Origin of the sequence: Enterobacter cancerogenus, from assembly GCF_019047785.1 — a bacterium.
GTDB lineage: Bacteria > Pseudomonadota > Gammaproteobacteria > Enterobacterales > Enterobacteriaceae > Enterobacter > Enterobacter cancerogenus.
The window spans coordinates 461,371-517,061 of the sequence record NZ_CP077290.1 but is presented as its reverse complement, the minus strand read 5'-3'; the positions used below and the strand labels follow the sequence as shown (position 1 = coordinate 517,061).

Sequence of the window (55,691 nt, the reverse complement as noted above, 5' to 3'; positions counted from 1 at the left end):
AACAGGCTGATATCCAGAAGGTGATTGACGACGAGCAGGACGGTTTTACCGTGGAAGCATGGGACTGGGCCTATTACGCCGAGCGCGTGCGCTCGGCAAAATACGCGCTCGATGAGTCGCAAATCAAACCTTACTTTGCGCTCAATAACGTCCTGCACGACGGCTTGTTCTGGGCTGCCAGCGAGCTGTTTGGCATTCGTTTTGTTGAGCGTTTTGACATCCCGGTGTATCACCCGGACGTGCGCGTATGGGAAATTTTTGACCACACCGGCGAGGGGATGGCGCTGTTCTACGGTGACTTCTTCGCCCGCGACTCAAAAAGCGGCGGGGCGTGGATGGGCAATTTTGTCGAACAATCCTTTGAGTCTTCCGCCCGCCCGGTGATCTACAACGTGTGCAACTACCAAAAACCCGCTACCGGCCAGACGGCACTTCTCTCCTGGGATGATGTCATCACGCTGTTCCACGAGTTTGGTCATACGCTACACGGCCTGTTTGCCAGCCAGCGCTACGCTACGCTTTCTGGCACCAATACTCCGCGAGACTTTGTTGAGTTTCCGTCGCAAATCAATGAACACTGGGCCAGCCACCCGCGCGTGTTTGCGCACTATGCCCGTCATTATCAAACCCAGGAACCCATGCCGGATGCCCTGCGGGATAAAATGCTGAACGCCACCCAGTTCAACAAGGGCTACGACATGACGGAGCTGCTCAGCGCTGCCTTGCTGGACATGAACTGGCACAGCATTCGCGACACCGTTGATAACGTAGAATCGTTTGAGGCCGAGGCGCTGAAAAAGGAAGGGCTGGATCTTCCCGCCATCCCGCCACGCTATCGCAGCAGTTATTTCGCCCATATCTTCGGCGGCGGCTATGCGGCGGGGTATTACGCCTACCTGTGGACCCAGATGCTGGCAGACGATGGCTATCAGTGGTTTGTCGAGCAGGGTGGTTTGACCCGCGAAAACGGACAGAAATTCCGCGAGGCGATTTTGTCGCGCGGGAACAGCACTGATTTAGCTGAACTTTATCGCCAGTGGCGCGGGCACGATCCGAGGATTGAACCGATGCTGGAGAATCGCGGGTTGAGTTCGTAAGGACTATTTCAGGCTGGAAGCAGAACCGGGCGCGGTGCCCGGTTTTTGCCCGATTTTTTCTTCCCCAAAACGCCTCCAAAATTCCTCCCCAACATGAATTCTTAAATTCTGCGAAATTTGCAGGGGGATACGGTCCAATTATTCATGTAGCTACACCTTCACTTTCACCCATTCGAGACCGCGATCGTTATGATATTGCGCTGTCATCCTGTCCGATGAGTGACCGGGTAGCAGCTGGGTATTGATGCCTTGCCCCTCATACAGACGCTCCGATAGAGAACGCTGCTCGTGAAAAGTCGGCATTGTTTTCCCATCCTCCACGGAAATCCAGACGCTGCGGAGCGTTTGCGCCATACTCGTTGATTTTGGGCTTTAGATACTTTGCACATCAACATAACCCGCTTTCAGGCCGCAGATAAAACTGCGTCAGGAGCTTAATTTATCCTGCTTTTTTGTCCGCAACTCGTTAATAATACCTAAAAAAGCAAGCCCGACGGGAACAAGGGATCCCCACAGGACGGCGTTCCAGCCGTAGAGATTGAGCAGAGCACCTGAAGAAAATGACCCAACAATCATCACTCCAAACACCACAAAATCGTTCTGGGACTGGACCTGGGTCTTCTCTTCGGGACGGTGATATTCAATGATTTTTGCCGATGCGCCGGTGAAGCCAAAATTCCAGCCCAGACCCAGCAAAATCAGCGACAGCCAGTAGTGAAAAATATCGGTTCCACTGAGTCCGGCCAGCACAGAACATGCCGTGATAAGCAGACCCGCAGCGGCGATACGCATGGCCCCAAAGCGGTTAATTAATTTGCCGGTGAAAAAGCCCGGACCGTACATGGCAATAACATGCCACTGGATACCGAGATTGGACGCCTGCTGAGAAATGCCGTGCATGTGCATTGAGAGTGGGGCTGCCGTCATCAGGAAGTTCATCACCATATAAGTGACCGCACCGCTGAATACGGTTCTGGCAAACCCTGGCTGACGGACAATTTCGCGTAAAGGCCGCCCACCCGTTTTTACCGCGCCGGCAGGTTCTGTGGTTTTCACGCCTTTGAGTATGAATGCCGAAATGACGGCCACGAGCGCCTGGGCGAGGAACGTGACGGCGAATGTATGAGGCGGCCAGAGGTGCATCGTTCCGGAAACCAGCATAGGACCAACCACGCCAGCTATCACTCCGCCTCCCATAACCAGCGACAAAGCCCTGGCCCGGCGTTCGGGCGTGACGCCGTCCGTTGCGGCAAAACGAAAGCTGAGCGCAACGGCCGCATATGCTCCCCCCATAAATGCGGCAATGCAGAAAAGTATAAAAGAGCCAATGACGACGGCAAGTGCAGCGGTCAGTCCGGTAATGACGCCAGCCCCGGTGCCGACCATAAAAGCAGTTTTACGACCATTTTTCCGCGCCAGTGAACCTAACGGTAAGATGCAGGCCGCCATCCCAAGTACAAACATGGTGATGGGCAGCGTGGCCAGCGAGTTTGCAGGCGCAATCGAGTTACCCACAATTGCGCCTGTGGCATAAAAAACCACAGAGTTAGCACCGGCGAGAGCCTGTGCGGCCGACAGGCGGATGATATTGTTTTTCTGATCTGCAACGGGCAGGAAATGTTCTGCGGACATATGATTAATTATCCTGATTCATGGTGAGCACTATCCGGTATCGCGCCAGACCCTGCTTCAGTCTGCTGAGCGCCTCATTTGCCCTTTCAAATGGCAGCAGCTCTGTAACAGGCAAAGCCTGAAAGAGGTGGCTGAACTGCAGTGCGCGCTCGGTTTGCGCCGGTGTGCTGACGAAAGATCCTGTCAGGGTACGTTCAGCGCCGATCATCATACCGGGCATCACCTTTAACGGCGTTTGTCCGGTACCCAGCAGGATCGCTTTTCCCTGGGGTGCCAGAGAGGACAGGAGGGCTGAAACCGTTTCTGAGGCCGGTGCCGTTGCCACAATAAAATCCACACCGCCGTCATTTTTCAGGCGTTCTGATGCGTTTTCCTCAAGTGTATCGATGTAATGATGCGCACCCAGCTCAAAGACCGCTCGCTCTTTTTCATTACCCCGCGCAATTACGGTCACCTCAAAACCCATTTTACGGGCGTACTGAACGGCCATGTGGCCAAGGCCACCTACTCCGAGAACCGCGACTCTGTCGCCCGCCCTTGCGCCTGAATTACGCAGCGCGTTGAAGGTTGCGGTACCGGCGCAAAGGATCGGCGCGGCATGTACGGAAGAAAGCGCGGAGGGGATGGCTATCAGCGCGGTGTGCCGCATGACGACGTACTCTGCGTAGCCGCCATCACAGCTGAGTCCAGGCGTAAGCTGGTTTTCACAAAGATGAAAAAGCCCGCTGCGGCAAGGTTTGCAGTGCTGACAGTACCCCCCCAGACGTCCGACGCCTACCCGCTGACCGGTTTGCCAGATATCGGGTACCCTGTTTCCCTTCCGGGCAATAAACCCGACAATTTCATGTCCCGGTATACGGCCGGGCTGGCCCGCCTGCGGTGCTTTTTCCGCGTCCCGGAGATCGGCACCGCATACGCCGCATGCTTCAATTTTGATGAGCACGTCGTCCGGGCCGGGAGCGGGTACCGGCCGCTCGGTCATTTCCAGCACACCGGGGGCAACGATCTGCATAGCGCGATATTTTTTATTCATAAATTGCACCGGAAAATTTGGGGTTGTCAGATGGCAAGGGCGACAAGAAAACGGGACACCATGTTATAGGCGGCGACAGTAGCAACCGCTTCCACGGTCTCTTTTTCACTTAACAGGCTTTTCAGCGCACCGATTACATTCTCCTCAACCACGACGTTCCGGGTGGACTGGTCCGTAAGCTGTATAAGCAACGTTTCGGTGTCATTAAAGACGTGTGGCGCGGAGGATAACCGCAGCGCTTCTGCTTTTTTAGCCGTTCCGCCTGCATCCAGATAGGCAGGGTAGTGCACATTCCATTCAAATTCTGCTTTATTCAGCCAGGCAACACGCAGCATGATCAGTTCCCGGTATTCAAGGCTGAGTGAAAATTCCTGACGTACCCGTACCATCAGTTCGTTCCAGCCCGTGGCCAGGGGGGCACTCTTCAGTAATACCCGGTCAATATCTATCAGTTTTCCGCCGGGCCGACGGGCCTTTATCGCGTTGAGAAGATCGGCGTCGACTGGCTCTTCATCCTGCCAGGGAGTTACTCTTGATGTGTTCATATTATTTTTTCCTGTAGAACAGAACAATCCAGCCGCGTCAGCTCAGTATTAAGTCACCTTCGATCAGCATATTCTGGGCCAGTAACCACCGGTTCAGAGAGGAGGCAATCACCCGCTGATGAACCCCTTCAAACTGATGCACCGTGCCGCCACCGCGTACATGGATGACATACACAAGCCTGCCGGAAGCATCCTCTGCAGGTCTGTCACCGGAGGCCGGTATACCCTTCGGAAGGTGCCCGTCAGTATGTATTTCAAGATGCGTAAGGGCGAGACCTTCAGCCCTGGCTTCGAGAATAAAGGCGACCATCATGCAGGCATTGAACGCAGCGAGCATCAGCTCCTGGGGGTCAGGAGCCAGCCCTTCGCCACCCAGCGAAACCGGTTCATCGGAATCGATAACATGACTTTGCAGGGCAGGCGGAGCGTTGTCTGCGGAAAAGGACTGGCAGAGCGTCCGGCTGGCCATGCCCCCCTGCCACGAGGTGACAAGGTCATAATGCGCGGTCTGGATTTGCATAATTACTCCAGTGCCGCACGCGGGTAAGCGCGTGCGGCATGGTCATCAGGCGTTACGGCCAGCCATTACGCCGCCATCGATATCCCAGATAGCGCCGGTGACCCAGCCAGTCTTGTCAGAAAGCAGGAAAGCAACGGTTTCCGCGATATCGACCGGGGTACCCACGCGACCAATCGGGTGGAAGCTGTCAAAGCTGCTCATCACGTCCTTCACGTCGTCTTTCGGAATGAAGCCTTCGTAAATCGGCGTGTGAACAACGGCCGGAGACACCGCATTCACTCGGATCCCTTTTTCACCCAGCTCAATGGCCAGGTTTTTGGTCAGCGCGTGCAGACCCGCTTTTGCCATTGAGTACGCTGAAGACGGAGTGGCACCGATGGCCTGCTGTGCCCACATGGAACCGATATTAACGATGGAGCCTTTAATGCCAGCTTCAACCATATTGCGCACCACGTCACGGGTAATAAAGAACGTCGCGCGGTTCATGTTCATGTACATGTCATAGTCTGACACTTCATGTTCGGTGAACGGTTTCGGGAAAAATACGCCAGCCGCATTGACCAGCAGGCTGATATCTTTGTGTTCGGCATTAATGGTATTCACCACGTGCTGCATACCTTCTTCTTTCATCAGGTCGGCAACGATGATGGAAACCTGACCATCAGCAGCCAGTGCCTGGCGGGCCTGCTCGGCTTTGTCCTGGCGATTGCCAACCAGCACAACGCTGCCACCGTTTTTCAGAATCAGCTTCGCCGTTTCGAAGCCCATACCGCTCGTACCACCGACCACTAACAGTTTTTTACCGGCAAAAGATGCGTTCATCGCTAACCTCTTTAAATTCATATGGTTGTCATTGATGAAAAGCCGTGCTTCTCATCGTGTGAAACCAGAATGCCACCCGGGCCCCTGATTGACGACTGAGAAGAAATTGCGACTCAGGAAAGAAAATCTATCTCGCTGGCGTATACTGAGGAAAATAATGCATCAGGATGAACACAATGCGATCGCTAAACCGACTTAAATGGCTGCACGCGTTTGAAGCCACCGCCAGGCATGGCAGCTTTACCGGCGCGGCTCAGGAACTGGGCGTTACGCCCGCCGCAGTAGGCCAGCTGGTGCGCTCGCTGGAAGACTGGGTCGGGCACCCGCTTCTTCACCGCACCCGTTCAGGAAAAGAGCGTCTGACGCTGGTTGACGAAGCGCAGGAGGCACTCCAGGACATCACGCAGGGGCTCGACAAACTTGAAACCGGATTAAACAAGCTTCGTGGTCGCCGCTCGCGCTCGGTGGTGGTGGTGACGGCGTCGCAGGTACTGATGATGAACTGGCTGATGGATCGCCTGAACCGGTTTTCGGAAACGCACGAAAATATCGATCTGCGGCTTAATGTTACGGAAAAGTTGATGGACGTGTCGCACGGCGAGGCGGATATCGGTATTCGCTGCGGACAGGGCGACTGGCCTGGCGTGAATAAAACCTGGCTGATGGATGAGGAAGCGGTGCTGGTCTGCAGTCCCCACCTGGTGCCGTCCGGGAAAATGGCCTGCAGTGAATGGCTCGCCACGCAAAAACTCATTCACGATGACACGCCGCATCCCGGGGCAGATTTTCCGTCATGGAATGATGTCCTGATGGCGGTCGGTGCACCCGACGCGCTGGAAAGCGGGCTGCATATTAACTCTACCTCGGCGGTGATCCTGTCGGCCCTGAGCGGCAGGGGGGTGGCTATTGTCCGCTACGCTCTGGTGAAAAAACTTATCGAAACCGGACAGCTGGCCCAGCTGCATCCGGACCACCGTTGGCCACTCAAGTGGTCCTATTATCTGGTTACCCCGCAGCAAAAAGTCATGCGTGATGAAGTAAACGTTTTCCATGACTGGCTTCTTCAGGATGTCGTTTCAGACCGCTCATAAACTGCCTCCTGAGGCATCACGCTGTCCCGGTAATCAGTCCAGCCGCGTGATGCTTCATTCCCTGCCAAACCACGACATAGAATTTCTTCTCTGCTCTGCAAGATTATCTGATTTGTTGAAGCTGTCTGGCTTTCTGATAATCGCCCTCAACGAAAGGTAATACAGACCGGGTTTGTAACCGGGCGTGTTGCCTCAACCCTGAGCGAAGGAGAGAACGATGGCTTATCTGCAAATCACCCTGGATATCAGTAATGAAAACCGTGCGGCAGCGGCGGGGGTATACCAGAAATACAAAACCCCGTTTCTGACCACCATCGAGGGTGCCACCTCTAAAGAGCTGCTTGTCCGTGACGAGGATGTCCAGGTGCTGCACGGCTTTAAGACTGTGGCGCAGGCGCAGGCATACCTTAGCAGTCCGCTGTTCACGCAGGATGTCGTTGCAGGATTGAAACCCTATTTAAACAGCGCGCCTGACGTACGTATTTTCGACGTCATGTAATGATATTTCTGAGACAAAAAATAACCGGAGTTTTCAATGTTCTTGAACTGGAATGAATATCGCAGTGGCCTGCTCGCCACCATCGGCAAATTTGCCAAACTGCAGCCAGAGTTTATGAAAGGCTTTCAGCAGATGGATAAAGGGGCGTCAGAAAACAAGCACCTCGATCCTAAAACCCATGAACTGATTGCACTGGCCGTGGCCGTCACCACCCGCTGTGACGGTTGCCTGGCCGTACACGTGGACGCTGCGGTTAAGCACGGTGCCACGCGTGAAGAGATCGCCGAAGCGCTGGCCGTTGCCATTAACCTGAACACCGGCGCAGCGCTGACGTATACCGCGCGAGCTCTGGATGTGTACGATAATCTGCCGAACAAATAGGCCTGCAGACGGCCCCCTACAGGGCCGTCTAATCACTGACTATGATGTTACTGAATTCTGATTTTTCGCAGCGTGCGATCGTTACTCCGGACGATTATCAGTGGATACCTTCTCCCCAGCCCGGCGTTGAGCGCGTGATGCTTGACCGGATTGGTCGCGAGCAGGCCCGCGCAACCAGCCTTGTCAGGTATGCGCCCCGATCCACATTTCCTGCACACAGCCATCCCGGCGGAGAGGAGATTCTGGTGCTCGACGGTATCTTTACCGAAAACGGGGTCGACTATCCTGCCGGCTGGTATCTGCGCAGCCCGGACGGTTCTTCTCACCAACCCTCAAGTCGCGACGGCACAACCATTTTCGTCAAGCTGCGCCAGATGTCTGCCGGTGAGCGCCAGCCGGTCAGGATAAATACGCAGGAGCCAGCTAACTGGCACGGTCAGCCGCAAAGACAAATCTGCCCGTTATTCTCCGGCACTTCAGAAACCGTGCTGCTTCAGAAGCTTGACCCGGGTGAGCGGATCTTCTGTGCACCGCTTGTTGGCGGAGCAGAGATCCTTCTTCTGCAAGGGGAACTCCATGCGCCGGAAGGTTGCTATGGGGCAGGAAGCTGGCTGCGGTTTCCGTCGGGTGATATGCCTGCTCTTATAGCCACCGCCTCTGGCGCACTTTTTTATCTGAAAACGGGACATCTCAGCCCGACAACCCTGACCGGAGCGACATTATGAAGCAGAGCGCTGTTATCATTGGTGCGGGCATAAGCGGCCTTTATGCCGCCACGCTGCTTGAAAAAGCGGGTGTTGATTATGTGATCCTTGAGGCTCGTGACAGACCGGGCGGGCGCGTGCTGTCAGGCCTGGAACTGGCGGGTGCCTCCGCTGGCATTCATGTCGATATGGGGGCAGCGTGGTTCTGGCCTGCTATTCAACCGGACTTCGCACAACTGATCGAGCGACTTAATCTTCCGGTAATCGCGCACGGCCGCCCGGGAGACATGCTCTACGAGCGCCAGCTGGATTCGCCCCCCGAACGCTACCCGTCATGGGAGAGCTCCCCGGCGTCTTTCAGGCTGAAGGGAGGAATGCAGACGCTGACGGCGGCACTTAAAAGTCAGATCCCGGCTGAGAAGATTAAAACCGGCCATCAGGCGATGGCGGTTTCCCGGGCCGGCAAGGAAGTGCAAGTCCATACCCGTTCCGAAGGCAGTAAAAAGGCCGTGTTTTCCGGTGAGCATGTCTTCCTCGCTTTGCCTCCCGCCCTGGCAGCGAAAATAGATTTCAGACCAGCGATGCCGGAACAGGTGCTGTCGAACTGGCGGAAAACTCCGACGTGGATGGCTCCCCATGCGAAATATGTCGCTGTATATAAAACAGACTTATTTCATGCACGACAGCTTTCCGGCAATGCAGGAAGCCGAGTGGGGCCAATGGTTGAGATCCACGACGTATCCGAGCCAGATTCGGGCAAAACGGCGATTTTTGGTTTTATTGGCGTACCGGCAAAATCAAGATGGACAGTCAGCGAAGCTGTTCTCAAAAGCCTTTGCCGGGGGCAGCTCGTACGCTTATTTGGACAGGATGCGGCAGAACCTGAAGCTGAGTATATAAAAGACTGGGCAGCCGATCCGTTTACTGCAACGGAATTTGATCTCCTGCAGGAGGTCGGGCACGCAACGCCTGAGCAACTTCCCACCAGGGGGGTGTGGTCCGGTGAGATAACAGGTATCGCCAGTGAATGGTCGCCACAATTCTCGGGCTATCTGGCAGGCGCTATTGACTCTGCATTAACGGGTGTTCAACGCTGGCTACAACTGAAATAACCCCCGTGAAAATGGTTTGTAGCCTTTCGAACCGGAGAGGGGTTGTAGAAAAACATGCGTATCCGGTTTGATAATACGTCTGCTATGGCTTCTGAAAGGTCCGTTTCTGGCACAAAGCTGACACTCTACCCGGGGTCAAGTTAGTTAAGAAACTGACTTTAGGTGATTTTGTAATACTCTGGTATTAACGTGTCGCTTGTGTGTCATGCTTGAAAAAGGTCAGAGGACATTCAAATCAGAGTCGGCATTCGCAAACGCCATTCGGGACTGATCAAGGCTCCCAGCGTTTTCCTGTTGAACCTGCTGTTCTGCATTTTCTTATGCCTGCAGCTGTGCCTGTCTCTCAGTTTGCTGCTCTGCCTCATACTGGGCGTGTTGTTGCGCCCTGAGTTGAACCTGTTGTTGCGCTTCAATTTGGCCTGCTGGGCATCCTTCGCCTGCTGGATCTTCTGCTGTTTAACGATCGCCTTGTCTCGATCTTGAGGAGTTTGCCCCCATAAAGCAGGAAATCGTATGCAGTCGCTCTTTTGGCGAACGAGTCACAGAATACGAGCAGATGAGGCAAGCGATATGCTTTTACGCGGCCCGTGGTGGTGAAAAACTACGTGGTGAGTACCAGTATTGTCGATTCATTTCTGCATTCGTGAAAACCTCTCCTTTTGCGCTTAATGAGCCGTATTACGGTAATAGTAGTGCGTCAATGAAACTTCTCACTCCCACTCAGGATTCCCGCGACATCATCAACGCCGCGGTGAAGTGTCTGGACAAAATTTGGAGGGATGGTCACCGATACCAGAAAGCCGGCATCATGCTGGGTGACTTCTTTAGTAAGGGTGTGGCTCAGCTAAACCTGCTTGATGAAATAGTATGCTTCGCCCATATCTTCGGCGGCGGCTATGCGGCGGGGTATTACGCCTATCTCTGGACCCAGATGCTGGCAGACGATGGCTATCAGTGGTTTGTCGAGCAGGGTGGTTTGACTCGCGAAAACGGGCAAAAATTACGCGAGGCCATTTTGTCGCGCGGGAACAGCACTGATTTAGCTGAACTTTATCGCCAGTGGCGCGGGCACGATCCGAGGATTGAACCGATGCTGGAGAATCGCGGATTAAGCGATTAGGTTCAATACTCAGACTCCCCGCGCAGTGAGATGGCGCGGTTTCAGCACCAGCCGCTTCTGATAGCATCAGTCCCTTACAGCGTAGCGGGCCATACGAGCCCGCTACGCCTGCAACAATCTCTGTGCCACGCTCTGCCTTACAGTAAGGGCCACAGCAGTGCGGACAGAGTTGCCAGCCCACCCAGCACCACCAGAAACACCGTCACGCCGCGCAGCTGTGACAGCGCAGTGCGGGTGTAAATCAGGTAGGCGGGGATCAGGAACAGGATCACCGCAATCAGCGGCCCGCATAACGTTTCAATCAGGTTAAGCACGTCCGGGTTCGCATAAACGATACCAAAGGTCAGCAGGAACAGTACCAGCGAGGCCACGCGCTTACTGGTGGTGGCCTTCTTACCTGATACGCTGGCCGCCAGCTGGCCGAACGTCTCTGCCACCGACAGACCTACACCCAGGAAGGATTTGGTCATCCCGATGATAGCGATGAACGGGGCCACGTAATAAATCAGGCTGAAGTCACCGCTTCCTTTCATCACGGACAGCACGTTCAGGTTCTGCGCCTTCGCCTGCGCAAAGCTGTCATGCGGGATGCTCAGCATACAACTCAGCACAAAGAAGATGATGCTGGAGAAGATTGCCACATAGGCCACGCGGAGCACGAACAGAGCCTTGCCCTCGCCCTCGTTTTTCTTCTCACGATAGTATGAGGTGAGCGGGGAGACCATCGGCGCACAGCAGAATGAGAAGGTGATCAGCGGCAGCGTCAGCCAGATGCCCTTCATGGTTACCGACAGCGGGGTGCTCTTCACCTCAGCGACCGCGCCGGTGAGATTGGACAGATGCCAGCCCGGAATGAGTGACACGGCGATCAGCATCACAGACACAGCGAACGGCAACGCCAGCGCACTCATGGTGGCCACCACCTTATCGCGCCCCTTGCTCAGTACCACATACAGCGCGGCCACCACGATAAACGTCAGCGGGCCACGGCTGATACCGCTCATGTGAAGGTGCTCGGTGAGGAAATTATCCAGCGCGTTGACCAGCGCGACCCCATACACCAGGGTAACCGGGAAGAAGGTGATACAATAGAACAGGGTCATCAGCTTTTCGCCGCGCCCGCTGAAGAAGGAACCGAAAATCGGCAGCGTGCCGTTTTCAGTTTGTTCCTCACGCATATACACCCGGCACAAGAGCAGATGGGGCAGCAGGGATAAGGGCAGGCCCAGCAGCAGCATCACCAGGAAGATGACCGGGCCGCGTGTCCCGATCTCCACGGGGAGGAACAGGGTTCCCGCGCCGACCGCCGTGCCATAGAGACCCAGCGTCCACAGGTTGTCCTGCCAGCGCCAGCTGCCGCGCGTTGTAATGTTGCCAATGGTGGTTGGTGCTGTATTCATAATGCTTACCGCTTAGTTAGTGGGAGATGACGACTTGCAGCCCAGCGGTGCGGGGACTGACGAAGAACATGCCAGGAATGAAATAAAAATGAGATGCCAGTAGCGGCAAAAGGACGCACGAAATAATGAACTCGAGTGAAGATATTAAATAATATTCGCCGGTCATCTTGCCAGTAATCGGCGGACAGATAATGTTACCCGCGCCGGGGAACAGCGCCAGAGTCATGAATTCCGGCACTTTTACATCATCGGTGGGGAAGAGTTGCTTTCGCATACCGTGAACCTTGTGAGTAAACCTGTATGCATTTATCATTATTTATTGATGTTGCGTTAACAGGCGGTTAATAAGGAAAGGCATTTGCTAAATTAATGAACAAATAACGCCCGACTTTCCCTGCCTGCACGCCTGTTAATTAAAAATGAATACCTTACTTATTAATTACCACAAGCAATCCGGATGCTGAAGAAATTGCTTATTCGATGATTTTATAGCGCGCGTCAACATTCATGCCTAACCCGTATTAAAACAGCAGATTTAAAACATTACCGTAACTCTTGTGTATCACACGCCAGGAAATCATTGTAAGTGGATGTTTTTACACCTCAGCGAACCGCTTCGATTAATTCTGGTCCCTGATTCTTCACATTTCCCACTGCACGCGTAACGGCATGCCAGATGAAGGTGTCGGCGGGCACTGCGCCGTCCGCGGCAATGTCTTCTGCTTCCTTCCCGCCTATATCCTGCCTCATCCATTCGCGTGCCGCGTCGGGTGATAACACCAGCGGGCGGCGGTCGTGGATATCGACCAGCCCCATATCGGCGGCAGAGGTGACAATGAGAAATCCTTCAGCGTCATCACCACGTTCAAACGGCGTACTGCCGATCGCCGCCATAAAAACAGGCTTTCCGTCGGCCCGGTGAATGAAATACGGCTGTTTTTTGCCATCTTCCTTCTTCCACTCGAACCATCCATCCGCAAAGCAGATGGCTCTGCCATGCTGCCAGAGTGGTTTAAACATCCTGCTGGTGGCTGCGGTTTCAACCCGCGCATTAATCAGGGGGGGTTTATCCCACCATCCGGGCGCATAACCCCAAAAAACGGGATCGAGATGCAGTTTTTCATCGCGTTCGCTCAACAGCAGGACTTTTGTCCCTGGCGCCACGTTGTAACGGCCAATGGGTTCCGGGTCATAGGCAATGTCGCGATCGCCTTCCCCGGCAAGGTAAGTAAGATACTCTTCACGGCTCTGCGCTTGTGCAAAACGTCCACACATAGACACCTCTCTCGAAACGACATACTGAAAGTATAGGGCAGGGGAAAGAGGAGTTGATCGGCTTGTCATGAATGCTATTTGTACTCACTCTCTACTTTTTTGGGTATTGCAGAAAAGACAGACATAATTTCGACAGGAGGAAGCGCCCTTCAGAGGATAATTTGACTATCTGACGAGACGAGCTAACCTTAATAACTGTGTGCAAACGGGATAACGTTAAATATTCTGTCAAGGTGAAGAGTAAAAATAAGAGTATTTACCGTGAGTGATGATGGAGAATATATCTTACTTTCCTCGTGCGTTATTTATGTTGCGACGGAAGGTGGAGGTGAGAATAGTCTTAAATTAGAGTTGGAGCGCGTTAATTCGACGACAGACTTTTATATGATGATTCTGGAAGCGCCCGTTACGCGCCGTTATTACGCTATTTCAAACTGCGGATAATACCGCCGCAGTCATCATGTTTTACTCAATGTTTATTTCACAACGATCCTGTTGCGGGTATGACACGTCCATTTTTTCTGTGCTCGGTTGAGCCAGGCATTTTAGCTAAAAATACTATAAGTGAGGCAGAGCATGTTTAAACACGTCAAACAACTTCAGTATACCGTACGCGTTGCAGAGCCCAACCCGGGCCTTGCCAATCTCCTGCTTGAACAGTTCGGCGGCCCTCAGGGCGAGCTGGCGGCGGCATGTCGTTATTTTACACAGGGGCTGGGCGATGACGATCCAGGTCGCAAGGATATGCTGCTGGATATTGCGACCGAGGAGTTAAGCCACCTGGAAATTATCGGCACCATGGTTGGCATGCTTTATAAAGGTGCCAAAGGCGAGCTGGCGGAAGGCACTGAAAATGAAGCGGAACTTTATCGTTCCATGACGGCGAATGGTAACGACAGCCATATCACCGCACTGCTGTACGGCGGCGGCCCGGCTCTTACGAACTCTGCCGGTGTACCGTGGACGGCAGCCTACATCGATACCATCGGCGAACCGACCGCGGATTTACGTTCAAATATTGCCGCAGAAGCCCGTGCAAAAATTATCTATGAGCGACTCATCAACGTGACCGACGATCCTGGCGTTAAGGATGCGCTGGCCTTCCTGATGACCCGTGAGGCGGCGCACCAACTCTCTTTCGAAAAGGCGCTTCAGTCTATCCGTAATAACTTCCCGCCGGGCAAACTGCCGCCGGTAGAACAGTACACCAACAAGTACTACAACATGTCTTCGGGTGGCGAAGTTCGCGGCAGCTGGAACAGCGATAAATACTTCGACTACGTGGAAGATCCACAACCAGCCGTTGATGGCGGAACGGGCGATGCGGAAGTGAAATTGACCGCTAAGCAGAAAACCATGATGAAGGCGATGGTCAAACGCACGCAGTCCGACCCGCAGGCTGACCCGCTTACCGGCGCTGAGCTGGGGGCAGGGAAGAAAGAGGTTTAAGCATTGCCCAGGGTTCCGTTCGCCTTATGAGGTGAACGGAACCTTCCACTGAACTCCACAGTACTTACCGATTTGAAAAACTACCCGCCAATCACCTACGCGATCTCATTCGGACAGGCTTCGCCTTTCTCCAGCTGCTGCAAATTCCCCAGCGTCGTTTCCGAAATGCTGATCAGCGCCTCGGCGGTAAGAAAGGCCTGATGCCCGGTGAACAGCACGTTATGGCAGGCCGACAGACGGCGGAACACGTCATCCTGAATCACGTCATTGGATTTGTCTTCAAAGAACAGGTCACGTTCGTTCTCATAGACGTCCATACCCAAGGCACCAATCTTCTGGGTTTTCAGCGCTTCAATCGCCGCCTGTGAATCAATCAAACCGCCGCGGCTGGTGTTGATGATCATCACCCCGTCCTTCATCTGGTCAAAAGCCGTCTGGTTTAGCAGGTGATAGTTTTCTGGTGTCAGCGGGCAGTGCAGGGAGATCACATCAGACTGGGAGAACAGCGTCTGAATATCAACATACTCCACGCCCATCTCCAGCGCGGCAGCGCTTGGGTACGGGTCAAAGGCCAGCAGGCGCATACCAAAGCCTTTCAGAATGCGCAGGGCGGCTACGCCAATCTTACCGGTGCCGATGATCCCGGCGGTTTTGCCGTACATGGTAAAACCGGTCAGCCCTTCGAGAGAAAAGTTCGCATCACGGGTACGTTGATAAGCACGGTGAATACGACGGTTCAGCGACATCATCATGCCGATGGCATGTTCCGCCACCGCTTCCGGTGAATAGGCCGGTACGCGAACGACCTTCAGACCCAACTCTTTCGCCGCATCCAGATCCACGTTATTGAACCCGGCGCAGCGCAGGGCGATATATTTCACCCCCTGTTTTTTCAGCTCTTCCAGCACCGGGCGGCTGCCATCATCGTTGACGAAGATACAGACGCCTTCACAGCCGTGGGCGGTTTTGGCAGTTTTCTCAGTCAGCAGAAAGTCGAAAAATTCAAGATCGAATCCGTAAGCCTCGTTAACATGTTGCAGATACTTTTTGTCGTACTGCTTTGTGCTATATACCGCGAGTTTCATAAGACTTTCTCCAGTGATTTTACATTCACGTTAGCATGATTAAAATAATCTTACAATTTATAAAATTTTATTGAATTCAATAAGTTCTATGAATAATGATAGAGCATCTATCCTTAAAAATGACAGTCTCTTCAACTGACTGGCTAATCATGCGACAATGATCGGCAATGTCGGCTTAATTCTTTCGCTAAATCAGGATATTAACTGCCCATGAGGGGTAAATACAAAGCCGCGATCGCGCTCCTACTGCTGTTGATCGTTTTGCCGCTGACGCTGCTGATGACGCTCGCCCAATGGGTACCGACCCTTGCCGGGATCTGGCTGCCGGTAGGGACGCGCATCGCCTTTGAAAAAAGTCCTCGTCTGACCCGCAACGCCCTCGTTATTCCGGATCTCCGCTATCTGGTAGAAGACTGCGAAATTGCCCGTATTCAAAACGTCACGCTGTCGCACCCCAGCCGCTGGGCGCTGGACGTCGGCGCGCTTGAGCTGAACTCCGCGTGTCTGAGTAAACTGCCCGAGTCCGCCCCGTCCACCGTCGCGCCAAAAACCCTGGCCCAGTGGCAGGCGATCCTGCCGAACACCTGGCTGACGATCCACCGCCTGACGCTCTCCCCCTGGCAGCAGTGGCAGGGGGAGCTTCGCGCGTCCTTAACCCCGGCCAGCCAGACTCTCACCTATAAAGGCGAGCAGGTGAGTATTCAGGGGCAGCTTCGCGGCCAGAATCTGACCATCAAGCAATTCGACATTCACCTGCCGGACCAGCCGCAGCCCGTGACGCTGGTGGGGGAATTTACCCTGCCGCTGGTGCCGGACGGCGCGCCGGTTAAAGGGCACGCGCAGGCCACCTTCAACGTGCCACACTTATCGTCTCTGGTCGATGCCGAACTGGAGTGGGCGGACAATCAGGGGCAGCTGGTGGTCATGGCGAGGAATAACCCCGACCCGCTGCTCGACCTGCCCTGGCAGGTCACCGCCCGGGAGCTGACCATCAGCGACGGTCGTTGGAACTGGCAACAGCCAGGTCTGCCGCTGAGCGGACGCGTTGGGCTGAAGATTGATAACTGGCAGCAGGGGCTGGAAAAAGCGACCTTCACCGGACGCCTGAACGTGCTGACGCAGGGCGATGCCGGGAAGGGCAACGCCGTACTGACTCTTGGCCCCGGCACGCTGAGCATGGATAACAGCCACATGCCGCTGCATCTGAGCGGCGAGGCGAAACAAAACGATCTGATCCTCTACGCCAAACTTCCGGCGACGCTGACCGGAAGCCTGGCAGATCCCATCCTGGAATTCGCCCCCGGCGCGCTGCTTCGCTCGCGCGGACGCCTGATTGATTCGCTGGATATCGACGAAATACGCTGGCCGCTCGCGGGCGTTAAGCTGACGCAAAAGGGCGTGGATGGCCGTCTGCAGGCGATATTACGCGCTCATGAAAACGAGATGGGCGATTTTACCCTGCACCTGGACGGCCAGGCGCAAGACTTTTTACCCGACAGCGGGCTGTGGCAGTGGCGCTACTGGGGCAACGGTAACTTCACGCCGATGAACGCACGATGGGACGTCGCAGGGAAAGGAGAATGGCGCGATCGGGTGATTGCGCTGACCGATCTCTCCACCGGTTTCGATAAGCTCCAGTACGGCACGATGCTGGTCAGCAAGCCGCGTCTGGTGCTGGAAAAACCGGTGCGCTGGCAGCGCAATCCTGCCCATCCGGCCTTCAGTGGGGCGCTGTCGCTGAAAGCGGGACAAACCACCTTTTCAGGCGGAAGCCTGCTGCCGCCCTCGGTACTGAATTTTAGCGTCGACGGGACTGACCCGACCCTGTTCCAGTTCAAAGGGGATCTTCACGCCGATGCCATTGGGCCGGTGCAGGTCAATGGCCGCTGGGACGGTGAGCGTCTGCGCGGTCAGGCCTGGTGGCCGAAGCAGTCCCTCACGGTATTTCAGCCGCTGCTTCCGCCAGACTGGAAGATGACGCTGCGCGACGGCGAACTTTACGCGCAGGTGGCCTTCTCGGCGGCGGCGGACCAGGGATTCGAGGCGGGCGGCCACGGGGTGGTAAAAGCCGGTAGCCTGTGGATGCCCGACAACCAGATCAACGGCGTCGATTTTGTTCTGCCGTTCCGCTTTAGCGAAGGTACCTGGTCGCTGGGCACGAGGGGGCCGGTGACGTTGCGCATTGGCGAAGTGCAAAATCTGGTGTCCGCACATAATATCACCGCCGATTTACAGGGTGACTACCCCTGGACCGACGACAACCCGCTGCTGCTCACCAACGTGAAGATAGAAACGCTCGGCGGCAAAATCACCCTTCAGCAGCTGCGTATGCCGCAACATGATGCGGCCCTGCTGCGCGTGGACAATATCTCCTCCAGCGAGCTGATTAGCGCGGTGAATCCCAAACAGTTTACGATGTCTGGCCCGGTCAGCGGAGCGCTGCCATTCTGGCTCGACAACGAACGCTGGATTATCAAAGACGGCTGGCTGACCAATCCGGGGCCTATGACGCTGCGTATTGACAAAGATACGGCCGACGCCATTGTGAAAGACAATATGGCCGCAGGGGCCGCCATCAACTGGCTGCGCTACATGGAAATCACCCGGTCGTGGACAAAGATCAATGTCGATAATCTGGGGGTCTTAACCCTGCAGGCGGCGATCAAGGGCACCAGCCGGGTGGATGGCAAAAGCGGTTCGGTCAATCTGAACTACACCCACGAAGAGAACGTTTTTACCCTCTGGCGCAGCCTGCGCTTCGGGGATAATCTGCAAACATGGTTTGAGCAACATGCGGCCATACCGGGTATCCGCAGTTCGACCGGCAAGGAAAGTGAGGAACAACAATGAAAAAGATGGCAGGTGTACTCACCGTGGCCGTTGCCGTGCTGCTCTCGGGCTGTACGCCGCGTATTGAAGTGGCGGCACCGAAAGAGCCGATCACCATCAATATGAACGTCAAAATCGAGCATGAGATCCACATCAAGGTCGATAAAGACGTAGAAACCCTGCTGAAAACGCGCAGCGATCTGTTCTGAGGATGCCATGAAACGATTACTACTGATTTTACTGGCGCTGGGAATGAACGTGCAGGCCGCGACGCTGACCTTAAACGAAGCACGCACCCAGGGCCGGGTGGGGGAAACCCTGAGCGGCTACCTGGCGCCGGTTAAGCAGGATCCAGACACGCTGGCGCTGGTGAAAAGCATTAATGCCGCACGCACCGAGAGCTACCAAAAGCTGGCCGACAGCAACAACCTGCCGGTGGATGAAGTGGCGAAAATGGCCGGGCAAAAGCTGGTGGCCCGTGCGCAGCCGGGCGAGTACGTGAAGGGGATTAACGGTAAGTGGCTGAAAAAAGAGTGAACTGAAAAAATCTAGCGGCAGCGTTTACGGTACTCGCCGGGCGAGACGCCGAAACGCTGCTTAAAGGCGGTGGAAAAATGGCTGTGATCGGCAAAACCCCAGCTGTAGCCAATGCCCGCCAGCTTCTCGTCGTCGCCGGCTGAACGCAGCATCTGCGCGCAGAGATCGAGTCGACGGTTTTTAATGTACTGCGCCACCACCAGCCCTTTCTCGGCGAACATACGATACAAACTGCGCACCGACATCCCACTCTCTGTGGCGATCCACTCCGGGCGCAGCGCGTCTGACTGAATATGGTCGTCTATCAGGGAAAGCACGTTCTGGAACTGACGTTCCTTGCGCGGCTGCACCGCGTCGCGTTGCTGAAATGCCGGGCGCAGCAGGCAAACCATCGCTTCCAGCGCCGCTTCGCTTTCGACCTCACTCAGCCCGGTATTGCCCATACTCTCCTGAAGCAGACGATGGCTCAACTGCACGGTCGGCAGGCTGCGGGAAAGCGTGAGCGCGCAGCTCACTTCCTGAAAGCGGCACTGCTGTTCAATGATCTGACGCGGCACGAGCAGAGAAATCTGGCGGGATTTGTCCTGCCAGTAAATCGAGCAGGGGCGCGAGGCGTCCAGTAGGGTGATATCGCCCGTTTTAAGACTTGAGCGCCGCCCGTCCTGTTCAATCTCCGCGCTGCCGTCGAGCTGAAACACGGTATAGAACCACGCATCGTTGCCGTGGGCAATTTCCCGACGGGTGCGGAACAGATTAACCCCGGCTGCGGTGACGGTGCTTAACTTCAGGCTGCGGGCATAGCTGGTTTCCAGTTCACCGATAAACTCTCCCTCTAAAGGACGCGCATCAAACCGGCCGCACGCCTGGTTAATTTGCGCCAGCCATTGCTGATACTTTTCCTGTTCGCTCGCACACGCCATGGTTTCTCTCGCCGCACCGTCAATGTTTTCGCATTGTTGCATTTGTGTTGCATTTTGTCTGGCCTTCGAGGCTGACTATAGGAAAGAACGCTCATGCGGAACAGCGATATAAGCGGTAATTATCACGTTTTGCGGAGCCTGTCACAGGTGGCAAAGCGAATGTCACACAGACAAAAGCGGGATGGCAAAACCCCTCTTAGACTGCATTAACATCCTGAGAAGAATAACCAAGGAGTACCCGATGTCTGAATCACAGGTAGCCGTTCTGCCGTGCGTGCAACAGTTTCTCGACCGTCACCATGGCCTGTGGATCGAAGGGCGCGAAGTGGCGTCTGACGGCGAAAAACGCCTGAACGTCTATAACCCGGCGACGGGCGAGGTGATTGCCTCAACGGCGGATGCCAGCGTGGACGATGTGGATCGCGCGGTGATGTCTGGCTGGCGCGCTTTTGTTTCGCGCAGCTGGGCGGGAAAACTGCCCGCCGAACGCGAGCGCATTCTGCTGCACTTTGCCGATCTGGTCGAGCAGCACGGCGAGGAGCTGGCGCAGCTTGAAACGCTGGAGCAGGGGAAATCCATCAACATCTCCCGCGCCTTTGAGGTCGGCTGCACCCTGAACTGGATGCGTTACACCGCCGGGCTGACGACCAAAATTGCGGGCAAAACGCTCGATCTCTCTATTCCGCTGCCGCAGGGGGCGCGTTATCAGGCGTGGACCCGTAAAGAGCCGGTCGGGGTGGTGGCGGGGATCGTACCCTGGAACTTCCCGCTGATGATCGGCATGTGGAAAGTGATGCCCGCCCTGGCGGCTGGCTGCTCGATCGTTATCAAACCCTCAGAGACGACGCCGCTGACCCTGCTGCGCGTGGCGGAACTGGCGAGTGAGGCGGGTATTCCGGATGGCGTGTTCAACGTCATCACCGGCAGCGGAGCCACCTGCGGTGCAGCCCTGACGTCGCATCCGCGCATCGCCAAGGTGAGTTTTACCGGCTCTACGGCGACGGGGAAACAGATTGCGCGTACGGCTGCAGAGACGCTGACGGGCGTCACGCTGGAGCTGGGCGGTAAAAACCCGGCTATCGTCCTGAAAGACGCCGATCCGGCATGGGTCATTGAAGGGCTGATGACCGGCAGCTTCCTTAATCAGGGGCAGGTCTGTGCGGCAAGCTCGCGCATCTATATCGAAGCGCCGCTGTTTGACACGCTGGTGAGCGGGTTTGAACAAGCGGTTAAATCCCTCAGCGTCGGGCCGGGCATGTCGCCGCAGGCGTTTATTAATCCGCTGGTCTCCCGCGCCCACTGCGATAAGGTCCAGACCTTCCTTGATGAAGCCGCCTCCCGAAAGGCCGAGCTTATTAGCGGCAGCCGCGGCCCGGACGGTAAGGGATACTATGTTTCACCGACGCTGGTGGTTAACCCGGACGCGTCGCTGCGACTCACCCGTGAAGAGGTCTTCGGCCCGGTGGTCAACCTGGTGCGGGTCGCGGATGGCGAAGAGGCGTTACGGCTGGCTAACGACACCGAATATGGCCTGACGGCCAGCGTCTGGACGCAAAACATCAGCAAGGCGCTGGAATACACCGACAGGCTGCAGGCCGGCACCGTCTGGGTAAACAGTCATACCCTGATCGATGCCAACCTGCCGTTCGGCGGCATGAAACAGTCTGGCACCGGGCGTGACTTTGGCCCGGACTGGCTGGACGGCTGGTGCGAAACGAAGTCGGTGTGCGTCCGGTATTAAAAAACAAGCCGGGTGGCGGGTTTTGTAGGCCGGGTAAGCGCAGCGCCAACCGGCTTCATTTAAAGCGACATTTAGAGCGACCACCGATCCCGCCCGGTCTCCTTCGCCCGATACAGCGCGGCGTCAGCGCGGGCGAGAAGCTCCGTTCCGGCCAGCCCTTCGGCCATCTCTGCGATCCCCATGCTCACGGTAACGTATTCGCTGGCGTTTGAGGCGCTATGCGGGATTGCGGCGGCACGCAATTTCTCCTGAATACGCAGGGCAACCTGCTCAGCCCCCCGTAACGGGCAATCGAAGAGGATCACCACGAACTCTTCGCCGCCGTAGCGGGACACCACGTCATTCGGCGTGCGCACCGACTGCTTCAACACCTGGGCTACGGACGTTAAACAGGCATCCCCCGCCTGATGGCCGTAGGTGTCGTTGTAACGCTTGAAAAAATCGACATCAAGCATGATCAGCGAGAAGGCCTTTTTGCGTTCGGTCGCATCCTCCAGCAGGGTCTCCATCGCCCGGCGATTCGCGGTCTGGGTTAACGCATCAAGATGTGCGAGCGCGTCCAGACGCAGGATCAGGCGCTGATTCTGCTGGTTCCGCCGCCAGGCCTCTTCAAACCAGCGGTGCAGAATAACCCGCCCGCAGACGAGGATGAGCGTAAACACCCCCCAGATAACGGCAAAGCGCAGGTTAATCCCGTGGTTGAGCGCAATACTGGCCACCGACAGCGCAATCCACAGCGGCAGGAGAAATGCCAGCAGCCCTGACGGGTAAAAATAGAGCGCCGTCATTCCCGCGAGCATCAGGATCACATAGACAGGCCAGGCATGAGGGAGTTGAGCAACCGCGATGAGCCAGTAGCTGCACAACGACCACAGCAGGCTGCAGATAAACAGCACGATGCCGATACCGGCAATATGCCGCCAGGCCATCACCACCAGCGTGGCCGAAAGTAAAATGATGCCCAGCATCGCGGTGTCGACCATCGTCGTCAGCGATCTGGACGCGCCCAGCAGCGTATCCATGTTGCCCACGATAGTGTTACGCAGCAGAAGCATGACCGCCAGGCTCAGGTTCACAAAGGCCAGCCACGGGAGATTCATTGCCAGACCGTGGCGCACCATCGATTTGTGGGTGGGCCATGTCGCGAGTTCAGGCGTCGTATTGCGTCTTTTTTCCATGAAGGTGGGATCCCGTCCGGGGGGGCGTGCATGCCAGAGGTTTATCTTTAACTATAAGCAGCCTCGACTATTCATCAAATCAATGAGCATAAAAAACCGGGCGTTGCGCCCGGCGTGATGGTTATTGCTGTTGCTCTTTTTTCTTACCCAGCGTCGGCGTTTCGTCGAAAAAGTTCCACGGTTTGAGCAGGGTATGTACCCATTCTGTCGGCATGATCGGCCACTCCTCCGCGCGGGCAACGTGGGTGGTGCCGGTGGTCATCCAGACCACGTCATCCTGGTCGTTCACCGACTCGTTATCCTTGCTGTACTGCCCCAGGCCGGTATCGTGGGTTGAACGGTTCGGGAATTTGCCTTCCGGGTACATCTCGTTGGGATGGTAACGCGTTACCCACAGCTGCTTATCCATAAAGCTCAGACGGTGGTAAATCCACTCGTCCTGGGCAAACTTCGCGCCGGTGGCAACCGGGTGCGTGCCGCCCGCGTACGGGATAATCTGGTATGAAACCGGGTTGCCCATGCGATTCTCTTTCGTTGTGTTACTCAGCAGACGAATGGTGCCCGGGTCGAATTTTTGCGCGGCCTGCAGTTCACTGTCGATATCGTACTGATTGACCTGCATGGTGCTGGTGCGGGGACCGCCTGCGGTATTCGGCTTCACTTCCGGATCCATCGCCACCAGCTTGTTATTGGTTCCGTCCACGTCCAAATCCAGACGGAAGTTATAGATGTGCTGATGCGTGGTCCCCACGATGTTGTGGTCGATCAGCGTTCCGTATCGGGTGTCATCTTTGGCGGTGGCGTCATGCATGGTTTTCGCCTGCACGCCTTTAACCGCCTCGATCCCCGTCGCGCCTGCATCAATGCCGATGGTGCCGTTTTCGTGGAATACCCAGTCGAAGATGTAGTCGTAATTCCCCACGGTGCTTACCCAGCGCACCACCAGCTCGCGGCGCTCGGCGCTGACGTTCGGCTGGCCCATCTCCTGATGCTTATACTCCGGCCCGGCATAGCGTTCAAAAATGGCGATAGCACGCGGGATATCCATCGGTGCGCCGGTGTAGTCGGGGATTGTCTCGTTCAGCAGTACGGCGTTAGTGGGCACGTCTTTGCCGCGCACCAGCGGTGAGGTCAGGGTGCCCATACCGTAGTCCCCGGAATCAAGATAGGCTTTGAAGTACCAGCCCACATCCGGGTCGCCGTACGGAACAATCATCCCGCCCAGCGATCCCTGGTACATCACCTGACGTTTTTTACCGTTATCGTTGTACGTAACGGTTGAGAGCATCGGTCCGACGCGCGAATCCAGGCTCAGGTGGAAATCCCAGTTCTGCCAGTGGACCATATCGCCGGTAATGGTGTAGTTCTTGCCCTCTGGCTCGATGATCTCCAGCGGTTTTTTGGCTGTTTCAATGCGGTCGCGGCCATCATAAGGGCGGGGCGTGAGCGGTACGGGGACCACCGGGCCTTCCTCAATTTTCTGGATTTTCTTCTGTTCGAGATCGACCACCGCGACCAGATTTTCAATAGGGTGCGCCCAGTAGTTGCCATCGCCCACGTCAAGGTAGCTCACCACTTTCAGCAGACGGTCCTCTTGTTTCAGGCCATCTTTCCCGTCGAAATAGCCCACGGTCAGCGGGGTGGTGATCACCTTCTTCGTGTCGGTGATACCGCGTTTTTTCAGCACCGAAGCAAACTCTGCGCTGTCGTTAATAATCTGCTGCACGGTAGCAAAGTCGTCCAGCAGGACCATGCCGTGGGCGTCTTTGATGGTTTCCCAGCGCAGGATCTTCTTATCCTTCAGGTCCACCAGGCTTTCGATGATCTGTTTCCCGTCCAGCAGGGTGAGGTTCGCCTGGCGGGGAGCGTCGACCGCCGTGCCGTTGAGCACAAAGTCCCAGACTTTGGCTTTCTCCGGTTCGGCCAGCGCAATCTGGGTGAAACGGGTATTGGGTTTGAAGTCGGCAGAGGCTTTCACAATCTCAACAGCCTGTTTGATCTCCTCCGCTGTCAGCGCATTGAGGGGATGAGGGCGCTTTTCTACCTGGAACGTCTGGTCAAGGCCTGACTGAAACACATCGTTGATAAAGGTCTCCGGGATAAACGCCTGGTTATTCTTCATCACGACAGGTACCTGCAGCGTCAGCGGCTTGCCGTTAACAATGGCGGTTTTCGCGCCCGGCTTAACCTTCACAAACGCACCATCTTTCGAGAGGGTGAACATTTGGGCGTAATCATCCCACTGCACATCCGCGCCAAAGTCTTTCAGCGTTTTTTCCATCGGCACCATGTGCGCCTCGCTGCCGTGAGCGAAAACAGGGGATTGCCACGCGCAACACAGCGCAATGGCCATCGCCAGCGCCGTTCTACGGGCAGAAAAAGTAGCATTGCTTCCCATCGTAGACCTCATCTTGTTGTGTTTATTGTGTTGTGTCAGCCTTATCCTGACAGCAGCCTGAGAAAAGCGTTTGCCTGCATCTGCCAGGTTATTTGTCAGGTTTGCCAGGTTAAAAAAAGAGCGGGGTGACGTCACACCCCGGCAGGCCGTCGTTGGCCGGGTAAACGTCGCGTTACCCGGCAGGAAAGACGGTGAAGGAAAGGGATCAGACGTCGCCGTGCTGGCGGGCGACCAGCGTCAGAATGGAGTAAAGGGCCACGGCCTGCTGGTGCTGGTTGTAGATTTCCACTGACCACTCCACCACGCCGGTCGGTTTTTCATCGGGGGTGCGCTGTTTCTTCAGCGTTTTGCGCTTACAGGTCAGACGCACCTGAATGGTGTCGCCCGGCTTCACCGGCTCGATAAAGCGCAGGTTCTCCATGCCGTAGTTGGCGATGACCGGGCCGACGCCCGCATCAACAAACAGCCCGGCGGCGGCGGAGATCAGGAAGTAGCCATGCACCACGCGCTCACCAAAGATGGACTCGGCAGCGCCGATTTTGTCCATGTGCGCGTAGAAGTGATCCCCGCTCAGACAGGCAAAATTCACGATGTCGGTTTCCGTCAACGTACGGCGCGGCGTCAGCAGGCTGTCGCCAGGCTGAAGCTCCTCGAAGTATTTGCGGAACGGATGCACGCGGTCTTCCTGCACCTCTGCGCCGCGCACCCACTGTTTACCGATGGCCGCCAGCATCGAAGGGCTGCCCTGGATCGCGGTGCGCTGGAGGTAATGCTTCACGGCGCGCAGGCCGCCAAGCTCTTCGCCGCCGCCCGCACGACCCGGACCGCCGTGCACCAGCTGCGGCAGCGGTGAACCGTGCCCGGTTGACTCTTTTGACGACGCCTCGTTGAGGATCTGAATGCGTCCGTGGGCGCGCGCCGCGCCGGCAATGAACTGCCGCGCGGTGGCGGGTTCTGCCGTGACCAGCGTGCCCGCCAGGCTTCCGCCGCCCGCTCGGGCAAGCGCCATTGCGTGGTCGGCATGGCGATAAGGCATCAGCGTGGCGACAGGGCCAAAGGCTTCGATGGCATGGACCGCCGAGGTTTCATCCGGCTGCGGGCAGAAGAGTAGGGTCGGCGGGAAGAATGCCCCGGCGGCGTTCAGGTCGGCTTTTCCGCCAAGGCGGATCTGGCAGCCCGCGGCCACCAGGCGATCCACGTTGGCCTGCACGTCGGCACGCTGATCGCTGTTGACCAGCGCGCCCATTTTGACCCCTTCCTGCGCCGGGTCGCCCATCACCACCTTTTCCAGCCGCGCAATCAGCGCCTGGCTGACGGCCTCCGTCTGGCGCTGAGGAACCAGTATTCGGCGGATGGCGGTACATTTTTGCCCGGCTTTGGCGGTCATCTCACGCACCACTTCGCGAATAAACAGCGCAAACTCCGGCTGCTCCGGCGTGACGTCTTCACCCAGCACGCAGCAGTTCAGCGAGTCTGCTTCCATGGTGAACGGAATCGAGTTCGCCACAATATTAGGATGAAGGCGCAGGCTTTGCCCTGTTGAGGCCGAGCCGGTGAACGTCACCACGTCCTGGCTGTCCAGGTGGCTCAGCAGATCGCCTGCGCCGCCGCAAATCACGCTGATTGCACCGTCCGGCACCAGGCCGCTGTCGACGATCGCTTTCACCATCGCCTGCGTCACCTGCGCGGTGGCGGTGGCGGGCTTAATGATGGCGGGCATGCCGGCAAGCCAGGTGGGGGCCAGTTTTTCCAGCATACCCCAGCACGGGAAGTTAAAGGCGTTGATATGCACCGCCACGCCGGCTTTTGACGTTAAGACGTGGCGGGCGGCAAATCCGCCCTCTTTAGAGAGCGGGATCAGCTCGTCTTCCGGCCACAGCGTATCGTCCGGCAGCTCGCGGCTGCCGAGGCCTGCATAGGTAAACAGAGTGCCGATCCCGCCCTCAATATCCACCCAGCCATCGGCACGGGTCGCGCCGGTCTGGGCGGACAACGTATAAAACTGCTTTTTCTGGCTCAGGAGGTGCTTCGCCACCGCCTTCAGCATGGCGGCGCGTTCAATAAAGGTCATCGCGCGAAGTGCTTCGCCCCCGCGCTCGATGGCGTAGCGGCGCGCGGCCGCCATATCCAGCCCTTCGCTGGTGACTTCCCATAAGGCTTCACCGCTGATGGCGTGATGAATCGTGCGCTCACGGCCCCGGCCAGACTGCCAGATGCCGGACAAGAAGCTGGCTAACTGCTGCATCGCTTATCTCCAAGTGTTTCGTAATTTCACTATAGATAGTTTGATCATGAATCATAAAAATCAAGCTGAGTTTTAAAGAATTGTTAACATTGTGATCTGGCAGGAGGAGAAGAGGCGCTTTAAACGCCCGCTGGCAGGCCTTGTGTGAAAAGCCTTGCGAGCCACGTCACAAAATAAACAAACACATCTTGGGGTTATATTTAACCTTTGTGTAACTTTTATGAAACGAAGTGATTCATCATTTTGCCTGTTTAAATAAATTTACGAATCATAAGGTGATGACGTGACGCAAGAACAACGCTTTGAGCAGCGCATAGAGCAGGAGACAGCCATCGAGCCACAGGACTGGATGCCTGACGCCTACCGCAAAACGCTGATCCGCCAGATTGGTCAGCACGCGCACTCCGAAATCGTCGGCATGCTGCCGGAGGGGAACTGGATCACCCGCGCGCCGACGTTGCGCCGCAAAGCCATTCTGCTGGCGAAGGTGCAGGACGAAGCCGGGCACGGGCTGTACCTCTACAGCGCGGCGGAAACGCTGGGCTGTGCGCGGGAGGACATCTACCAGAAGATGCTCGACGGCAAGATGAAATACTCCTCGATCTTCAACTACCCCACCCTGAGCTGGGCCGACATCGGCGTAATTGGCTGGCTGGTGGACGGCGCGGCCATCGTCAACCAGGTGGCGCTTTGCCGTACCTCGTACGGGCCGTATGCCCGGGCGATGGTGAAAATCTGTAAAGAAGAGAGCTTCCACCAGCGTCAGGGCTTTGAAGCCTGCATGGCGCTGGCACAGGGCAGCGAATCGCAGCGCCAGATGTTGCAGGACGCCATTAACCGCTTCTGGTGGCCCGCGCTGATGATGTTCGGGCCAAACGATGATAACTCCCCAAACAGCGCCCGCAGCCTGGCCTGGAAAATCAAACGTTTCGGCAACGATGAACTGCGCCAGCGTTTTGTGGATAACACCGTCCCGCAGGTGGAGATGCTGGGCATGACGGTGCCGGACGCCGATCTGCATTTCGATGAACAGAGCGGCCACTACCGCTTTGGCGAGATCGACTGGCAGGAATTTGACGAGGTGATTAACGGGCGCGGGATCTGTAACCACGAGCGTCTGGCCGCAAAACGTAAAGCCTGGGACGACGGCGCCTGGGTGCGCGAAGCCGCCCTGGCGCACGCAGAAAAACAACACGCGCGCAGCGCAGCGTAAGAGGAAACATCATGAGCAATGTCTACTGGCCGCTGTACGAAGTGTTCGTACGCAGCAAACAAGGATTATCCCATCGTCACGTGGGCAGCCTGCATGCCGCCGATGATCGTATGGCGCTGGAAAACGCCCGCGACGCCTATACCCGCCGCAGCGAAGGCTGTTCCATCTGGGTGGTGAAGGCCAGCGAAATTATTGCCTCTCAGCCCGAAGAGAGCGGTGAATTTTTCGATCCGGCCGAGAGCAAGGTCTATCGCCATCCGACGTTTTACACCATCCCTGATGGCATCGAGCATATGTGAGGTTGGGGATGAATAACGTATCTGCATACGCCCTGCGTTTGGGCGACAACGGTCTGGTGTTGTCCCAGCGTCTTGGCGCCTGGTGCGGTCACGCGCCGGAGCTGGAAATTGACCTCGCGCTGGCGAATATCGCCCTCGACCTGCTGGGCCAGGCGCGCAACTTTCTGACCTACGCCGCCGAGCGGGAAGGCCAGGGCGATGAAGATTCGCTGGCGTTTGGTCGCGATGAACGCCAGTTTTGCAATCTCCTGCTGGTGGAGCAGCCGAACGGCAGCTTCGCTGACACCCTTGTCCGCCAGTACCTGATGGACGCATGGAACGTGGCGCTGTACGAACGCCTGATCCACAGCAGCGACGCCCGGCTGGCCGCCATTGCCGCCAAAGCGATTAAAGAGGTGCGCTATCACCTGCGCTTTAGCCGCGGCTGGCTGGTGCGTCTGGGCGACGGCACGGCGCTCTCCTCGCAAAAAATGCAGCAGGCGGTGAACAGCCTGTGGCGCTTTACGGCGGAGCTGTTCGACGCCGACGACGTTGAGCTGGCGCTGATCGCCTCCGGCGTGGCGGTTGATCCGCGCACCCTGCGCGAGCCGTGGGAACGTGAAGTGTTCGCGGGTTTACAGGAAGCCACCCTGAGCGTCCCCGATGAAGCGGCGTACCGCACGGGGGGCAAACGTGGCCTGCATACCGAACATCTGGGGCCGATGCTGGCGGAGATGCAGTATCTCCAGCGCGTCTACCCCGGTCAGCAGTGGTAAAGGAGAGCGCTATGCAACGCCTCGTCGACATCGCACCGGCACAAATCCCGCAAATCTGGGCGCTGTTAAGCCAGATCCCGGACCCGGAAGTTCCGGTGCTCACCATCACCGATTTAGGCATGGTGCGCAGCGTAAAGGCGCAGGGCGAGGGCTGGGTCATTGGTTTTACACCGACCTATTCGGGCTGCCCGGCAACGGAACACCTGCTGGGGGCGATCCGTGAAGCGATGACCGCGAGCGGCTTTACCCCGGTGCATATCGTGCTCCAGCTTGAACCTGCGTGGACGACCGACTGGATGACGGCGGATGCCCGTGAACGCCTGCGGGAATATGGCATCAGCCCACCCGTCGGCCACAGCTGCCACGCCCATGCGCCTGCTGAGGTGAGCTGCCCGCGCTGTGCGAGCACCAACACCTCGCTTATCAGTGAATTTGGATCCACGGCCTGCAAAGCGCTCTACCGCTGCAATACCTGCCGTGAGCCTTTCGATTATTTCAAATGTATTTGAGGCTGCCATGACAACGTTTCACTCCTTAACAGTGGCAAAAGTAGAACCCGAAACCCGCGACGCGGTCACCATCACCTTTGCGGTGCCGGACGCGTTACAGGACGCATATCGCTTTCGTCCCGGCCAGCATCTGACGCTGAAGGCAACCCTTGGCGGCGATGAACTGCGCCGCTGCTACTCGATTTGCCGACATGCCGCGCCGGGTGAAATCAGCGTGGCGGTGAAAGCCATAGAGGGCGGGCGCTTCTCCCGCTATGCCCGCGACGAAATCAAGCAGGGTATGGCGCTGGAGGTAATGGTGCCCCAGGGGCAATTTGGCTACCAGCCGCAGGCCGAACGTCAGGGGCACTATCTGGCGATTGCCGCCGGGTCGGGCATTACCCCAATGCTGGCGATTATCTCCGCCACCCTTGTCATCGAACCCAACAGCCATTTCACTTTGATTTACGGCAACCGCAGCAGCCAGACCATGATGTTCCGCAGCGCCCTGGCGGACCTGAAGGACAAATATCCGCAGCGGCTGCAGCTGGTGTCCATCTTTAGCCAGGAGACGCTCGACAGCGATCTGCTGCACGGGCGCATCGACGGCGAAAAGCTGCAGGCGCTGGCAAAAACCCTGATCAACTTCCGCCAGTATGACGAAGCCTTTATCTGCGGCCCGTCATCAATGATGGATGATGCCGAAGCGGCCCTGAAAGCACTGGGGATGCCGGAGCAATCCATCCACCTTGAACGCTTTAATACGCCGGGCTCCGCGATCAAACGTACCCTGAGCGTGCAGACGGAAGGCCAGAAAGTCACCGTTCGTCAGGACGGACGCGACCGCGAGATAACCCTGACGGCGGACGATGAGAGCATTCTTGATGCCGCGCTGCGCCAGGGGGCAGATTTGCCCTACGCCTGCAAGGGCGGCGTCTGTGCCACCTGTAAATGCAAGGTGCTGCGCGGAAAAGTGGACATGGCAACCAACTACAGCCTGGAGCCGGACGAACTGGCGGCAGGCTACGTACTGAGCTGTCAGGCGCTGCCGTTAACCGCCGACGTGGTGGTCGATTTTGATGCGAAGGGGATGGCATGAGCGAACTGATTGTCACCCGTCATGGCCGCGTGCTCCAGCTGACGCTGAACCGCCCGGCGGCACGCAATGCGCTGAATAACGCCCTGTTAAGGCAAATCGCCGACGCGCTGGAAAGCGCTGCGGTTGATGGCGATATCTCCGCCTGCGTGATCGCCGGCAACGAACGCTGCTTCGCCGCCGGGGCAGATCTCAACGAAATGGCGGAAAACGATCTCTCCGCCACCCTGAACGACATCCGTCCGCAGCTGTGGGCGCGGATTAACGCCTTCAATAAACCGCTGATTGCCGCCGTAAACGGCTTTGCGCTGGGGGCAGGATGTGAACTCGCGCTGCTCTGCGACGTGGTGATCGCCGGGGATAACGCCCGTTTCGGGCTGCCGGAGATCACCCTCGGCATCATGCCGGGCGCGGGCGGTACCCAGCGCCTTATTCGCTGTGTCGGCAAATCCCTCGCCAGCAAAATGGTGCTGACCGGCGAAAGCCTCTCTGCAGAGCAGGCGCAGCGCGCCGGGCTGGTCAGCGATGTGTTCCCGGCCTCGCTGACGCTGGAGTATGCCCTGAAACAGGCGGCGCTGATGGCGCGCCACGCGCCGCTGGCCCTGCAGGCAGCGAAGCAGGCGCTGCGTCAGTCTTACGAAGTGCCGCTGCAGGCCGGACTGGCGCAGGAGCGGCAGCTGTTCACGCTGCTCTCAGCCACCGAGGACCGCCGCGAGGGCATCGACGCCTTCCTACACAAACGCACACCCGACTTCAAAGGACGTTAATTGTGGAATGTATTCTGAGTCAGATTGAGCAAGGCGTGATGACCATTACGCTGAACCGTCCGGAGCGGTTGAACAGCTTTAACGACGTGATGCACCGGCAGCTTTCCGACTGCCTGAAGCAGGCCGAGCGTGACGAGACTATCCGCTGCCTGCTGATCACCGGGGCAGGACGCGGTTTCTGCGCGGGACAGGACCTGAATGACCGTAACGTGGACCCTAACGGCCCGGCGCCGGATCTCGGGATGTCGGTGGAAACCTTCTATAACCCGCTGGTTCGCCGTCTGGCGAAACTGCCGAAGCCGGTAATTTGCGCGGTCAACGGCGTGGCGGCCGGGGCGGGCGCTACGCTGGCACTCGGTTGCGACATGGTGATCGCCGCGCGCTCGGCCAATTTTGTGATGGCGTTTAGCAAGCTCGGTTTAGTGCCCGACTGCGGCGGCACCTGGCTGCTGCCGCGTATCGCCGGACGCGCCCGGGCGATGGGGCTGGCGCTGCTCGGTGACAAACTCAGCGCCGAACAGGCGCTGGCGTGGGGAATGATCTGGCAGGTGGTCGACGATGAACAACTCTCCGCCACGGCGCAGCAGCTTGCGCTGCACTTTGCCTCGCAGCCGACCTTTGGCCTGGGGCTGATCAAGCAGGCAATTAACGCCGCCGAAACCAACACCCTCGATGCCCAGCTCGATCTGGAGCGGGATTACCAGCGCCTGGCCGGGCGCAGCGATGATTACCGCGAAGGCGTCAGCGCGTTCCTGGCGAAGCGCACGCCAAACTTTACGGGGAAATAAGATGGTGACGACGCTTCACACCGTCGCTGTTATCGGCAGCGGCACCATGGGCGCGGGGATTGCTGAAGTGGCGGCGAGCCATGGTCATCAGGTCCTGATTTACGATATCAACGCCGAGGCCATATCACGCGCTATCGACGGTATTCACCAGCGCCTGATGTCGCGGGTAGCGCGCGGGAAGTTGTCCGCAGATGCCTGCGATCACATTCTGGCACGGCTGACCCCCGTCACCGACATTAACGCGCTTGCCGCGGCGGATCTGGTGATTGAGGCCGCGTCCGAACGGCTGGAGGTGAAAAAGGCGCTGTTTGCGACGCTGGCGGACATTTGCCCCCCGCAGACGTTACTGACCAGCAACACGTCGTCCATTTCCGTCACCGCCATTGCGGCGGAGATCGCGCATCCCGAGCGTGTGGCAGGGCTGCACTTCTTCAACCCCGCGCCGGTGATGAAGCTGGTGGAGGTGGTGAGCGGCCTGGCGACCTCGACGGAAGTGGCTGACGCCCTGTGCGAGCTGGCGCTGAACTGGGGAAAACAGCCGGTGCGCTGCCAGTCGACGCCGGGCTTTATCGTCAACCGCGTGGCGCGACCCTTCTATTCCGAAGCCTGGCGCGCGCTGGAAGAGCAGGTCGCTGCGCCAGAGGTGATTGACGCTGCGCTGCGCGAAGGCGGCGGCTTCCCGATGGGGCCGCTGGAGCTGACTGACATGATCGGTCAGGACGTTAACTTCGCGGTTACCTGCTCGGTGTTCAACGCCTTCTGGCAGGAGCGCCGTTTTCTGCCGTCGCTGGTGCAGCAGGAGCTGGTGCTGGCCGGGCGTCTCGGCAAAAAAAGCGGGAAGGGCGTATATGACTGGCAGGGCGAAAAACCACACGTACCGTGGCTTGCGCCGGTGAGCGACAGCTACAGCCCGATGAGCGTGCAGCGAAAAAGTGACGGTGTCACGCAAATTGATGAGGTCCTGCTGATTGAAACCCGGGGCGAAACCGCGCAGTCGCTGGCGGTACGCCATAACGGCCCGGTCGTCGTGGTGGACCGTATCGAACGGGATGTGGCGGTTATCGCCGTCGCCGCCAGCAATCCGCACTCTGCCACGCAAAAAGCGATCTTTTATCTGCAACAGCGGGGCCATCGGGTCGTGCAAATTGCCGATTATCCCGGGCTGCTGGTCTGGCGTACGGTGGCGATGATTGCCAACGAGGCGCTGGATGCCCTGCAAAAGGGCGTCGCCAGCGAGAAAGATATCGATACCGCCATGCGGCTTGGCGTCAATTACCCGAGCGGCCCAATCGCCTGGGGGGAACGCCTTGGCTGGCAGCGTCTGCTGGCGCTGCTGGAAAACCTGCAACGACATTACGGCGAGGAACGCTATCGCCCCTGTTCCCTGCTGCGCCAGCGTGCGCTTCTGGAGAGTAGCTATGAGTCATAACGCCTGGCACAACGCCCGCACTATGTATGAACAGGACGCCTGCGCACAGGCGCTGGGGATCGACATTATCGAGATGGACGAGGGTTACGCGAAAGTCACCATGACCATCACCCCGCAGATGCTGAACGGGCATAAAACCTGTCACGGCGGACAGCTGTTCTCCCTGGCCGACACCGCGTTTGCCTACGCCTGCAACAGCCAGGGGCTGGCAGCGGTGGCCTCCGGCTGCGCAATCGACTTTCTGCGTCCGGGGTTTGCCGGAGACAGGCTGACCGCCACCGCGCGGGTAAAGCATCAGGGCAAACTGACCGGCGTATACGACATTGAAATTCAGAATCAACAACAGAAAACCGTCGCTCTCTTTCGCGGGAAATCTCACCGCATTGGCGGCAGTGTCACAGGAGAAGCTTGATGCGCGAAGCATTTATTTGTGATGGTGTTCGTACGCCAATTGGCCGCTACGGCGGGGCGTTATCCGGCGTTCGCGCTGACGATCTGGGTGCCGTGCCGCTGCGTGCGCTGCTGGCTCGCTACCCGCAGCTGGACGCGGAGCGTATTGATGACGTGATTTTCGGCTGCGCCAACCAGGCGGGGGAAGATAACCGCAACGTGGCGCGCATGGCGGCGCTGCTGGCGGGCCTGCCGCAGACGGTATCCGGCACCACCATCAACCGCCTGTGCGGCTCAGGGCTGGACGCGATTGGCTTTGCGGCGCGGGCCATTAAAGCCGGTGATGGCGATCTGCTGCTGGCCGGCGGCGTGGAGTCCATGTCGCGCGCGCCGTTTGTGATGGGCAAGGCGACCTCCGCCTTTCAGCGCCAGGCAGAAATGTTCGATACCACGATTGGCTGGCGGTTTGTGAACCCGCTCATGCATCAGCAATTTGGTACTGACAGCATGCCGGAAACGGCAGAGAATGTAGCTGAATTGTTAAATATTAGCCGTGCCGATCAGGATGCCTTTGCACTGCGCAGCCAGCAGCGTACCGCGCGGGCCCAGGAAAACGGCGTTCTGGCGCAGGAGATTGTGCCGGTCACGGTTGCCGGTAAAAAGGGCGCGGTGACAGACGTTTCGGTCGACGAGCATCCGCGGGCAGACACCACCGCAGAACAGCTTGCGGCCCTGAAAACCCCGTTTCGCAAAAACGGCGTGGTCACGGCGGGGAATGCCTCCGGCGTGAACGACGGGGCGGCGGCGCTGATTATCGCCAGCGAACCTATGGCGCTTGCCCAGGGGCTGGTGCCGCGTACGCGAATCGTGGCGATGGCGAGCGCAGGCGTTGAGCCGCGTCTGATGGGGCTGGGTCCAGTACCCGCCACGCGTAAAGTGCTGGAGCGCGCCGGTCTCAGTATTACCGACATGGACGTGATCGAGCTTAACGAAGCCTTTGCGTCGCAGGCGCTGGGCGTATTGCGCCAGCTCGGTTTGCCGGACGATGCCGCGCACGTCAACCCGAACGGCGGGGCGATTGCCTTAGGCCATCCGCTGGGCATGAGCGGCGCGCGACTGGCGCTGGCAGCCAGCAATGAATTACACCGACGCGGCGGGCGCTATGCCCTGTGCACGATGTGTATCGGTGTGGGTCAGGGCATTGCCATGATCCTTGAGCGTGTTTGAGCAATCACACTGTGAGTACCCTACAATGACAAATACAACAATGCTTGATCCGATCGAAACCGCCTCCCTCGACGAGCTGCAGGCCCTGCAAACCGAGCGCCTGAAGTGGACGCTGCATCACGCCTACAGCAACGTCCCGATGTACAAACGCAAGTTTGACGCGGCGGGCGTTCACCCTGACGATTTCAACGAACTGGCGGATATCTGCAAATTCCCGTGCACCACCAAGCAGGATCTGCGCGATAACTATCCGTTCGACACCTTTGCCGTGCCGATGGAGCAGGTGGTGCGTATTCACGCCTCGTCCGGCACCACCGGCAAGCCAACCGTAGTGGGCTATACCCAGAACGACATCGATAACTGGGCCAATATCGTGGCCCGCTCCCTGCGTGCCGCCGGAGGCAGTGCGAAAGACAAGATTCACGTGGCGTACGGCTATGGCCTGTTTACCGGCGGGCTGGGCGCGCATTACGGTGCCGAGCGCCTGGGGGCGACGGTGATCCCGATGTCCGGCGGCCAGACCGAAAAACAGGCGCAGCTGATCCGCGATTTTCAGCCGGATATGATCATGGTGACGCCTTCCTATTGCCTGAATCTGATCGAAGAGCTGGAGCGCCAGATGGGCGGCGACGCCAGCCGCTGCTCCCTGCGTGTCGGCGTGTTTGGTGCAGAGCCCTGGACCCAGGCGATGCGCCGCGAGATCGAAAAACGTCTGGGTATCACCGCGCTCGATATCTACGGTTTGTCCGAAGTCATGGGGCCGGGCGTGGCGATGGAATGTCTGGAAACGGCCGATGGCCCGACCATCTGGGAAGATCATTTCTATCCGGAAATCGTCAACCCGAACGACGGGACGCCGCTCGCCGACGGCCAGCAGGGCGAACTGCTGTTCACCACGCTGACCAAAGAGGCGCTGCCGGTGATCCGCTACCGCACCCGCGATCTGACGCGTCTGCTGCCCGGCACCGCGCGCACCATGCGCCGCATGGATCGCATCAGCGGGCGCAGCGACGACATGCTGATCATCCGCGGCGTGAACGTCTTCCCGTCTCAGTTGGAAGAGGAGATCGTTAAGTTCGAACATCTCTCTCCGCATTACCAGCTGGAGGTGAACCGCCGCGGGCATCTTGATTCACTTTCTGTGAAGGTGGAGCTAAAAGAGAGCAGCTTAACCCTGACCCACGAACAGCGCTGCCAGGTGTGCCACCAGCTGCGCCACCGCATCAAATCGATGGTGGGGATCTCGACCGACGTGACGATTGTTAACTGCGGCAGCATCCCACGCTCGGAAGGCAAGGCGTGCCGGGTGTTTGATTTGCGTAAGGTGGCGGCGAACGGTTGAGGTTTATTTCCCCTCACCCCAGTCCTCTCCCAAAGGGAGAGGTAGTCTTACGTTCCCTCTCCCTTTGGGAGAGGGTTAGGGTGAGGGTACACCCCCTCATTCGTATGCTATGATTCATCCATAAAAAAAACCTCACCAGAATGAATCACATGAATAAACTTGATGCCTTTATCCAGCACGCCGTCAGCTCAGTACCCATCAGCGGGACATCGCTTATCTCTTCGTTATACGGCGATGCGCTGTCCCATCGCGGCGGCGAAATCTGGCTCGGAAGCCTGGCAGCCCTGCTGGAGGGGATGGGGTTTGGCGAACGTTTTGTGCGCACCGCGCTGTTCCGCCTCAATAAAGAGGGCTGGCTGGACGTTTCGCGCATTGGCCGTCGCAGCTTTTACCGCCTGAGCGACAAAGGGCTGCGTCTGACGCGCCGCGCGGAGAATAAAATCTACCGCGCCGAACTGCCCGCCTGGGATGGCAAATGGCTGCTGCTGCTGTCGGAAGGGCTGGATAAAACCACGCTCGCCGACGTCAAAAAGCAGCTCATCTGGCAGGGGTTTGGCACCCTGGCCCCCAGCCTGATGGCGTCGCCGTCACAGCATCTGGCGGACGTGCAGTCGCTTCTGCACGACGCGGGCGTGGCGGAAAACGTCATCTTCTTTGAAGCCCACTCCCCGCTGGCGCTCTCCCGTGCCGCGCTGCGTGCGCGGGTTGAGGAGTGCTGGCAGCTTACCGAACAAAACATGATGTACGAGACGTTCATCGACTCGTTTCGTCCGCTGCTGCCGCTGTTGAAAGAGGCCGCGCCGGAAGATCTCACTCCCGAGCGCTGCTTCCAGATCCAGCTGCTACTTATCCATTTCTACCGTCGCGTCGTGCTTAAAGATCCGCTGCTGCCCGAGGAGTTACTTCCGGCGCACTGGGCGGGGCAAAACGCGCGACAGCTCTGTATCAACATCTACCAGCGCGTCGCGCCGGGAGCGCAGGCGTTCGTCACCGAGAAGGGCGAAACGTCCGTGGGTGAACTGCCCGTGCCCGGCACGCTCTATTACCAGCGCTTTGGTGGTCTGCATAGCGTTTAAGGAGAAAGTATGCCTGTTTATCAAATTGACGGCCTGACGCCGGTCGTGCCCGAAGAGAGCTACGTTCACCCGACGGCGGTGCTGATTGGTGACGTGATCCTCGGCAAAGGCGTATACGTTGGCCCCAACGCCAGCCTGCGCGGGGATTTTGGTCGTATCGTCATTAGAGATGGTGCGAACATTCAGGATAACTGCGTGATGCACGGGTTCCCGGAACAGGACACGGTTGTTGAGGAAGACGGGCATATCGGCCACAGCGCGATCCTGCACGGCTGCGTGATCCGCCGAAACGCGCTGGTGGGGATGAATGCCGTGGTGATGGACGGCGCGATCATCGGTGAAAACAGCATCGTTGGCGCGGCGGCGTTTGTGAAAGCCAAAGCCGAAATGCCTGCCAATTATCTGATTATTGGCAGCCCGGCCAAAGCGATACGCCAGCTCAGCGAGCAGGAAATGGCATGGAAAAAGCAGGGCACCCGTGAATATCAGGTTCTGGTGGAGCGCTGCAAACACACGATGCATCAGGTAGAGCCGCTGCGTGAAGTGGAAGAGGGGCGCAAGCGGCTGGTGTTTGACGAAAACCTGCGGCCCAAGTCGGCTTCATAGGGTTAATTGTGTTACCTGAGTGGGACTTCGGTTAAGGGTCACACCTTCAGGTAACACCTGATTTCCTATAACCCAAGATCGCTCAAAGAGGGATGGTCGTCAGGGCGTCTGCCCAGCGGCCAGTGGTACAGCCGCTCCGATTCTTTGATGGGCATGTCATTAACGCAGGCGAAACGGCGCGTCATCAGACCATCCTTATCAAACTCCCAGTTCTCATTGCCATAAGAACGGAACCAGTTGCCTGAATCATCATGCCATTCATAGGCATAGCGCACGGCAATCCGGTTATCCGTAAATGCCCACAGCTCTTTGATCAGCCGATAATCCAGCTCCTTCTTCCATTTGCGGTCCAGAAAAGCCTGCGCTTCTTCCCGGTTGGTGGCGAATTCTGCGCGGTTTCGCCATTTCGTATCCAGCGAGTAGGCAAGGGCGACTTTTGCCGGGTCGCGGCTGTTCCAGCCATCCTCTGCCAGCCTCACTTTTTCAATGGCCGTTTCACGGGTAAATGGCGGTAACGGTGGGCGCGTATTCATAGTCATACCTCAGGTTGATATTAGGTAGACAGGTCTGTCTACTTGCGTTAATCTATGCCTGAAAAATAATGCTGTCAATACATCATTTGAGGACGGAATTGGATGAAAACATCCATCAAAAATAAAGACGAGAAAATGAGCGTCAGGGATAAAATAGTGCTTACCGCGCATGACCTGTTTTATTCCACAGGGTTTAAAGCAACGGGCGTGGATACCATCATTAAGCAGGCACACGTCACCAAAGTGACGTTTTATCGCCATTTTCCGAGTAAAAGTTTACTTATTCTGGCCTATCTGAATTACCGCCATGAATTATGGATAAACGACTTCGTCACCGCGTTACGTCTGCATCTGGCGAAGGGTAAAACACCGGCGCAGGCCTTATCCGCAACGCTTCAGGACTGGTTTATGTCGCCCGACTTCCACGGCTGTGCGTTTATCAACGCCAGCGCAGAGGCGAAATCAGAAGAGATTGAACGCGAGATAAAAGAAATATGCCGCAGCCATAAACAAGAAACAAAAGCCAATATTGCCGCGTTAACCCATATTACCGATCCGCAAATACTTAATGAAATTATGATACTCATCGACGGGGCCATTATTCATGCGCAAATGGGTATGGAGGTGGAGGAGGTTATCGAACAACTGAAAAGTGGACTTGAAAAAATAATCGATCACGCTGCGTTGAGCGGGGCGTAATCGACGCATAAACGTGTGCCGATTACGCCACCGGTAAAGCGTAATACTTAATGAATATGACCGAGCGTTTGCAGGAAATCCTCAACCTGCTGCGGCGTTGCGGTATCGGCCTGATAAAGAATATCAAGCTTCACGTTCTTAAGGCCGCAGAAGCCGAAAACGCCGTCAACGATCTGGGCCTGCATCGCGTTGGTGTAACCGTGTTTATCGAACCCGGCAAGGTCGCTACCGGCGGTAGCAATAAGGCGAACCGGCACGTCGCGTAAATTGCCCTGGATCCGGCCATCAGCTGCCACTTTGTACGCCCAGTTCAGGGTAAGTACCCGATCAAACCAGCCTTTCAGGATACCGGGAACGGACCACCAGTAGATGGGGAAGACGAAGACCAGCATGTCTGCCCGATCAACCCGCTGCTGTTCACGCAGGATCTCGGCGGGAAGCGCGCTGGCGTCGCCGTGATACAGGTCAAGATCGGCACCGGACATCACCGGAGAAAAGCCTTCCGCATGAAGATCGGCTATCTCTACCTGCACACCTTGCTCACGCAGGGTCGCGGCAATACGCGCCGAGAGGGAATGGTTTAGGGCGTTTTTGACCGGGTGAGCCGTAACGATCAGCGCAGTATTTATTGCGGTTGTAGCAGACATAGCCACCTCACAAGGGGGAGTGAATGAGGTTTTATCTTACTATTGGTAACTTAGTTGTCAATCTGCCCATCCGCTCATTTTGTGCTATCGACGTAGGTATCCAGTACGCCAGACATCGCGCCGTTGAGCATCTCTTCGGCGACGTTACGCGCCAGAATCCCGTTACCGGCTGCGGTGCTGAGCGCGTCCGCCGCACCGATAATCGCCGTCAGCGCTGCTTCGCCCCGTACTCCTTTTAAGGTGATGAATGGCGCAAGCGCGGTGCGCAGGCAGTCTGCACAGTCGGCAACGCAGGCTTCGCGAAAATCTTGCAGCGCGCGGGACCCGGACAGGGCAGCCGCTATCGGGCCAGTTTCAGGCCCGGCGCTGATGGCGCAGTCGATATAGGCCGCACTGAAAAAACGAAGGGTGTCAGCGAGCGTTTTATTGTCCCTGTCCAGCGTCTCGCGGAATTTTTTGAGCTGTCGATCGCTGAAATCCTGGTAAAGCGCCATCAACAATCCCTCACGATCGCCAAAGTGATCGTAGGGAATCGGTTTGGTGACGTTCGCCCGCTCGGCCAGATAGCCCAGCGTGAGCGCTTCGGTGCCTTGCTGACGAACAATGCCGCGTGCAACCTCCAGTAACTGAACGCGTCGATCTTCTTTTCTTAAGCGCTTAACGACCATATTCCCCCCTGAATTTATCTACTAAACGTAGTTTACACGCTTTGTCCTTGCGACAGTATTAAAACGTTGCGCTATCCCTCTGCGCCGCTACGGGGGGCGGCTAGCGGTCGGCATTCTCCTCCTGAGCCATTTCCAGCGCGCTGGCACTGGCGGGGTCAAATAACGAAATGCTCTCAATCTGGTTGAGCATAATCACCTTGCGGAAGTCCATGGCGCTGCGCGGATCGGAATCAAGCGTAATGCCGTGCTCGTCGTACCATCTGCTGTAGTTATTTTCGATGCGCAGGTTCATCGTTTTTTCGTCGCGGTAGCCGCTCAGCATCGGGATGAGTACGATATTGGCCGTCTTTTCATACTCCAGCGTGGCGGTGTGGATCATGCCGATATAAATCCGCCGCGACCTCAGCGCCACCTGCGCCAGTTCCCCTTGCTCCATGCACTGATACAGCACCTGTTCGATGCCGCTGGACTGCGCCAGGCGCTTGTAGAGTTTTTTCCTGCCGTCACCGTCCAGCCTGGCGCTGCCCGCCCAGTTAGAACGGTACAGACAGAACAGTATGGCGAATGCCAGCATCACCACCACCGGAGCCTGGATCCCCAGGAAACTCCAGTTCATAAAATCAATTTGCCAGTCGGAATATTTATCCGAAGTGAAGTGGAACTTGTTGTCTGCGGCCGAGAGGGCCAGCAGTATCAGCCAGAGCAGGCCGGTGGCAATCACCCCCTGAAGAACGAAAATACAGCCATACAGCGCAACGAGAAAATAGACATCCCAGCCGAACGAACGCTTAATTTTGAAACGCGTTGAGAGATCGCGACTGGTGTACCAGTACCCACAGACCATCAACACCATGAATATTGCCGTTCCCATTTCAGGCCCTCTTCAGCGCGTTGACATGGCGCAGAAAGTCCTGCCGTACCTCGTTACTTTTGTAGTTCACCGAGGCGTTTCCGTCCTGATCGATGATGATGCGGTCGCCATCCTCTACGGCTTCGATAATCTCCTGGTGACTAATTACCTGCAGAAGGGATTCCGGGCTGGCAAAGAGTGCCATCAGTAACCTTTTCATCGCATGACATCCTTATGAATTAAAAGGATAAGTCTGGAAGAGAAAAGGGATATTTTCCTTAAGGTTATCCCTAAAAAAATATGGGCGTGACGATGCCGTCTAATTTTGGCTGAAAACCTGCACTTGATGGATGCTTTTATCTTCTTGAAAAGAATAGGGTAAAATAAATAGTTGCGCACAAACTTGGACAAATAACGTTAATTGTGTAAGTTTAAATTATGTGATTACGCTACGTTATTAATACCCAGGATGTGTCCCATGAGCACGTTGCCAACCGTTATCAGTCGCTTCGTTAACTATTACGTCGCGCTGGATACTCAGCCACCGTCGGCGCTGGCGGAGATTTATCATTCCGATGCCACGCTCGTCGATCCCTTTGGCGAACATCACGGGCTGTTGGCGCTTCAGCGCTACTTCACCCATCTGCTGGCCAACGTTCAGGAGTGCCGATTTACCGTCGATGCGCCGTTACAGCAGGGCGACCGCTTTGTGGTGACCTGGGTTATGCACTGGTCGCACCCGCGCATTGCGGGTGGGGCGTTGCGTCATCTGCCGGGGTGTTCGGTGGTGAACATGCACAACGATCGCATTATTCGCCAGCGCGATTACTACGATGCGGGAGAGATGATTTATGAGCATCTGCCCGTACTCGGCTGGGCCGTCCGCGGCGTTAAGCGGAGAGTGAAATCATGAAAACGGTCCTGATTACCGGCGCAAGTTCGGGCATTGGGGCTGGGCTGGCGACATCCTACGCCGATGACGGCTACCGGGTGATTGCCTGCGGGCGCGATCCAGCGCGTCTGGCGTCGTTGCAACAGCACAGCCCCAATATCACGATTCGCCTGTTCGACATGACCGACAGGGAAGCCTGTCTCCAGGCGCTGCAGGGCTGCGCTGCCGATACGGTGATCCTCTGCGCCGGTACCTGCGAATATCTTGATAATGGCGTGGTGGATGCCGCGCTGGTCGAGCGGGTGATGACCACCAATTTCATGGGGCCGGTGAACTGCCTGGCTGCGCTGCAAACGCAGCTGGTCTCCGGAAACCGCGTGGTGCTGGTCAGTTCCATGGCGCACTGGCTGCACTTCCCGCGCGCCGAAGCCTATGGCGCTTCCAAAGCCGCATTGACCTGGTTTGCCAGTACGCTGCGTCTCGACTGGGAAACCAAAGGCATTGCCGTCACGGTTGTTTCGCCTGGTTTTGTCGATACGCCGCTGACCCGTAAAAACGATTTCTCAATGCCGGGGCGCGTAAACGTGGACGCGGCGGTAAAAGCCATCCGCCACGGGCTGGAAAAAGAGAAGGATCATATCGCGTTTCCCGCCGGCTTTAGCCTGGTGCTGCGCCTGCTCTCCGGCCTGCCGGACGTTCTTCAACGCGCGCTGTTGCGCAGGATGGTGCGACCATGAACATCGCGATTATCGGCGGCGGCATTGCCGGCTTAACCTGCGCCTGGCGACTCGCCGGGCACCATCAGGTAACGTTGTTTGAAGCGCAGCCCACCCCTGGTGGGCATACCGCGACGGTGGATATCGACACGCCCCAGGGCACGTATGCCATCGATACCGGCTTTATCGTCTACAACGACCGCACCTATCCGCGCTTTATGGGGCTGCTCAGTGAACTGGGCATCAGCGGGCAAAAAACGCAGATGAGTTTTTCGGTGCACAACCCGCAGAGTGGGCTCGAGTACAACGGTCACACCTTGACCTCGCTGTTTGCCCAGCGCCGTAATCTGGTTAACCCTGCGTTCTGGACGCTGCTGAAAGAGATCGTACGCTTTAACCGGCTGGCAAAACAGACGCTTAAGGCGGAGATTGACGAGCGCGCCACGCTGCAAACCTTCCTGCAACAGCACGGCTTCACGCCGTTCTTTGCGCGTCACTACATCCTGCCTATGGGGGCGGCTATCTGGTCTTCGTCGTTGCAGGAGATGAAGCGCTTCCCGCTGCCGCTCTTTTTGCGCTTTTTTGAACACCACGGCCTGCTGGACGTCACGCATCGTCCGCAGTGGTACGTGGTGCCGGGCGGCTCCCGAGAGTACATTCGCGACATGATGGATAAACTGGGAGACCGCCTAACGCTACACCTCAGCGCGCCCGTGCAGCAGGTTATCCGCCACCCGCAGGGGGTCGAGATTGCGGTAGAGGGCGAAAGTCACACCTTCGATCAGGTGATCTTTGCCTGTCACTCCGCCCAGGCGCTGGCGATGCTCGCCGATCCAACCCAGGCAGAACGCGAAGTGCTGGGGGATATCGGCTGGCAGCGTAATGAGGTCGTGCTTCACAGCGATCCACGCTGGCTACCGGTGCGTAAGCGTGCGTGGGCCAGCTGGAACTATCGCCTGAGCGAACAGGTTCAGGCCAGCGCCTGCGTGACGTACAACATGAACATTTTGCAGGGCCTGCCCGCAGGCAGCCCGCTGTTTTGCGTCACCCTCAACCCGGAAACGCCCGTAGAAGACCGCTTTGTCCTGCGCCGTTTTGTCTATGAGCATCCGCTGTTTAACCCGAAAAGCTGGCGCGCCCAGGCGCGACGCGGAGAAATAAACGGGCAGCAGAGAAGCTGGTTCTGCGGGGCGTACTGGTACAACGGTTTTCACGAAGATGGCGTGCGCAGCGCGCTGGACGTGGTCAACGCGATTGCGGGCGAGGAAAACTGAGATGAACAGCTGCCTTTACCACGGCGCATTGCGGCATCGCCGCCTGCAGCCGACAGCGCATCGCTTTACCTACCGCGTCTTTATGGCCTGGCTCGATCTGGATGAGCTGGACGCGCTGCCCAGCGTAGGCGTGCGGCGAAACCGCTTTGCGCCAGCGGCGTTTTATGATGCGGATTACCCGCTGGGCACGCCGCTTAAAGAGCAGGTCCTGCTGCGGCTGGAAAGCCTGACCGGCGAACGTCCGACAGGAAGGGTCATGCTCCTGACGCAGCTGCGTTATTTCGGCTTCCATTTTAATCCGGTCAATTTCTACTACTGCTATGACGCGCAGGACACCCTGCGTTGGGTGCTCGCCGAGGTACGCAATACGCCCTGGAATGAACGTCATTACTACGCGGTGGAGGGGCAGGACGCGCAGCCCACGGTGAAAGCGTTTCATGTTTCGCCGTTCAACCCGATGGACATGGTCTACCACTGGCGCTTCAACAGCCCGGACAAGACGCTGCACATGCATATTGAAAACCATCAGGCGTCCAGGGTGTTTGATGCCACGTTGACGCTGCGCCGGGAGCCGCTAACGCGCGGGGCGCTGCGATCGCTGCTGGTGCGTATTCCGTTGATGACCCTTAAAACCGTTTTAGCGATTTACTGGCAGGCGCTCAGGCTGTGGCTGAAACGCGTGCCGCTGCATAACCATCCCCTCAGCAGGAGTGAACGCTCATGAGCGATCCCGTCTTTGTGCTTGAACCCGATATCCCGCGCAATGTTCGCGTCGCGCGCTGGTTACTCTTTCGCCTGTTGAAGGGCTTACGCGGCGGCTCGCTGACGCTGCGTGATGGCGCGCAGACGTTCCAGTTTGGTGATACTTCTGCCGCGCTCCACGCCCAGGTGCAGGTTCTCTCTCCAGGCGTGTACTGGCGCATCTTAACCGGAGGCAGCCTCGCCGCGGCGGAAGCCTGGATGGATGGCGAATGGGAGACGTCACAGCTCACGCCGCTGCTGGAGTTGATCGCGCTTAACAGCCAGATCCTCGGCCAACTGGAAAAAGGATTTCGCCTGTTCGGTAAGCCCGTGGAACGGCTCCGCCACTGGATGCGGCGCAACTCGCGTGCTCAGGCGCGTGACAATATTGCCGCCCATTACGATCTCGGCAATTCCTTTTACGCCCATTTTCTTGATGAGCAGCTGCTGTACTCCAGCGCGCTGTTTACTGCTGATACGCAGGATCTCACTGCGGCCCAGCAGGCCAAGATGGCGAGGCTCTGCGACCAGCTGGCGCTCAGTGAGAACGATCACCTGCTGGAGATTGGCACCGGCTGGGGGGCGATGGCGGAATACGCCGCCCGACATTACGGCTGCCGGGTGACCACCACCACTCTGTCGCAGGAGCAGTACCACTGGGCCACGGAACGGATCGCCCGGGCGGGGTTGCAGGATCGCGTCGAGGTGTTGCTTTGCGATTACCGCGATCTGACCGGGGTCTACGATAAGCTGGTGTCGATTGAGATGATTGAGGCCGTCGGACAGCAGTATCTGCCAACCTTTTTCCGGACCTGTCAGTCGCGCCTGCGCCCGGGTGGGCGCATGGCTATTCAGGCCATCACCATCCAGGACCAGCGCTATCACGCCTACAGCAAAAGCGTTGATTTTATTCAGCGTTACATCTTCCCCGGCGGCTTTTTACCCAGCATTACCGCCATCAACGCGCTGATGACGCGCCATACCGATTTTGTGGTACGTAACCTCTTCGATATGGGCCCCGATTACGCCCGGACGCTGGCGCACTGGCGGCAGCGTTTCGTTCACGCCTGGCAGGAGATTGAAAAGTTGGGGTTTGATGAACGTTTCCGCCGGATGTGGCTGTACTATTTTGGCTACTGTGAAGCCGGGTTTAACGCCCGTACCATCAGCGTGGTGCAACTGACTGCGGAACGTGTATGAAACGGTACGGGCAGGTGTTCCTGCTGGCTATCGGGTTTGATCTCTACTGGACGCTGGTGGTGCTGTTTCGCGAGCAGGGGCTTGTCATCTGGTTTGCGCTGGCGGTGCTGGCCTGGCTGATGCTGCCGCCATCATACTGGGGGTATGCCCTGGTGCTGGCCGTCACGGGCGGGCTGCTTGATACCCTCTGGGCGCTGACGGGGCTCATCGCCTTCACCGGTGCATCGCTGATGCCGCTATGGATGATAGCCCTGTGGCTGATGTTTGCCTGCGTCTGGACGCAACTCACCCGCACCACCACCTTGCCGGGCTGGCTGCTGACCGCGCTGGCGACCCTGGGCGGGCCGGTGGCCTATCTCATCGGTGAGCGTCTGGGGGCTATCACGTTTCAGGAGCCGACCTTTATCGTCATCAGCTGGATGATCCCCGGCTGGCTGGTGCTGATGCTGTTTTTCCACCTGCTGATGGGGAGACAACAATGAGAAATTTGTTATCTGAAGGCGTTGTATCCGGTCAGGCGGCGGGCAATGCTCTCAGTACGGCAATCATCTATTTAATAAAACCAGCACATGTGAATTTAACATTGCTGAATGATGATTTCGGATAATGTTTTTACAAAGTGATAGGCCAGTTTTGCCGGAACAATTGATGGGGCGCACAGATGATCCAGAAGCCAAAAAAAAGCCGGAAAGAGCACGGCGGCAGTGATTATTTTCATTTCGTTATTCCTGCTACAGTAAAGTGTTACTTTACTCAAATGCTGTAAAAGTATCGTGGAGAGAGGGGCCATTTTTGTAGGGTTTGAACCACGAATGACTTTTCAGGCCCCAGCGATATTACGCATGAGGCCTGCGGAATTTAGCGGATGTCATTAATCCATTGTTGAAGTTTAGACTCAGGTTTAGATTTGCAGATTTTAATCAGCAAGGGCACGGATGTGGTATCGACTTCATGCCAGTCAACGTAATCACCCCCTTTAAACTGTGTGTCTTTGTTAATGATCCAGAAAGCCACTGGCGTCATCGCTTTTGGGTTCATATCAACAAATTCTTTGCAGGTCATATCCTGCGGGATATTCTCGTTGAGTTTCTCTGCATGAGCCATGCCGATCAATGTCGTGAACGTGGCAATAACAAGAAATGATTTACAAATATTTTTCATCGCGTTTGTCCTGATGTTAGATAGTCAATAAGATAGAAGTCATGTTAAGCGTAATGAATTGCTGATCTTTTTAGCAGGTGCCAAAATTTGTTATAAAGAATGAAATAGGTAAATGAACTGGATATCATTTCCAGACCAATAAACACCGATGTCAGCACAAAAGTTGTGTCTTCGTTGGCGCCCAGCCAAATGAAAGCAATAACCAAATCCAAAAAACCGATCAGCATACACCAGTAACGGCCGACCATGATGGCGTTTTTAAAGGCCGCAGAGAGACGACATATACCGGCCAGCAAAAATACAAAGCATATTGTTGCCGAGAGTATATTCATTCCGACGAGTGGGCTCAGAAATACCGCGACGCCCATAACTGAATAGATCAGACCGAAGATAATCAAACAAAAGATAGCCAGTTTTCCACTTTTTCTGAAGGTATAGATGCTGGTCAGGGAAAAAATACCGCAGGCGACGAGTAATACACCGGTTAAGTAACTGAGTGCAACCCCGGCATAAAAGGGGAAAAACAAACATAATATACCGCAAACCAGCAGCAGCAAGGCAAGGCTAAAGGCGGTTTTTTTATATTTCTCAAGAATCTTTTCATTGAGACCGTTCAGGGTATTACGATCAATAAGCAACATTACTACACCTTTGTTTTGAGATGGAATTTAATAGGGCGACTGTTAAGGGGTATTTTATTGATGCCGTAGTGAGTTGCCCATCAGAAAGTGTGCAACACACCCTCGTCTGGTTCTTACACGTGTCATCCACATCGCTCAAAACGGCCTCGTCGCTCTGATATCAACCCGTGTTTGCAAAGGCTAATATGACTTCGGTTTCACTTAATATTTAAATCAAAGGAAAATTCAATTATGAAACGTTTTGCATTGGTCACCTTGGTTGCAGCCATGATTGCAGCGGCCCCCGCGCTAGCGTCAGCAGCGACAGCATCGACAACTTCTGATTCCGCTACGAATGTAACTGCACAGCAGGTCCGCGCCGCCGATCAAATTGCCGCTCAGGGAAAGAATGCACTTCACGATATTCAATTAGCCCGCGTGGCCTTATTTCAGGGACACCCGGATAAAGCTGAAACACTGACAAATCGTGCCGCAGCGCTGTTGGCCGATGACAGTACGGACTGGTCAAAATACTTCCGTACCAATAAAAAAGCAGGCCTAAAAGATGACAACTATGTGGCCGTTGATGCCGCGATGGGTATTTCTGAGGATTTCGTCGCGTCACCAGAAAAACAAGAGGCTATCAAGCGAGCCAATAAAAAACTAGAAATTGGTGACAAAAAAGGCGCGGTCGAAGAACTACGTCTGGCCGGTATTAGCGTAATGGAGAACGTCTGCCTGATGCCGCTGAAGCAAACCCGCAGTGCTGTTGTAAAGGCTAAAAAGCTGCTGACCGAACATAAGTATTATGAAGCCAACCTGGCGCTGAAAGGGGCAGAGGACGGCATTGTGATGGACAGCACTGCGCTTGTCGCCGACTAGCCAATCTTTTTTGATGTCGGAGAAGTGCTAAATACCGACGTTATTTCCCTCGCAGAGGCACTCACCCTGTGGACGGTGTCTCTGCGCATAGCATCTTTTGAGTAAAGGTATCATCATGTCTACTCCTCTTCAGGGTATTAAAATTCTGGATTTTACCGGTGTGCAGTCTGGTCCATCCTGTACGCAAATGCTGGCGTGGTTTGGTGCAGACGTCATTAAAATTGAACGACCAGGCGTGGGCGATGTGACACGCCGCCAGCTGCGAGATATCCCAGATATTGACGCGCTCTATTTTACGATGTTGAACAGTAATAAGCGTTCGCTCGAATTAAATACCAAAACTGCTGAAGGAAAAGCAGTGATGGAAAAATTGATCCGCGAAGCCGATGTGTTGGTCGAAAATTTTCACCCTGGTGCTATCGATCACATGGGATTCACCTGGGAACATATTCAGGAAATTAACCCACGACTTATTTTCGGCTCGATTAAAGGATTTAACGCATGCTCTCCTTACGTCAATGTGAAGGCATACGAAAATGTCGCCCAGGCAGCAGGCGGAGCAGCGTCTACAACTGGCTTCTGGGATGGTCCGCCGCTGGTGAGCGCTGCGGCCTTAGGAGACAGTAATACGGGTATGCACCTGTTGATTGGGCTGCTTGCCGCGCTTTTGCACAGGGAAAAAACGGGCCGCGGCCAGCGCGTCACCATGTCGATGCAGGATGCGGTTCTTAATCTTTGTCGCGTAAAACTGCGCGATCAGCAGCGTCTGGAAAAAGTGGGCTATCTGGAAGAGTATCCGCAATATCCTGATGGAACGTTCGGCGATGCTGTTCCTCGCGGAGGGAATGCTGGCGGTGGCGGTCAGCCTGGATGGATCCTGAAATGCAAAGGATGGGAAACCGATCCTAACGCGTATATTTATTTTACCATTCAGGAGCAGAACTGGGCCAATACGTGTAACGCTATCGGCAAACCGGAATGGATTGACGATAACGCTTACAACACCGCGAAGGTGCGTCAGCCAAAAATTTTCGAGATTTTTGATGTTATCGAAAAATATACATTGACTCTGGATAAGCATCAAGCCGTGGCTTATCTCTCCTCATTTGATATTCCATGCGCCCCGGTACTCAGCATGAAAGAAATCGCGCATGATCCCTCATTAAGAGAGAGCGGCAGCGTCGTCGAAGTTGAGCAACCTTTGCGTGGAAAATATCTGACGGTGGGATGCCCAATGAAATTCTCTGGGTTTACGCCTGAAATTAAATCAGCCCCTCTGTTGGGCGAGCACACGGTTGAGATCCTGAAGGAGCTCAATTATAGCGATGACGAGATTACGGCGCTCAAAAATAGCAACGCCATTTAATTCTAGAGGAGCGTTGGCTCCTCTTTTTAAAGACTTCAGAGGCAATTCATAATGTCGGAAGAACAAGAACTGACTGACGGTATGCATATTATCGTCGAGGCACTTAAGCAAAACAATATTGACTGTATTTATGGGGTCGCGGGTATTCCCATTACGGATATGGCGCGACATGCACAGGAGGAAGGCATTCGCTATATCGGTTTTCGTCACGAGCAATCAGCAGGTCATGCTGCGGCCATCCGCGGGTATCTCACCCAAACGCCAGGAATTTGTCTGACCGTTTCCGCGCCGGGCTTTATGAACGGGCTGGCAGCCCTTGCCAATGCCACGGTAAACGGTTTTCCGATGATTATGATCAGTGGCTCCAGCGACCGTGCCATCGTCGACCTTCAGCAAGGCGATTACGAAGAGTTGGACCAGATGAATGCGGCTAAACCCTATGCTAAAGCCTCTTATCGTGTCAACAAGCCAGAAGATCTTGGTATTGCGCTGGCACGCGCTATGCGTGCAGCGACGTCCGGGCGGCCGGGTGGGGTGTATCTCGATCTGACGGCAGGCGTTTTGTCCGCCACGCTGAGCGTCACCGAGGCCCAAAAAAGTATTGTTAAGCTTGAACAACTGGCCTTCAGGCAGCAGCCGGATGACGTTTCGATCCTTCGTGCGATATCGCTGCTGGAAAAGGCTGAATGTCCGCTGGTCATCCTTGGAAAAGGGGCGGCGTATTCCCAAGCTGATGAAACGATCCGCAACTTTATAGAGGGTATTCAGATTCCCTTTCTTCCTATGTCCATGGCCAAGGGGCTGCTGGAAGACACGCATCCGCTCTCGGCGGCGGCGGCGCGTTCGTTTGCACTGGAGAATGCCGATGTCGTGATGCTTGTGGGGGCCCGTCTCAACTGGCTGCTCGGTCACGGTAAAAAAGGGTGGTCAGAGGATGTGCAGTTTATTCAACTGGATATTGAACCTCAGGAAATCGACAGCAACCGAAAAATTGCTGCACCGGTTGTGGGCGATATCAGCTCAGGAATGGAGAAAATGGTGTCTGTATTGACCCAAAATCCGTTCAGCGTACCCCTGGCGTGGCGCGATATCCTGAACGTCCATAAACAGGTCAATACCGATAAAATGCAGGCGAAAGTGAACACTGTCACCGCTCCGCTGAACTATTTCAACGCACTTGGAACGATCCGCGATGTGCTCGCCGACTACCCCGATATTTACCTCGTCAATGAAGGGGCCAATACGCTGGATAATGCGAGAAACATTATCGAAATGTATAAACCTCGCCGCCGCCTGGATTGTGGGACCTGGGGTGTTATGGGAATAGGGATGGGCTATGCCATCGGAGCCAGCACCACAACCGGCAACCCGGTGGTGACGATTCAAGGCGACAGTGCGTTCGGATTTAGCGGCATGGACATCGAAACCGTCTGTCGGTACGGCCTGCCTGTGACCGTCATCATCTTCAATAACAACGGGATCTATCGCGGTGATGGGAAAGATCTCAGCGGCAAGGGCGACCCCTCACCGACAGATCTGCTACGCCACGCGCGCTATGACAAACTCATGGATGCCTTTGGTGGGCTGGGCTTTAACGCGACAAACGAAGAAGAGATCCGTCACGCGCTCACGGCCAGCATTGAATCCAGAAAGCCTTCAATCATTAATGTGGTGATTGATCCAGAGGTGGGCACAGAGAGCGGTCATATTACAAGGCTGAATCCTAAACATCTGGCCAGTCATTAAGACACTCCCCGCATTAACTTCCCCTCTGGTGTAGCGCAGAGGGGAGATCGTAAGGATATCGTTATGTTTACTTTTTTTACCGGCGATTTGTTGCCCATCATCGTCGTTATGCTGCTGGGGTATGTCAGCGGTAAGCGCCAGGCTTTTGATGAGGAGCAGGCAAGGGCGCTTAACAAGCTGGTGCTAAATTATGCGCTCCCTGCGGCACTCTTTGTGTCGATTGCCCGAGCGAATCGCGACATGATCTTTGCCGACTCCCGGCTGACGCTGATTTCGCTGGTTGTCATCGTGGGCTGTTTTCTGTTTTCCTGGTTCAGCTGTTACAAATTCTTCAAACGAACCCGGGCGGAAGCAGCAGTCTGTGCGCTGATAGCGGGTTCACCCACTGTAGGTTTTCTTGGGTTTGCCGTGCTTGACCCCATCTACGGTGCCTCGGTTTCAACCGGGCTGGTGGTCGCCATCATCTCGATTATTGTGAACGCGATTACGATTCCTCTCGGGTTGTATTTACTCAATCCTGCTGAGGGTAAAGAGGGCATGAAAGGAGGCAAATTTGATGCGCTTATATCTGCAGCTAAAGAACCCGTAGTTTGGGTGCCGCTGCTGGCCACGATTTTGGTACTGCTTGGTATAAAAATTCCGGCTTCCTGGGATCCGTGCTTCAATCTCATCGCCAAAACTAACTCGGGTGTAGCGGTATTCGCAGCCGGGCTTACGCTGGCGGCCCATAAGTTCGAACTCAGTCTGGAGATTGTTTATAACACCTTCCTTAAGCTGATACTTATGCCGTTGATTTTGCTGATCGTGGGCGTGCTATTCCATCTCAATGCGGAGCAGCTCCAGATGACCGTTTTGGTTGGCGCACTGCCTCCAGCCTTCTCCGGCATTATCATCGCCAGTCGGTTTAATACCTATACACGTTCCGGTACCGCCTCCCTGGCTGTCAGCGTCGTGGGTTTTATGATCACTGCACCGATGTGGATATACATCAGCCGCCTCTTTTCTTAAGTCGCACTTTCGCATTTTGGTTGCGAGAAGCCTTGATGGTTTTTCGCAACCCACACTGAGCTTAACGTCATGAATGAAACGAACGTACCAGGGCCTTTTAGCGGCCTTCTGGTGATTGATATGACACATGTACTGAATGGCCCGTTCGGTACGCAAATTTTATGCGACCTGGGCGCACGCGTGATTAAAATCGAGCCGCCCGGCCACGGAGATGATACCCGGATGTACGGCCCGTTTCTAAACGGTCAGTCTTTATATTACAGCTTCGTTAATCGGGGCAAAGAGAGCGTGGTGCTCGATCTTAAGACCGACACGGACCGGGCAGTCTTCATCAATATGCTGAAAAAAGCCGATGTGCTGGCAGAAAATTTTCGCCCAGGGACGCTGGAAAAACTGGGATACTCGTGGAAAACCTTACAGACGATTAATCCCCGGCTTATCTACGCATCGTCGTCAGGGTTTGGTCACACCGGGCCACTGAAAGATGCCCCTGCGTATGATACCGTGATTCAGGGCATGAGTGGCCTGATGATGGAGACCGGTTTTCCAGACGGGCCTCCCGTTAGAGTGGGCACCTCTATTTCCGATCTGTGTGCGGGGCTGTATTTGTTTAGTGGTATTGCCAGCGCTCTATACGGACGGGAAAAAACGGGGCGCGGCGTACAGGTGGATATCGCGATGTTTGATTCGACGCTCACGTTTCTTGAACATGGAATGATGAGCTACATCGCCACACACCACACGCCACCGCGTCTTGGCAACCGCCATCCCTATATGGCGCCCTTTGACGTATTCAGCACAGCGGATAAACCCATCAGCATTTGTTGTGGGAACGACAAGTTGTTCGACGCATTGTGTCGCGCCCTTGGGCGAGCGGAGTTGAGCGTCGACCCGCGTTTCGCCACGAACCTGCAGCGCGTGGAAAATCAGGCGGCGCTTAAGGCAGAAATTGAGGCGATAGTGTCCAGACAACCCTCCGCCGTCTGGCTGGCGCGCCTGGACGACGCAGGTGTGCCCGTAGCCCCCATTCTGAGCGTGGCAGAAGCGGTAGAACTCCCGCAGACGCAGGTCAGAAATATGATGATTGAAGCCGGTGGCGTACGGATGCCCGGTAACCCAATTAAGCTCAGCGGCTATCAGGATCCGCATTACCGCACGGGAGCGGCCACGCTTAACCAGCATGGCGAGGCAGTCCGTAGGGAATTTACCTAAGAAATCCTTTCCCGAAAGAAGGATGACAGCGCTTCCGGGAAAGGGCAGATCAGGCGTCAGCGTTGGTAAGATAGTGTGCAATCTCCTGTTCAATTTCGCCCGAGCAGGCTTCCAGTTTTTCCATTTGCTTTGTAATTATCTTAGCGTCAGGTGGAGTGACCAGGGACTCGAGCTGGTGGCATATTTTGCGCAAATCTATCAGATTAAGTATGCCGGCGGAGCCATGAATACGATGGATACGTTTTTTGAACGCCGGCCAGTCCTCCTCCTGCCACGCCAGTTGCGCCAGGGATAAATCTTCATGGAGAGCGTCGATGAAGGTCATCAGGATTTCGCGTATGAGCTCCGGATCATTTTCGGTATCGGCCTGAAGCCTTTCGATATCGA

Annotated in this window: 59 protein-coding genes and 2 pseudogenes (2 of these 61 only partly in view); 38 read left to right on the top strand and 23 right to left on the bottom strand. The window is 56.3% G+C overall.

Features of this window, described 5'->3' with window-relative positions; genetic code table 11:
- On the top strand, positions 1-1,097 hold the 3' portion of the coding sequence (gene dcp, locus I6L58_RS02350) for a peptidyl-dipeptidase Dcp (RefSeq protein ID WP_088207366.1). Its footprint begins 937 nt before the window's first position; 1,097 of the gene's 2,034 nt are visible here — the last part of the coding sequence; the start codon falls outside the window, past its left edge; the stop codon is at positions 1,095-1,097.
- Positions 1,098-1,247: 150 nt separating this feature from the next.
- Here dcp and I6L58_RS22885 read toward each other — a convergent pair.
- The 6 genes and pseudogenes from I6L58_RS22885 to I6L58_RS02325 all read right to left on the bottom strand — a co-directional run.
- Positions 1,248-1,403, bottom strand: a pseudogene (locus I6L58_RS22885) (integrase); the annotation flags it as partial.
- Positions 1,404-1,523: 120 nt separating this feature from the next.
- Positions 1,524-2,729 carry an MFS transporter gene (locus tag I6L58_RS02345; RefSeq protein ID WP_088207364.1) on the bottom strand — a complete coding sequence of 402 codons (1,206 nt, stop codon included), beginning with the start codon at positions 2,727-2,729 and terminating at the stop codon, positions 1,524-1,526.
- 4 nt (positions 2,730-2,733) lie between these two features.
- Positions 2,734-3,762: an alcohol dehydrogenase catalytic domain-containing protein gene (locus I6L58_RS02340; RefSeq protein WP_088207363.1), complete on the bottom strand. Its 1,029-nt coding sequence runs from the start codon at positions 3,760-3,762 to the stop codon at positions 2,734-2,736.
- A gap of 26 nt (positions 3,763-3,788) precedes the next feature.
- Positions 3,789-4,307: a carboxymuconolactone decarboxylase family protein gene (locus tag I6L58_RS02335; RefSeq protein WP_088207362.1), complete on the bottom strand. Its 519-nt coding sequence runs from the start codon at positions 4,305-4,307 to the stop codon at positions 3,789-3,791.
- Between the two features lie 37 nt (positions 4,308-4,344).
- A complete protein-coding gene (locus I6L58_RS02330; protein WP_088207361.1) occupies positions 4,345-4,827 on the bottom strand; it encodes an OsmC family protein in 483 nt (160 codons plus the stop codon).
- A gap of 45 nt (positions 4,828-4,872) precedes the next feature.
- A complete protein-coding gene (locus I6L58_RS02325; RefSeq protein ID WP_088207360.1) occupies positions 4,873-5,649 on the bottom strand; it encodes an SDR family NAD(P)-dependent oxidoreductase in 777 nt (258 codons plus the stop codon).
- Positions 5,650-5,825: 176 nt separating this feature from the next.
- Here I6L58_RS02325 and I6L58_RS02320 point away from each other — a divergent pair, with 176 nt between their 5' ends.
- The 7 genes and pseudogenes from I6L58_RS02320 to I6L58_RS22880 all read left to right on the top strand — a co-directional run bounded on the left by I6L58_RS02320 (position 5,826) and on the right by I6L58_RS22880 (position 10,556).
- Positions 5,826-6,740 (top strand): LysR substrate-binding domain-containing protein, encoded by a 915-nt coding sequence (locus I6L58_RS02320; protein WP_088207359.1) that lies wholly within the window; start codon positions 5,826-5,828, stop codon positions 6,738-6,740.
- A 217-nt stretch (positions 6,741-6,957) separates the two neighbouring features.
- Positions 6,958-7,239: a hypothetical protein gene (locus tag I6L58_RS02315; protein ID WP_047343910.1), complete on the top strand. Its 282-nt coding sequence runs from the start codon at positions 6,958-6,960 to the stop codon at positions 7,237-7,239.
- Between the two features lie 36 nt (positions 7,240-7,275).
- A complete protein-coding gene (locus I6L58_RS02310) occupies positions 7,276-7,620 on the top strand; it encodes a carboxymuconolactone decarboxylase family protein (RefSeq protein ID WP_007712977.1) in 345 nt (114 codons plus the stop codon).
- Positions 7,621-7,661: 41 nt separating this feature from the next.
- On the top strand, positions 7,662-8,345 hold the full coding sequence (locus I6L58_RS02305; protein WP_088207358.1) for a cupin domain-containing protein: 684 nt from the start codon (positions 7,662-7,664) through the stop codon (positions 8,343-8,345).
- Positions 8,342-9,436, top strand: a complete 1,095-nt coding sequence (locus I6L58_RS02300) for a flavin monoamine oxidase family protein (RefSeq protein ID WP_088207357.1) — start codon at positions 8,342-8,344, stop codon at positions 9,434-9,436. The genes I6L58_RS02305 and I6L58_RS02300 overlap by 4 nt, the downstream gene beginning before the upstream one ends.
- 466 nt (positions 9,437-9,902) lie before the next feature.
- A pseudogene (locus I6L58_RS02295) lies at positions 9,903-10,298 on the top strand (DinB/UmuC family translesion DNA polymerase); the annotation flags it as partial.
- Positions 10,272-10,556, top strand: a complete 285-nt coding sequence (locus I6L58_RS22880) for a M3 family metallopeptidase (protein WP_254082171.1) — start codon at positions 10,272-10,274, stop codon at positions 10,554-10,556. The pseudogene I6L58_RS02295 and the gene I6L58_RS22880, both read left to right, overlap by 27 nt.
- 137 nt (positions 10,557-10,693) lie before the next feature.
- Here the strand turns inward: I6L58_RS22880 and I6L58_RS02290 are convergent, their stop codons facing one another.
- The 3 genes from I6L58_RS02290 to I6L58_RS02280 form a co-directional block, all read right to left on the bottom strand.
- Positions 10,694-11,956, bottom strand: a complete 1,263-nt coding sequence (locus tag I6L58_RS02290; RefSeq protein ID WP_088207355.1) for an amino acid permease — start codon at positions 11,954-11,956, stop codon at positions 10,694-10,696.
- A gap of 16 nt (positions 11,957-11,972) precedes the next feature.
- Positions 11,973-12,230, bottom strand: a complete 258-nt coding sequence (locus I6L58_RS02285; RefSeq protein WP_176399404.1) for a branched-chain amino acid transport system II carrier protein — start codon at positions 12,228-12,230, stop codon at positions 11,973-11,975.
- A gap of 329 nt (positions 12,231-12,559) precedes the next feature.
- A complete protein-coding gene (locus I6L58_RS02280) occupies positions 12,560-13,231 on the bottom strand; it encodes an SOS response-associated peptidase (protein WP_088207353.1) in 672 nt (223 codons plus the stop codon).
- A gap of 576 nt (positions 13,232-13,807) precedes the next feature.
- Between I6L58_RS02280 and I6L58_RS02275 the strand changes: the two genes are divergently transcribed.
- A complete protein-coding gene (locus tag I6L58_RS02275; protein WP_088207352.1) occupies positions 13,808-14,680 on the top strand; it encodes a manganese catalase family protein in 873 nt (290 codons plus the stop codon).
- 95 nt (positions 14,681-14,775) lie between these two features.
- Here the strand turns inward: I6L58_RS02275 and I6L58_RS02270 are convergent, their stop codons facing one another.
- Positions 14,776-15,765: a 2-hydroxyacid dehydrogenase gene (locus I6L58_RS02270; protein ID WP_088207351.1), complete on the bottom strand. Its 990-nt coding sequence runs from the start codon at positions 15,763-15,765 to the stop codon at positions 14,776-14,778.
- Positions 15,766-15,975: 210 nt separating this feature from the next.
- Here I6L58_RS02270 and I6L58_RS02265 point away from each other — a divergent pair, with 210 nt between their 5' ends.
- The 3 genes from I6L58_RS02265 to I6L58_RS02255 are packed head-to-tail and all read left to right on the top strand — an operon-like array spanning position 15,976 to position 19,131.
- Positions 15,976-18,615 (top strand): YdbH family protein, encoded by a 2,640-nt coding sequence (locus I6L58_RS02265; protein ID WP_088207350.1) that lies wholly within the window; start codon positions 15,976-15,978, stop codon positions 18,613-18,615.
- Positions 18,612-18,803: a YnbE family lipoprotein gene (locus I6L58_RS02260; protein WP_006175056.1), complete on the top strand. Its 192-nt coding sequence runs from the start codon at positions 18,612-18,614 to the stop codon at positions 18,801-18,803. The genes I6L58_RS02265 and I6L58_RS02260 overlap by 4 nt, the downstream gene beginning before the upstream one ends.
- A 7-nt stretch (positions 18,804-18,810) precedes the next feature.
- Complete coding sequence (locus I6L58_RS02255; protein WP_006175057.1) at positions 18,811-19,131, top strand: YdbL family protein; 321 nt, start codon at positions 18,811-18,813, stop codon at positions 19,129-19,131.
- 11 nt (positions 19,132-19,142) lie between these two features.
- Here the strand turns inward: I6L58_RS02255 and feaR are convergent, their stop codons facing one another.
- Positions 19,143-20,051: a transcriptional regulator FeaR gene (gene feaR / locus I6L58_RS02250; protein WP_088207896.1), complete on the bottom strand. Its 909-nt coding sequence runs from the start codon at positions 20,049-20,051 to the stop codon at positions 19,143-19,145.
- A 241-nt stretch (positions 20,052-20,292) separates the two neighbouring features.
- Between feaR and I6L58_RS02245 the strand changes: the two genes are divergently transcribed.
- A complete protein-coding gene (locus tag I6L58_RS02245) occupies positions 20,293-21,792 on the top strand; it encodes an aldehyde dehydrogenase family protein (protein WP_088207349.1) in 1,500 nt (499 codons plus the stop codon).
- A 71-nt stretch (positions 21,793-21,863) separates the two neighbouring features.
- Here I6L58_RS02245 and I6L58_RS02240 read toward each other — a convergent pair whose 3' ends face one another.
- The 3 genes from I6L58_RS02240 to paaZ form a co-directional block, all read right to left on the bottom strand.
- Positions 21,864-22,970 carry a GGDEF domain-containing protein gene (locus I6L58_RS02240; RefSeq protein WP_088207348.1) on the bottom strand — a complete coding sequence of 369 codons (1,107 nt, stop codon included), beginning with the start codon at positions 22,968-22,970 and terminating at the stop codon, positions 21,864-21,866.
- A gap of 121 nt (positions 22,971-23,091) precedes the next feature.
- Entirely contained in the window at positions 23,092-25,368 is a 2,277-nt protein-coding gene (gene tynA, locus I6L58_RS02235; protein ID WP_088207347.1) for a primary-amine oxidase, read from the bottom strand.
- A gap of 205 nt (positions 25,369-25,573) precedes the next feature.
- On the bottom strand, positions 25,574-27,613 hold the full coding sequence (gene paaZ / locus I6L58_RS02230) for a phenylacetic acid degradation bifunctional protein PaaZ (protein ID WP_088207346.1): 2,040 nt from the start codon (positions 27,611-27,613) through the stop codon (positions 25,574-25,576).
- 283 nt (positions 27,614-27,896) lie between these two features.
- Here paaZ and paaA point away from each other — a divergent pair, with 283 nt between their 5' ends.
- From paaA to paaY, 13 genes are all read left to right on the top strand, one after another.
- Positions 27,897-28,826 carry a 1,2-phenylacetyl-CoA epoxidase subunit PaaA gene (paaA, locus tag I6L58_RS02225; RefSeq protein ID WP_088207345.1) on the top strand — a complete coding sequence of 310 codons (930 nt, stop codon included), beginning with the start codon at positions 27,897-27,899 and terminating at the stop codon, positions 28,824-28,826.
- A gap of 11 nt (positions 28,827-28,837) precedes the next feature.
- Positions 28,838-29,125: a 1,2-phenylacetyl-CoA epoxidase subunit PaaB gene (gene paaB, locus I6L58_RS02220; protein ID WP_006175064.1), complete on the top strand. Its 288-nt coding sequence runs from the start codon at positions 28,838-28,840 to the stop codon at positions 29,123-29,125.
- An 8-nt stretch (positions 29,126-29,133) separates the two neighbouring features.
- A complete protein-coding gene (gene paaC, locus I6L58_RS02215; RefSeq protein WP_088207344.1) occupies positions 29,134-29,880 on the top strand; it encodes a 1,2-phenylacetyl-CoA epoxidase subunit PaaC in 747 nt (248 codons plus the stop codon).
- A gap of 11 nt (positions 29,881-29,891) precedes the next feature.
- Positions 29,892-30,389 (top strand): 1,2-phenylacetyl-CoA epoxidase subunit PaaD, encoded by a 498-nt coding sequence (paaD, locus tag I6L58_RS02210; protein WP_088207343.1) that lies wholly within the window; start codon positions 29,892-29,894, stop codon positions 30,387-30,389.
- A 7-nt stretch (positions 30,390-30,396) separates the two neighbouring features.
- Positions 30,397-31,467: a 1,2-phenylacetyl-CoA epoxidase subunit PaaE gene (gene paaE, locus I6L58_RS02205; protein WP_088207342.1), complete on the top strand. Its 1,071-nt coding sequence runs from the start codon at positions 30,397-30,399 to the stop codon at positions 31,465-31,467.
- A complete protein-coding gene (gene paaF, locus I6L58_RS02200) occupies positions 31,464-32,231 on the top strand; it encodes a 2,3-dehydroadipyl-CoA hydratase PaaF (protein ID WP_088207341.1) in 768 nt (255 codons plus the stop codon). The genes paaE and paaF overlap by 4 nt, the downstream gene beginning before the upstream one ends.
- Positions 32,231-33,019, top strand: a complete 789-nt coding sequence (gene paaG, locus I6L58_RS02195) for a 2-(1,2-epoxy-1,2-dihydrophenyl)acetyl-CoA isomerase PaaG (RefSeq protein ID WP_088207340.1) — start codon at positions 32,231-32,233, stop codon at positions 33,017-33,019. The genes paaF and paaG overlap by 1 nt, the downstream gene beginning before the upstream one ends.
- Position 33,020: 1 nt before the next feature.
- Positions 33,021-34,448 carry a 3-hydroxyacyl-CoA dehydrogenase PaaH gene (gene paaH, locus I6L58_RS02190; RefSeq protein ID WP_088207339.1) on the top strand — a complete coding sequence of 476 codons (1,428 nt, stop codon included), beginning with the start codon at positions 33,021-33,023 and terminating at the stop codon, positions 34,446-34,448.
- On the top strand, positions 34,438-34,860 hold the full coding sequence (paaI, locus tag I6L58_RS02185) for a hydroxyphenylacetyl-CoA thioesterase PaaI (protein ID WP_006175071.1): 423 nt from the start codon (positions 34,438-34,440) through the stop codon (positions 34,858-34,860). The genes paaH and paaI overlap by 11 nt, the downstream gene beginning before the upstream one ends.
- Positions 34,860-36,065, top strand: a complete 1,206-nt coding sequence (pcaF, locus tag I6L58_RS02180; protein ID WP_088207338.1) for a 3-oxoadipyl-CoA thiolase — start codon at positions 34,860-34,862, stop codon at positions 36,063-36,065. The genes paaI and pcaF overlap by 1 nt, the downstream gene beginning before the upstream one ends.
- A 25-nt stretch (positions 36,066-36,090) precedes the next feature.
- Positions 36,091-37,407 carry a phenylacetate--CoA ligase PaaK gene (paaK, locus tag I6L58_RS02175; protein ID WP_042319744.1) on the top strand — a complete coding sequence of 439 codons (1,317 nt, stop codon included), beginning with the start codon at positions 36,091-36,093 and terminating at the stop codon, positions 37,405-37,407.
- 140 nt (positions 37,408-37,547) lie between these two features.
- On the top strand, positions 37,548-38,483 hold the full coding sequence (gene paaX, locus I6L58_RS02170; protein ID WP_088207337.1) for a phenylacetic acid degradation operon negative regulatory protein PaaX: 936 nt from the start codon (positions 37,548-37,550) through the stop codon (positions 38,481-38,483).
- A gap of 9 nt (positions 38,484-38,492) precedes the next feature.
- A complete protein-coding gene (gene paaY, locus I6L58_RS02165) occupies positions 38,493-39,089 on the top strand; it encodes a phenylacetic acid degradation protein PaaY (protein WP_006175075.1) in 597 nt (198 codons plus the stop codon).
- Positions 39,090-39,154: 65 nt separating this feature from the next.
- Here the strand turns inward: paaY and I6L58_RS02160 are convergent, their stop codons facing one another.
- A complete protein-coding gene (locus tag I6L58_RS02160) occupies positions 39,155-39,622 on the bottom strand; it encodes a nuclear transport factor 2 family protein (RefSeq protein WP_072208737.1) in 468 nt (155 codons plus the stop codon).
- A 102-nt stretch (positions 39,623-39,724) separates the two neighbouring features.
- On the opposite strand from I6L58_RS02160, the gene I6L58_RS02155 reads away from it, so the two are divergent.
- Positions 39,725-40,321, top strand: a complete 597-nt coding sequence (locus I6L58_RS02155; RefSeq protein WP_088207336.1) for a TetR/AcrR family transcriptional regulator — start codon at positions 39,725-39,727, stop codon at positions 40,319-40,321.
- A 47-nt stretch (positions 40,322-40,368) separates the two neighbouring features.
- Here I6L58_RS02155 and I6L58_RS02150 read toward each other — a convergent pair whose 3' ends face one another.
- The 4 genes from I6L58_RS02150 to I6L58_RS02135 form a co-directional block, all read right to left on the bottom strand.
- Entirely contained in the window at positions 40,369-40,968 is a 600-nt protein-coding gene (locus I6L58_RS02150) for an NAD(P)H-dependent oxidoreductase (RefSeq protein ID WP_088207335.1), read from the bottom strand.
- Between the two features lie 74 nt (positions 40,969-41,042).
- Positions 41,043-41,636: a TetR/AcrR family transcriptional regulator gene (locus I6L58_RS02145; protein ID WP_058608861.1), complete on the bottom strand. Its 594-nt coding sequence runs from the start codon at positions 41,634-41,636 to the stop codon at positions 41,043-41,045.
- Between the two features lie 100 nt (positions 41,637-41,736).
- Positions 41,737-42,507: a hypothetical protein gene (locus I6L58_RS02140; protein WP_006175080.1), complete on the bottom strand. Its 771-nt coding sequence runs from the start codon at positions 42,505-42,507 to the stop codon at positions 41,737-41,739.
- Position 42,508: 1 nt separating this feature from the next.
- Entirely contained in the window at positions 42,509-42,706 is a 198-nt protein-coding gene (locus I6L58_RS02135) for a hypothetical protein (protein ID WP_006175081.1), read from the bottom strand.
- Between the two features lie 258 nt (positions 42,707-42,964).
- On the opposite strand from I6L58_RS02135, the gene I6L58_RS02130 reads away from it, so the two are divergent.
- Genes I6L58_RS02130 through I6L58_RS02105 form a run of 6 tightly spaced genes read left to right on the top strand, consistent with a single transcriptional unit; the run spans position 42,965 to position 47,791 of the window.
- On the top strand, positions 42,965-43,399 hold the full coding sequence (locus tag I6L58_RS02130; RefSeq protein ID WP_006175088.1) for a nuclear transport factor 2 family protein: 435 nt from the start codon (positions 42,965-42,967) through the stop codon (positions 43,397-43,399).
- Complete coding sequence (locus I6L58_RS02125; protein WP_088207334.1) at positions 43,396-44,115, top strand: SDR family NAD(P)-dependent oxidoreductase; 720 nt, start codon at positions 43,396-43,398, stop codon at positions 44,113-44,115. Before I6L58_RS02130 ends, I6L58_RS02125 begins: the two co-directional genes overlap by 4 nt.
- Positions 44,112-45,368 carry an NAD(P)/FAD-dependent oxidoreductase gene (locus I6L58_RS02120; RefSeq protein WP_088207333.1) on the top strand — a complete coding sequence of 419 codons (1,257 nt, stop codon included), beginning with the start codon at positions 44,112-44,114 and terminating at the stop codon, positions 45,366-45,368. Before I6L58_RS02125 ends, I6L58_RS02120 begins: the two co-directional genes overlap by 4 nt.
- A gap of 1 nt (position 45,369) precedes the next feature.
- On the top strand, positions 45,370-46,092 hold the full coding sequence (locus I6L58_RS02115) for a DUF1365 domain-containing protein (RefSeq protein ID WP_088207332.1): 723 nt from the start codon (positions 45,370-45,372) through the stop codon (positions 46,090-46,092).
- Complete coding sequence (locus I6L58_RS02110) at positions 46,089-47,309, top strand: SAM-dependent methyltransferase (protein WP_088207331.1); 1,221 nt, start codon at positions 46,089-46,091, stop codon at positions 47,307-47,309. The genes I6L58_RS02115 and I6L58_RS02110 overlap by 4 nt, the downstream gene beginning before the upstream one ends.
- Positions 47,306-47,791, top strand: coding sequence for a DUF2878 domain-containing protein (locus I6L58_RS02105; protein ID WP_088207330.1), 486 nt, complete (start codon positions 47,306-47,308; stop codon positions 47,789-47,791). The genes I6L58_RS02110 and I6L58_RS02105 overlap by 4 nt, the downstream gene beginning before the upstream one ends.
- Before the next feature lie 95 nt (positions 47,792-47,886).
- Here I6L58_RS02105 and I6L58_RS02100 read toward each other — a convergent pair whose 3' ends face one another.
- From I6L58_RS02100 to I6L58_RS02090, 3 genes are all read right to left on the bottom strand, one after another.
- Complete coding sequence (locus I6L58_RS02100; protein ID WP_176399403.1) at positions 47,887-48,027, bottom strand: hypothetical protein; 141 nt, start codon at positions 48,025-48,027, stop codon at positions 47,887-47,889.
- A gap of 140 nt (positions 48,028-48,167) precedes the next feature.
- Entirely contained in the window at positions 48,168-48,470 is a 303-nt protein-coding gene (gene hdeB / locus I6L58_RS02095) for an acid-activated periplasmic chaperone HdeB (RefSeq protein WP_088207329.1), read from the bottom strand.
- Positions 48,471-48,514: 44 nt separating this feature from the next.
- On the bottom strand, positions 48,515-49,111 hold the full coding sequence (locus I6L58_RS02090; protein WP_088207328.1) for a DUF308 domain-containing protein: 597 nt from the start codon (positions 49,109-49,111) through the stop codon (positions 48,515-48,517).
- Between the two features lie 231 nt (positions 49,112-49,342).
- Between I6L58_RS02090 and I6L58_RS02085 the strand changes: the two genes are divergently transcribed.
- The 5 genes from I6L58_RS02085 to yfdE all read left to right on the top strand — a co-directional run bounded on the left by I6L58_RS02085 (position 49,343) and on the right by yfdE (position 55,304).
- The gene (locus I6L58_RS02085) at positions 49,343-49,972 is read left to right on the top strand and encodes a YfdX family protein (protein WP_088207327.1); all 630 of its coding nucleotides are present in this window, start codon (positions 49,343-49,345) and stop codon (positions 49,970-49,972) included.
- 115 nt (positions 49,973-50,087) lie between these two features.
- Complete coding sequence (gene frc / locus I6L58_RS02080; RefSeq protein ID WP_088207326.1) at positions 50,088-51,338, top strand: formyl-CoA transferase; 1,251 nt, start codon at positions 50,088-50,090, stop codon at positions 51,336-51,338.
- Positions 51,339-51,389: 51 nt separating this feature from the next.
- Entirely contained in the window at positions 51,390-53,084 is a 1,695-nt protein-coding gene (gene oxc / locus I6L58_RS02075; RefSeq protein WP_088207325.1) for an oxalyl-CoA decarboxylase, read from the top strand.
- A 63-nt stretch (positions 53,085-53,147) separates the two neighbouring features.
- The gene (gene yfdV, locus I6L58_RS02070; protein ID WP_088207324.1) at positions 53,148-54,092 is read left to right on the top strand and encodes a transporter YfdV; all 945 of its coding nucleotides are present in this window, start codon (positions 53,148-53,150) and stop codon (positions 54,090-54,092) included.
- 69 nt (positions 54,093-54,161) lie between these two features.
- A complete protein-coding gene (gene yfdE, locus I6L58_RS02065; RefSeq protein ID WP_088207323.1) occupies positions 54,162-55,304 on the top strand; it encodes a CoA:oxalate CoA-transferase in 1,143 nt (380 codons plus the stop codon).
- 49 nt (positions 55,305-55,353) lie between these two features.
- Here the strand turns inward: yfdE and I6L58_RS02060 are convergent, their stop codons facing one another.
- A protein-coding gene (locus I6L58_RS02060) for a response regulator (RefSeq protein WP_088207322.1) crosses the window boundary here: on the bottom strand, positions 55,354-55,691 show its 3' end. Its footprint extends 3,256 nt past the window's final position; 338 of the gene's 3,594 nt are visible here — the last part of the coding sequence; its start codon lies off the right edge, out of view; its stop codon occupies positions 55,354-55,356.

Bases quoted from the DNA above. Each gene is read 5' to 3' on its own strand.
- I6L58_RS02345 (WP_088207364.1), bottom strand. From the start codon at position 2,729: ATGTCCGCAGAACATTTCCTGCCCGTTGCAGATCAGAAAAACAATATC.
- I6L58_RS02340 (WP_088207363.1), bottom strand. From the start codon at position 3,762: ATGAATAAAAAATATCGCGCTATGCAGATCGTTGCCCCCGGTGTGCTG.
- I6L58_RS02335 (WP_088207362.1), bottom strand. From the start codon at position 4,307: ATGAACACATCAAGAGTAACTCCCTGGCAGGATGAAGAGCCAGTCGAC.
- I6L58_RS02330 (WP_088207361.1), bottom strand. From the start codon at position 4,827: ATGCAAATCCAGACCGCGCATTATGACCTTGTCACCTCGTGGCAGGGG.
- I6L58_RS02325 (WP_088207360.1), bottom strand. From the start codon at position 5,649: ATGAACGCATCTTTTGCCGGTAAAAAACTGTTAGTGGTCGGTGGTACG.
- I6L58_RS02320 (WP_088207359.1), top strand. From the start codon at position 5,826: ATGCGATCGCTAAACCGACTTAAATGGCTGCACGCGTTTGAAGCCACC.
- I6L58_RS02315 (WP_047343910.1), top strand. From the start codon at position 6,958: ATGGCTTATCTGCAAATCACCCTGGATATCAGTAATGAAAACCGTGCG.
- I6L58_RS02310 (WP_007712977.1), top strand. From the start codon at position 7,276: ATGTTCTTGAACTGGAATGAATATCGCAGTGGCCTGCTCGCCACCATC.
- I6L58_RS02305 (WP_088207358.1), top strand. From the start codon at position 7,662: ATGATGTTACTGAATTCTGATTTTTCGCAGCGTGCGATCGTTACTCCG.
- I6L58_RS02300 (WP_088207357.1), top strand. From the start codon at position 8,342: ATGAAGCAGAGCGCTGTTATCATTGGTGCGGGCATAAGCGGCCTTTAT.
- I6L58_RS02290 (WP_088207355.1), bottom strand. From the start codon at position 11,956: ATGAATACAGCACCAACCACCATTGGCAACATTACAACGCGCGGCAGC.
- I6L58_RS02285 (WP_176399404.1), bottom strand. From the start codon at position 12,230: ATGCGAAAGCAACTCTTCCCCACCGATGATGTAAAAGTGCCGGAATTC.
- I6L58_RS02280 (WP_088207353.1), bottom strand. From the start codon at position 13,231: ATGTGTGGACGTTTTGCACAAGCGCAGAGCCGTGAAGAGTATCTTACT.
- I6L58_RS02275 (WP_088207352.1), top strand. From the start codon at position 13,808: ATGTTTAAACACGTCAAACAACTTCAGTATACCGTACGCGTTGCAGAG.
- I6L58_RS02270 (WP_088207351.1), bottom strand. From the start codon at position 15,765: ATGAAACTCGCGGTATATAGCACAAAGCAGTACGACAAAAAGTATCTG.
- I6L58_RS02265 (WP_088207350.1), top strand. From the start codon at position 15,976: ATGAGGGGTAAATACAAAGCCGCGATCGCGCTCCTACTGCTGTTGATC.
- I6L58_RS02260 (WP_006175056.1), top strand. From the start codon at position 18,612: ATGAAAAAGATGGCAGGTGTACTCACCGTGGCCGTTGCCGTGCTGCTC.
- I6L58_RS02255 (WP_006175057.1), top strand. From the start codon at position 18,811: ATGAAACGATTACTACTGATTTTACTGGCGCTGGGAATGAACGTGCAG.
- feaR (WP_088207896.1), bottom strand. From the start codon at position 20,051: ATGGCGTGTGCGAGCGAACAGGAAAAGTATCAGCAATGGCTGGCGCAA.
- I6L58_RS02245 (WP_088207349.1), top strand. From the start codon at position 20,293: ATGTCTGAATCACAGGTAGCCGTTCTGCCGTGCGTGCAACAGTTTCTC.
- I6L58_RS02240 (WP_088207348.1), bottom strand. From the start codon at position 22,970: ATGGAAAAAAGACGCAATACGACGCCTGAACTCGCGACATGGCCCACC.
- tynA (WP_088207347.1), bottom strand. From the start codon at position 25,368: ATGGGAAGCAATGCTACTTTTTCTGCCCGTAGAACGGCGCTGGCGATG.
- paaZ (WP_088207346.1), bottom strand. From the start codon at position 27,613: ATGCAGCAGTTAGCCAGCTTCTTGTCCGGCATCTGGCAGTCTGGCCGG.
- paaB (WP_006175064.1), top strand. From the start codon at position 28,838: ATGAGCAATGTCTACTGGCCGCTGTACGAAGTGTTCGTACGCAGCAAA.
- paaC (WP_088207344.1), top strand. From the start codon at position 29,134: ATGAATAACGTATCTGCATACGCCCTGCGTTTGGGCGACAACGGTCTG.
- paaD (WP_088207343.1), top strand. From the start codon at position 29,892: ATGCAACGCCTCGTCGACATCGCACCGGCACAAATCCCGCAAATCTGG.
- paaE (WP_088207342.1), top strand. From the start codon at position 30,397: ATGACAACGTTTCACTCCTTAACAGTGGCAAAAGTAGAACCCGAAACC.
- paaF (WP_088207341.1), top strand. From the start codon at position 31,464: ATGAGCGAACTGATTGTCACCCGTCATGGCCGCGTGCTCCAGCTGACG.
- paaH (WP_088207339.1), top strand. From the start codon at position 33,021: ATGGTGACGACGCTTCACACCGTCGCTGTTATCGGCAGCGGCACCATG.
- paaI (WP_006175071.1), top strand. From the start codon at position 34,438: ATGAGTCATAACGCCTGGCACAACGCCCGCACTATGTATGAACAGGAC.
- pcaF (WP_088207338.1), top strand. From the start codon at position 34,860: ATGCGCGAAGCATTTATTTGTGATGGTGTTCGTACGCCAATTGGCCGC.
- paaK (WP_042319744.1), top strand. From the start codon at position 36,091: ATGACAAATACAACAATGCTTGATCCGATCGAAACCGCCTCCCTCGAC.
- paaX (WP_088207337.1), top strand. From the start codon at position 37,548: ATGAATCACATGAATAAACTTGATGCCTTTATCCAGCACGCCGTCAGC.
- paaY (WP_006175075.1), top strand. From the start codon at position 38,493: ATGCCTGTTTATCAAATTGACGGCCTGACGCCGGTCGTGCCCGAAGAG.
- I6L58_RS02160 (WP_072208737.1), bottom strand. From the start codon at position 39,622: ATGAATACGCGCCCACCGTTACCGCCATTTACCCGTGAAACGGCCATT.
- I6L58_RS02155 (WP_088207336.1), top strand. From the start codon at position 39,725: ATGAAAACATCCATCAAAAATAAAGACGAGAAAATGAGCGTCAGGGAT.
- I6L58_RS02150 (WP_088207335.1), bottom strand. From the start codon at position 40,968: ATGTCTGCTACAACCGCAATAAATACTGCGCTGATCGTTACGGCTCAC.
- I6L58_RS02145 (WP_058608861.1), bottom strand. From the start codon at position 41,636: ATGGTCGTTAAGCGCTTAAGAAAAGAAGATCGACGCGTTCAGTTACTG.
- I6L58_RS02140 (WP_006175080.1), bottom strand. From the start codon at position 42,507: ATGGGAACGGCAATATTCATGGTGTTGATGGTCTGTGGGTACTGGTAC.
- I6L58_RS02135 (WP_006175081.1), bottom strand. From the start codon at position 42,706: ATGAAAAGGTTACTGATGGCACTCTTTGCCAGCCCGGAATCCCTTCTG.
- I6L58_RS02130 (WP_006175088.1), top strand. From the start codon at position 42,965: ATGAGCACGTTGCCAACCGTTATCAGTCGCTTCGTTAACTATTACGTC.
- I6L58_RS02125 (WP_088207334.1), top strand. From the start codon at position 43,396: ATGAAAACGGTCCTGATTACCGGCGCAAGTTCGGGCATTGGGGCTGGG.
- I6L58_RS02120 (WP_088207333.1), top strand. From the start codon at position 44,112: ATGAACATCGCGATTATCGGCGGCGGCATTGCCGGCTTAACCTGCGCC.
- I6L58_RS02115 (WP_088207332.1), top strand. From the start codon at position 45,370: ATGAACAGCTGCCTTTACCACGGCGCATTGCGGCATCGCCGCCTGCAG.
- I6L58_RS02110 (WP_088207331.1), top strand. From the start codon at position 46,089: ATGAGCGATCCCGTCTTTGTGCTTGAACCCGATATCCCGCGCAATGTT.
- I6L58_RS02105 (WP_088207330.1), top strand. From the start codon at position 47,306: ATGAAACGGTACGGGCAGGTGTTCCTGCTGGCTATCGGGTTTGATCTC.
- I6L58_RS02100 (WP_176399403.1), bottom strand. From the start codon at position 48,027: ATGAAAATAATCACTGCCGCCGTGCTCTTTCCGGCTTTTTTTTGGCTT.
- hdeB (WP_088207329.1), bottom strand. From the start codon at position 48,470: ATGAAAAATATTTGTAAATCATTTCTTGTTATTGCCACGTTCACGACA.
- I6L58_RS02090 (WP_088207328.1), bottom strand. From the start codon at position 49,111: ATGTTGCTTATTGATCGTAATACCCTGAACGGTCTCAATGAAAAGATT.
- I6L58_RS02085 (WP_088207327.1), top strand. From the start codon at position 49,343: ATGAAACGTTTTGCATTGGTCACCTTGGTTGCAGCCATGATTGCAGCG.
- frc (WP_088207326.1), top strand. From the start codon at position 50,088: ATGTCTACTCCTCTTCAGGGTATTAAAATTCTGGATTTTACCGGTGTG.
- oxc (WP_088207325.1), top strand. From the start codon at position 51,390: ATGTCGGAAGAACAAGAACTGACTGACGGTATGCATATTATCGTCGAG.
- yfdV (WP_088207324.1), top strand. From the start codon at position 53,148: ATGTTTACTTTTTTTACCGGCGATTTGTTGCCCATCATCGTCGTTATG.
- yfdE (WP_088207323.1), top strand. From the start codon at position 54,162: ATGAATGAAACGAACGTACCAGGGCCTTTTAGCGGCCTTCTGGTGATT.